This window comes from Arachidicoccus ginsenosidivorans (genome assembly GCF_007971385.1).
Taxonomy (GTDB): Bacteria; Bacteroidota; Bacteroidia; order Chitinophagales; family Chitinophagaceae; genus Arachidicoccus; species Arachidicoccus ginsenosidivorans.
The window spans coordinates 4,210,015-4,267,685 of sequence record NZ_CP042434.1 but is presented as its reverse complement, the minus strand read 5'-3'; the positions used below and the strand labels follow the sequence as shown (position 1 = coordinate 4,267,685).

The 57,671-nt window shown below is 41.0% G+C and carries 49 protein-coding genes and 1 pseudogene (2 of these 50 only partly in view); 31 read left to right on the top strand and 19 right to left on the bottom strand.

Features of this window, described 5'->3' with window-relative positions:
- The 6 genes from FSB73_RS17030 to rpmE all read left to right on the top strand — a co-directional run.
- Positions 1-150, top strand: the end of a protein-coding gene (locus FSB73_RS17030; protein ID WP_146784903.1) for a ClpP family protease. Its footprint begins 537 nt before the window's first position; only the last 150 of its 687 coding nucleotides appear in the window; its start codon lies beyond the left edge, outside the window; the stop codon is at positions 148-150.
- Positions 151-230: 80 nt separating this feature from the next.
- Positions 231-881 carry a ClpP family protease gene (locus FSB73_RS17025; RefSeq protein ID WP_146784900.1) on the top strand — a complete coding sequence of 217 codons (651 nt, stop codon included), beginning with the start codon at positions 231-233 and terminating at the stop codon, positions 879-881.
- 107 nt (positions 882-988) lie between these two features.
- Complete coding sequence (locus FSB73_RS28000) at positions 989-1,201, top strand: ClpX C4-type zinc finger protein (protein WP_225974106.1); 213 nt, start codon at positions 989-991, stop codon at positions 1,199-1,201.
- 142 nt (positions 1,202-1,343) lie between these two features.
- Entirely contained in the window at positions 1,344-1,892 is a 549-nt protein-coding gene (locus tag FSB73_RS27995) for an AAA family ATPase (protein ID WP_317132806.1), read from the top strand.
- Positions 1,882-2,085 (top strand): hypothetical protein, encoded by a 204-nt coding sequence (locus FSB73_RS27990; protein ID WP_225974105.1) that lies wholly within the window; start codon positions 1,882-1,884, stop codon positions 2,083-2,085. Before FSB73_RS27995 ends, FSB73_RS27990 begins: the two co-directional genes overlap by 11 nt.
- A gap of 347 nt (positions 2,086-2,432) precedes the next feature.
- The gene (gene rpmE, locus FSB73_RS27715) at positions 2,433-2,753 is read left to right on the top strand and encodes a 50S ribosomal protein L31 (RefSeq protein WP_394344802.1); all 321 of its coding nucleotides are present in this window, start codon (positions 2,433-2,435) and stop codon (positions 2,751-2,753) included.
- Positions 2,754-2,964: 211 nt separating this feature from the next.
- On the opposite strand, the gene FSB73_RS17010 is transcribed toward rpmE, so the two are convergent.
- Both FSB73_RS17010 and ruvB read right to left on the bottom strand, forming a co-directional pair.
- The gene (locus tag FSB73_RS17010; protein WP_146784897.1) at positions 2,965-4,272 is read right to left on the bottom strand and encodes a chloride channel protein; all 1,308 of its coding nucleotides are present in this window, start codon (positions 4,270-4,272) and stop codon (positions 2,965-2,967) included.
- A gap of 397 nt (positions 4,273-4,669) precedes the next feature.
- Positions 4,670-5,701, bottom strand: a complete 1,032-nt coding sequence (gene ruvB / locus FSB73_RS17005) for a Holliday junction branch migration DNA helicase RuvB (protein WP_146784894.1) — start codon at positions 5,699-5,701, stop codon at positions 4,670-4,672.
- 163 nt (positions 5,702-5,864) lie between these two features.
- Here ruvB and FSB73_RS17000 point away from each other — a divergent pair, with 163 nt between their 5' ends.
- The 5 genes from FSB73_RS17000 (at position 5,865) to FSB73_RS16980 (ending at position 13,422) form a co-directional block, all read left to right on the top strand.
- Entirely contained in the window at positions 5,865-6,890 is a 1,026-nt protein-coding gene (locus tag FSB73_RS17000; RefSeq protein ID WP_146784891.1) for an aldo/keto reductase, read from the top strand.
- Positions 6,891-6,993: 103 nt separating this feature from the next.
- Complete coding sequence (locus FSB73_RS16995; RefSeq protein WP_225974104.1) at positions 6,994-8,115, top strand: mannose-1-phosphate guanylyltransferase; 1,122 nt, start codon at positions 6,994-6,996, stop codon at positions 8,113-8,115.
- 79 nt (positions 8,116-8,194) lie between these two features.
- The gene (locus FSB73_RS16990) at positions 8,195-10,774 is read left to right on the top strand and encodes a phosphoenolpyruvate carboxylase (protein WP_146784889.1); all 2,580 of its coding nucleotides are present in this window, start codon (positions 8,195-8,197) and stop codon (positions 10,772-10,774) included.
- Positions 10,775-11,416: 642 nt separating this feature from the next.
- Positions 11,417-11,836 (top strand): OsmC family protein, encoded by a 420-nt coding sequence (locus FSB73_RS16985; RefSeq protein WP_146784886.1) that lies wholly within the window; start codon positions 11,417-11,419, stop codon positions 11,834-11,836.
- Positions 11,837-12,117: 281 nt separating this feature from the next.
- Positions 12,118-13,422 carry an AAA family ATPase gene (locus FSB73_RS16980; RefSeq protein ID WP_146784883.1) on the top strand — a complete coding sequence of 435 codons (1,305 nt, stop codon included), beginning with the start codon at positions 12,118-12,120 and terminating at the stop codon, positions 13,420-13,422.
- 163 nt (positions 13,423-13,585) lie between these two features.
- On the opposite strand, the gene FSB73_RS16975 is transcribed toward FSB73_RS16980, so the two are convergent.
- Positions 13,586-14,344 (bottom strand): helix-turn-helix domain-containing protein, encoded by a 759-nt coding sequence (locus FSB73_RS16975; RefSeq protein WP_225974103.1) that lies wholly within the window; start codon positions 14,342-14,344, stop codon positions 13,586-13,588.
- Positions 14,345-14,982: 638 nt separating this feature from the next.
- Between FSB73_RS16975 and FSB73_RS16970 the strand changes: the two genes are divergently transcribed.
- From FSB73_RS16970 to FSB73_RS16945, 6 genes are read left to right on the top strand one after another with little or no spacing between them, the layout of a single operon-like run.
- Positions 14,983-15,951, top strand: a complete 969-nt coding sequence (locus FSB73_RS16970) for a cellulase family glycosylhydrolase (RefSeq protein WP_146784877.1) — start codon at positions 14,983-14,985, stop codon at positions 15,949-15,951.
- 39 nt (positions 15,952-15,990) lie between these two features.
- Positions 15,991-17,838: a sodium:solute symporter family protein gene (locus FSB73_RS16965; protein WP_146784874.1), complete on the top strand. Its 1,848-nt coding sequence runs from the start codon at positions 15,991-15,993 to the stop codon at positions 17,836-17,838.
- A 43-nt stretch (positions 17,839-17,881) separates the two neighbouring features.
- Positions 17,882-19,054 carry a glycoside hydrolase family 130 protein gene (locus FSB73_RS16960; RefSeq protein WP_317132805.1) on the top strand — a complete coding sequence of 391 codons (1,173 nt, stop codon included), beginning with the start codon at positions 17,882-17,884 and terminating at the stop codon, positions 19,052-19,054.
- A gap of 34 nt (positions 19,055-19,088) precedes the next feature.
- On the top strand, positions 19,089-20,366 hold the full coding sequence (locus FSB73_RS16955) for an AGE family epimerase/isomerase (RefSeq protein ID WP_146784871.1): 1,278 nt from the start codon (positions 19,089-19,091) through the stop codon (positions 20,364-20,366).
- Between the two features lie 58 nt (positions 20,367-20,424).
- Positions 20,425-21,672 carry an SGNH/GDSL hydrolase family protein gene (locus FSB73_RS16950; RefSeq protein WP_146784868.1) on the top strand — a complete coding sequence of 416 codons (1,248 nt, stop codon included), beginning with the start codon at positions 20,425-20,427 and terminating at the stop codon, positions 21,670-21,672.
- 31 nt (positions 21,673-21,703) lie between these two features.
- Positions 21,704-23,026 carry a glycoside hydrolase family 27 protein gene (locus tag FSB73_RS16945; RefSeq protein ID WP_225974102.1) on the top strand — a complete coding sequence of 441 codons (1,323 nt, stop codon included), beginning with the start codon at positions 21,704-21,706 and terminating at the stop codon, positions 23,024-23,026.
- A gap of 492 nt (positions 23,027-23,518) precedes the next feature.
- Here the strand turns inward: FSB73_RS16945 and FSB73_RS16940 are convergent, their stop codons facing one another.
- The 3 genes from FSB73_RS16940 to FSB73_RS16930 form a co-directional block, all read right to left on the bottom strand.
- The gene (locus FSB73_RS16940; RefSeq protein ID WP_146784865.1) at positions 23,519-24,634 is read right to left on the bottom strand and encodes an IS110 family RNA-guided transposase; all 1,116 of its coding nucleotides are present in this window, start codon (positions 24,632-24,634) and stop codon (positions 23,519-23,521) included.
- A 331-nt stretch (positions 24,635-24,965) separates the two neighbouring features.
- Entirely contained in the window at positions 24,966-25,505 is a 540-nt protein-coding gene (locus tag FSB73_RS16935) for a hypothetical protein (RefSeq protein ID WP_146784862.1), read from the bottom strand.
- A 26-nt stretch (positions 25,506-25,531) separates the two neighbouring features.
- Positions 25,532-26,974, bottom strand: coding sequence for a BamA/TamA family outer membrane protein (locus FSB73_RS16930; RefSeq protein WP_146784859.1), 1,443 nt, complete (start codon positions 26,972-26,974; stop codon positions 25,532-25,534).
- 387 nt (positions 26,975-27,361) lie between these two features.
- On the opposite strand from FSB73_RS16930, the gene hisG reads away from it, so the two are divergent.
- The 6 genes from hisG (at position 27,362) to hisB (ending at position 33,656) form a co-directional block, all read left to right on the top strand.
- Positions 27,362-28,219, top strand: a complete 858-nt coding sequence (gene hisG / locus FSB73_RS16925) for an ATP phosphoribosyltransferase (RefSeq protein ID WP_146784856.1) — start codon at positions 27,362-27,364, stop codon at positions 28,217-28,219.
- A 70-nt stretch (positions 28,220-28,289) separates the two neighbouring features.
- Positions 28,290-29,579: a histidinol dehydrogenase gene (gene hisD / locus FSB73_RS16920; RefSeq protein WP_146784853.1), complete on the top strand. Its 1,290-nt coding sequence runs from the start codon at positions 28,290-28,292 to the stop codon at positions 29,577-29,579.
- Positions 29,580-29,613: 34 nt separating this feature from the next.
- Positions 29,614-30,675: a histidinol-phosphate transaminase gene (gene hisC, locus FSB73_RS16915; protein ID WP_146784850.1), complete on the top strand. Its 1,062-nt coding sequence runs from the start codon at positions 29,614-29,616 to the stop codon at positions 30,673-30,675.
- Between the two features lie 180 nt (positions 30,676-30,855).
- On the top strand, positions 30,856-31,596 hold the full coding sequence (locus FSB73_RS16910) for a sensor histidine kinase (protein WP_146784847.1): 741 nt from the start codon (positions 30,856-30,858) through the stop codon (positions 31,594-31,596).
- Between the two features lie 9 nt (positions 31,597-31,605).
- The gene (locus FSB73_RS16905; protein ID WP_146784845.1) at positions 31,606-32,514 is read left to right on the top strand and encodes a response regulator; all 909 of its coding nucleotides are present in this window, start codon (positions 31,606-31,608) and stop codon (positions 32,512-32,514) included.
- A 5-nt stretch (positions 32,515-32,519) separates the two neighbouring features.
- Positions 32,520-33,656: a bifunctional histidinol-phosphatase/imidazoleglycerol-phosphate dehydratase HisB gene (gene hisB, locus FSB73_RS16900; RefSeq protein ID WP_146784841.1), complete on the top strand. Its 1,137-nt coding sequence runs from the start codon at positions 32,520-32,522 to the stop codon at positions 33,654-33,656.
- A 73-nt stretch (positions 33,657-33,729) separates the two neighbouring features.
- Here hisB and FSB73_RS16895 read toward each other — a convergent pair whose 3' ends face one another.
- Positions 33,730-35,931, bottom strand: coding sequence for a PspC domain-containing protein (locus FSB73_RS16895; RefSeq protein WP_146784838.1), 2,202 nt, complete (start codon positions 35,929-35,931; stop codon positions 33,730-33,732).
- Positions 35,932-35,950: 19 nt separating this feature from the next.
- Positions 35,951-36,283 (bottom strand): PadR family transcriptional regulator, encoded by a 333-nt coding sequence (locus FSB73_RS16890; protein ID WP_146784836.1) that lies wholly within the window; start codon positions 36,281-36,283, stop codon positions 35,951-35,953.
- Positions 36,284-36,557: 274 nt separating this feature from the next.
- Between FSB73_RS16890 and FSB73_RS16885 the strand changes: the two genes are divergently transcribed.
- From FSB73_RS16885 to FSB73_RS16875, 3 genes are read left to right on the top strand one after another with little or no spacing between them, the layout of a single operon-like run.
- Entirely contained in the window at positions 36,558-37,025 is a 468-nt protein-coding gene (locus FSB73_RS16885; protein ID WP_146784833.1) for a low molecular weight protein-tyrosine-phosphatase, read from the top strand.
- Positions 37,026-37,062: 37 nt separating this feature from the next.
- Positions 37,063-38,448 carry a histidine--tRNA ligase gene (hisS, locus tag FSB73_RS16880; RefSeq protein ID WP_146784830.1) on the top strand — a complete coding sequence of 462 codons (1,386 nt, stop codon included), beginning with the start codon at positions 37,063-37,065 and terminating at the stop codon, positions 38,446-38,448.
- Positions 38,449-38,465: 17 nt separating this feature from the next.
- Positions 38,466-39,089 carry a hypothetical protein gene (locus FSB73_RS16875; RefSeq protein ID WP_146784827.1) on the top strand — a complete coding sequence of 208 codons (624 nt, stop codon included), beginning with the start codon at positions 38,466-38,468 and terminating at the stop codon, positions 39,087-39,089.
- A gap of 179 nt (positions 39,090-39,268) precedes the next feature.
- Here FSB73_RS16875 and FSB73_RS16870 read toward each other — a convergent pair whose 3' ends face one another.
- On the bottom strand, positions 39,269-40,003 hold the full coding sequence (locus FSB73_RS16870) for an FKBP-type peptidyl-prolyl cis-trans isomerase (RefSeq protein WP_146784825.1): 735 nt from the start codon (positions 40,001-40,003) through the stop codon (positions 39,269-39,271).
- 114 nt (positions 40,004-40,117) lie between these two features.
- On the opposite strand from FSB73_RS16870, the gene pyrR reads away from it, so the two are divergent.
- On the top strand, positions 40,118-40,669 hold the full coding sequence (gene pyrR, locus FSB73_RS16865) for a bifunctional pyr operon transcriptional regulator/uracil phosphoribosyltransferase PyrR (RefSeq protein ID WP_146784822.1): 552 nt from the start codon (positions 40,118-40,120) through the stop codon (positions 40,667-40,669).
- 130 nt (positions 40,670-40,799) lie between these two features.
- Here the strand turns inward: pyrR and FSB73_RS26870 are convergent, their stop codons facing one another.
- Positions 40,800-41,444, bottom strand: a complete 645-nt coding sequence (locus FSB73_RS26870; RefSeq protein WP_146784819.1) for a J domain-containing protein — start codon at positions 41,442-41,444, stop codon at positions 40,800-40,802.
- A 298-nt stretch (positions 41,445-41,742) separates the two neighbouring features.
- Here FSB73_RS26870 and smc point away from each other — a divergent pair, with 298 nt between their 5' ends.
- The 3 genes from smc to FSB73_RS16850 all read left to right on the top strand — a co-directional run bounded on the left by smc (position 41,743) and on the right by FSB73_RS16850 (position 45,778).
- Positions 41,743-45,039, top strand: coding sequence for a chromosome segregation protein SMC (gene smc, locus FSB73_RS16855; RefSeq protein WP_225974101.1), 3,297 nt, complete (start codon positions 41,743-41,745; stop codon positions 45,037-45,039).
- Entirely contained in the window at positions 45,018-45,266 is a 249-nt protein-coding gene (locus FSB73_RS25350) for a hypothetical protein (RefSeq protein ID WP_225974100.1), read from the top strand. The genes smc and FSB73_RS25350 overlap by 22 nt, the downstream gene beginning before the upstream one ends.
- Before the next feature lie 62 nt (positions 45,267-45,328).
- Complete coding sequence (locus tag FSB73_RS16850) at positions 45,329-45,778, top strand: META domain-containing protein (protein ID WP_146784816.1); 450 nt, start codon at positions 45,329-45,331, stop codon at positions 45,776-45,778.
- Between the two features lie 367 nt (positions 45,779-46,145).
- Here the strand turns inward: FSB73_RS16850 and FSB73_RS16845 are convergent, their stop codons facing one another.
- The 6 genes from FSB73_RS16845 to FSB73_RS26855 all read right to left on the bottom strand — a co-directional run bounded on the left by FSB73_RS16845 (position 46,146) and on the right by FSB73_RS26855 (position 54,143).
- On the bottom strand, positions 46,146-47,423 hold the full coding sequence (locus tag FSB73_RS16845; RefSeq protein ID WP_146784813.1) for a hypothetical protein: 1,278 nt from the start codon (positions 47,421-47,423) through the stop codon (positions 46,146-46,148).
- A 17-nt stretch (positions 47,424-47,440) separates the two neighbouring features.
- Positions 47,441-49,090 carry a RagB/SusD family nutrient uptake outer membrane protein gene (locus tag FSB73_RS16840; protein ID WP_146784810.1) on the bottom strand — a complete coding sequence of 550 codons (1,650 nt, stop codon included), beginning with the start codon at positions 49,088-49,090 and terminating at the stop codon, positions 47,441-47,443.
- A 20-nt stretch (positions 49,091-49,110) separates the two neighbouring features.
- Entirely contained in the window at positions 49,111-51,654 is a 2,544-nt protein-coding gene (locus tag FSB73_RS16835) for a SusC/RagA family TonB-linked outer membrane protein (protein WP_146784807.1), read from the bottom strand.
- 2 nt (positions 51,655-51,656) lie between these two features.
- Positions 51,657-52,295: a TonB-dependent receptor plug domain-containing protein gene (locus tag FSB73_RS26865; RefSeq protein WP_146784805.1), complete on the bottom strand. Its 639-nt coding sequence runs from the start codon at positions 52,293-52,295 to the stop codon at positions 51,657-51,659.
- Between the two features lie 602 nt (positions 52,296-52,897).
- Complete coding sequence (locus tag FSB73_RS26860) at positions 52,898-53,401, bottom strand: IS66 family transposase (RefSeq protein WP_262712656.1); 504 nt, start codon at positions 53,399-53,401, stop codon at positions 52,898-52,900.
- A gap of 10 nt (positions 53,402-53,411) precedes the next feature.
- Positions 53,412-54,143: an IS66 family transposase gene (locus FSB73_RS26855; protein WP_158639586.1), complete on the bottom strand. Its 732-nt coding sequence runs from the start codon at positions 54,141-54,143 to the stop codon at positions 53,412-53,414.
- Positions 54,144-54,911: 768 nt separating this feature from the next.
- On the opposite strand from FSB73_RS26855, the pseudogene FSB73_RS16815 reads away from it, so the two are divergent.
- A pseudogene (locus FSB73_RS16815) lies at positions 54,912-55,934 on the top strand (RNA-guided endonuclease TnpB family protein); the annotation flags it as partial.
- Between the two features lie 17 nt (positions 55,935-55,951).
- Here FSB73_RS16815 and FSB73_RS25340 read toward each other — a convergent pair.
- The 3 genes from FSB73_RS25340 to FSB73_RS16800 all read right to left on the bottom strand — a co-directional run.
- Entirely contained in the window at positions 55,952-56,674 is a 723-nt protein-coding gene (locus FSB73_RS25340; RefSeq protein WP_158639585.1) for a glycoside hydrolase family 5 protein, read from the bottom strand.
- Entirely contained in the window at positions 56,671-57,048 is a 378-nt protein-coding gene (locus tag FSB73_RS16805; RefSeq protein ID WP_146784790.1) for a hypothetical protein, read from the bottom strand. The genes FSB73_RS25340 and FSB73_RS16805 overlap by 4 nt, the downstream gene beginning before the upstream one ends.
- Positions 57,049-57,212: 164 nt before the next feature.
- Positions 57,213-57,671 carry the 3' portion of a hypothetical protein gene (locus tag FSB73_RS16800; protein WP_146784787.1) on the bottom strand. Its footprint extends 78 nt past the window's final position, so 459 of the gene's 537 nt are visible here — the last part of the coding sequence; the start codon falls outside the window, past its right edge — the gene reads right to left on this strand; it ends in the stop codon at positions 57,213-57,215.

Sequence of the window (57,671 nt, the reverse complement as noted above, 5' to 3'; positions counted from 1 at the left end):
GATAATATCATCGCTGAGCATAGCGGTAAAGACCCTGCCCAGATCGCTAAAGACAGAGACCGTGACTTCTGGATGACCGCTCAGGAAGCCAAAGAATATGGCTTGGTGGATGAGGTACTTATTTCCAATCCAAATAAGTCCAAGTCTTAATCGCCCATGGTGACTGTTATAAATGAAAGCTTTTTATAAAGTCAGGTGCTATATTATTGCCAATTAAAATAATTATCAAAATGAATACACTATATAAATCCCCGTTTTTCACGAGTCAGAGCGAAGAAGAGGAAGATCAGCCGGAAAACAAACCGGATAATAATAACCAGGAACAAAAATCATCCTTACTGCTGAAAAAGCAGGAAGAGTTATTTTTAGAAAAAAGAGCGGTTTACCTCTGGGGAATGGTAGATGACAAATCTGCCCGAGAAATTGTCAGCAAATTATTGATTTTGGAAGCGGATAAACCGGGAGAAGAAATCAAATTCTATATCAATAGCCCGGGAGGGATGGTTACCAGTGGTATGGTAATTTATGATACAATTGAAATGATCTCCAGTCCGGTCAGCACCATCTGTATGGGCCTTGCAGCCTCCATGGGCTCCATTTTGTTAAGCGTGGGTGCTAAAGGCAGACGATTTGTCTTCCCACACGGGGAGATCATGATCCACCAGCCCAGTATTGGCGGTTATTTTCAGGCAACTTCAGCCGATATTGAGATCCAGGCCGAACAAATTGAGAAAACCAAACTGATGGGTGCTCAATTACTGGCTAAAAACTGCGGAAAAACTGTAGAACAGGTGCTTAAAGATTTTGACCGGGATTTCTATATGGATGCAGATCAGGCTGTTAATTACGGCATTGTGGATGCAGTGTTGGAAAAATTATAAATAACTTACGTTAAAAAAAGTGGAAGACCGCTGTTTGCAGCGGTTTTCTTAATTTTGCAGAAGCAGGCAGCCTAAAATAAGAACTGCCCAGAAGGAAATCAGTAATTATGGCTAAAAACTTACATACACACTGTTCATTTTGTGGAAGACCCAGAGAAGAAGTAAAAATGCTGATATCAGGCATTGATGCGGATATCTGTGACCAGTGCATTCAAAATGCAGGTGAGATTATTGAACAGGAATTTGAATTTGAAAAATCGCATCAGCGGCCACAACAGCCGGCCGCAAATGCAGCCAAACTGGAACTTAAGACCCTGTAGAAATTAAAAAATTTCTGGATCAATATGTGATTGGGCAGCAAGAGGCTAAAAAATCCTATCCGTAGCCGTTTACAATCACTACAAAAGGGTAACACAAAAAGTCCAGAGTGATGATATTGAAATCGAAAAGAGTAATATTATTATGATCGGGGAGACCGGTACGGGCAAAACCCTGCTGGCCAAAAGCATTGCTAAAATGCTCAATGTTCCCTTTGCCATTGTGGATGCGACAGTATTTACCGAGGCAGGTTATGTGGGAGAGGATATTGAAAGTATGTTGTCCCGTTTATTACAAAACTGTAATTATGATGTTCCTTCAGCAGAAAGGGGCATTGTTTATATTGATGAGATCGACAAGATTGCCCGCAAAAGTGACAATCCATCCATTACCAGGGACGTTAGCGGAGAAGGGGTTCAACAGGGACTGCTGAAAATGCTGGAAGGCACCGAGGCTTTAGTCCCCCGCAAGGCGGCAGAAAGCATCCCGAGCAGAAAATGGTCAAGATCCGCACCCAGAATATTTTATTTATCTGTGGAGGCGCCTTTGATGGTATTGACAGGATCATTGCCAGAAGGGTTAATACCAATGCCATTGGCTTTAATGTCAACAAAGAACAGCAGGAAGAACAAAGAAGAACCTTTTGCAGTTTGTCAATCCACAGGATTTAAAATCCTTCGGATTGATCCCTGAACTACTTGGGCGTCTGCCAGTGGTCACCCATCTGGATCCACTCGATAAGGCCACCTTACGTGCTATTCTGACAGAACCCAAAAACAGTCTGATCAAACAATATACCCGTCTTTTTGAAATGGAGGGTGTAAAACTGGTAGTGGAAAAAGATGCCTTGGATTTTATCACGGATAAAGCACTGGAATTCAATTAGGGGCTCGTGGACTAAGAAGCATCTGTGAAAGCATCCTGACTGAGGCCATGTTTGAGATACCGGGTACCAACAAGAAGAAATTCACAGTTACCCTGGATTATGCCAGACAGCAGTTTAATATTAGCAAATTAGGGTCAATGAAAGTTGCTTAAAATCAGCAGATTAGATTCTCTCTATTAGTAAAGGTGGTTGATTTGGAAAATTTCTTGGTCAAGCCACAGGGAAAGTTTACTTTTGCACCCAAATTATTTTATAAAATACACGGCAAAATCCGTGTTGCCTAAAAACTTCATTATTATGAAACAAGGTATCCATCCAGAAAATTACCGTTTGTTGTCTTCAGAGACATGAGTAACGGTGTTGAATTTTTATCTAAGAGCACAGCTGCCAGCAGCGAAACAACCGTTTTTGAAGGTGTTGAATATCCGGTGATCAAATTGGAAATTTCCAATACTTCTCACCCTTTCTACACTGGTAAAAACGTTCTTGTTGACACCGCCGGTCGTATCGACAAATTCAACAAACGTTACGGTAAGAAAAATAAGAGGAACCGAAAGGATCAAAACCTTTTAGGAATTATAAGAAGAACCGCTGTATATGCAATAAAGCATGAACAGCGGTTCTTTTTTCGTATAAAGGTTAAAAGCTTTCGGCCAATGGAGATTTGAATCCAAGGCTATTGCGCTAAATAAATATCGACAGCCTTAGACACTTATCTGCATAAAGTAGATTGATAGAAGTAATAAGGACCTTACGAGTCCATAAGTCGTTATTTTTCACAACAAACTTCCTACAAACTTCCTACAAACTTCATACATCCTTTAGTTGGCTGCTATCTCTAAGGCGGGCTAACTGGGAAAACTGGGCTTGTTGGGCTTACTAGCCGGCCAGGTGCATTTCTGGATCCGGGACTTCCTTTGGCTTTGTTTTTTTGCCTTTGTAGCTGTATACGGTATAGCTGCAAACCAACTTAGCGGTATACTTAGCAACATAACAACCGACCAGCATGGGGATAAACAAATCAAAGCCGTTGTGAACCAGATTGCAGGTCAAAAATACAGAAGTAAGCGGTGCGTGAATGGCTGCGCTCAACATGGCACCACCCCCAATCAATGCAAAATTGAGTGGGCTTAGATGCAGCCCAAACAGGTGATTACTGACCAGGGCCACAAACATCCCGAAGACGGCCCCCCCAATAATGGAAGGTGCAAATACACCACCATCTCCTCCGGCGCCCAGTGTCAGCGAGGCTACCAGTGGTTTCAATAAAGAAATACATAGAATGGTCAGGGCAAAGGGAATAGAAAAAGAGGTATCCTCAATGCGAGATAAGAGCTCTGGGAATGCGTGATAAGAATCGCCATATAGCTGTGGAAAAGCAAGGATAGCTAGTCCAACCAATATAGCGCCCAGGTTCACCCGGATAAAATTATTGCTGATATTGCCAAACTTCTCCTTGATAAAGATAACGGATTTGGTAAAATACACTGCCAGCAGCCCTGCAATAGCGCTTAAAACCAGTAAAAACGGTATGGCATGCATTTCCCAGCCAGAAACGGTTAATTGCTTGAAAAGCATTTCATTTTCGATGAGCGACATAAATAGCCAGGACACGAAAACAGAACAAAAACAGCTCAGCAAAATGGTTTTGGAGGCTTTACGGGCAATGACTTCCACGGAAAATAACAGTCCGGCCAATGGGCTTCCAAAGAGGGTAGCAATGCCTGCCGCTACACCCGCACAAATCAGCTCCGTTTTATGTGCCTTGGCAACAGAGGCCTTTTTGCGGGCAACCGCTCCAACAGTGGCGGTAGCCACAACCGTGGAAACTTCCACTCCGGTAGATCCGCCAAAAATGACAGTCAAAAAGCCATTGATATAGTGGGAAGGGATTTTGAATGCAGGTAATTCATTACGTCTTTCTTCTATCGTATGATAGATTTCCTTAATCCCTTTATTTTGTTTATTCTTAAAGGCATATTTACGCAAAAAATAAATCAGGGTAATCCCAATAGAAGGCAGGACAATAAAGATCCAGGGTAAACTATGAGCCTTATCTATAATACCTTCCTCATAATATGCTGTTATGCGCTTTAAAGAGTCTGCCAGTAGGGTAGAAGCCAGTCCTACGGCCAGTGAAGCAACAATGAGCTTTGCATAATTTATGGTGAGTACTTCTTTGCGCATCCGATATATTTAACGTCGTATGAGAGCCATTTGTTATTGATAATCAAGTTACCACAGTTCGAGTAGCCTTTATATAGGATACTCAAAGCGCTGCAAAATTAAGACATAATAACCACTTTAACCAGAAATTAGCGAATCTTGGCAATCACTTAGAAAACACACATTTGTATGGCAGGTGTAATTTTGGGAGAACTATTATAAGCGCGCTTTTCTACGGTTCAATTTAAGGGAACTACTCACTTAATTTTTACTTTTTTGTGCAAAACAAAGCAAAAATCAGTTTCCCCCATTAAAAGTGTTTTGGAACTTAAATGGCAAAAAGCCTGCTCAGTTTATTTAAAAAGCTAAAAACCAATACTGCCTTATTACATATTACCCGTTTATCCACAAGGATTACTTAAAATAATTTAGGGGCGCCTGCACCCGGCGTAGGTGTCTTACCTAAATGTTGGTAGGCCTTTTCTGTCGCTTCCCGGCCCCTTGGCGTTCTTTGAATAAACCCTTCCTGGATCAAAAACGGCTCATATACTTCTTCCAAGGTTCCTGGTTCTTCTCCCACAGCAGTGGCAATGGTGGTTATGCCCACTGGCCCCCCTTTGAATTTCTCAATGATGGTAGCAAGGATTCGGTTATCCATGTCATCGAGTCCATCCTCATCTACATTCAGCGCATTTAATCCGTGTCGGGTAATCCCCAAATCGATTTGCCCGTCATTTAAGACCTGGGCAAAATCCCGGACCCTGCGCAGCAGGCCATTGGCAATTCTTGGGGTGCCACGACTTCTTCTGGCTATTTCCGCTGCTGCCTGGTCATCAATTTGGGTATGGAGAATATGGGCGCTTCTTTTTATAATTTTCTGCAGGGTCTCTGCATTATAATATTCCAGCCGACTTTTAATACCAAACCTGGAGAGCAGTGGCGCTGTCAACAGGCCGCTTCTGGTTGTAGCCCCAACAAGTGTAAAAGGATGAATGGATAATTGTACACTGCGGGCATTAGGGCCGGAATCAATCATGATATCGATTCGGAAGTCTTCCATGGCTGCATACAGATATTCTTCCACCACGGTGCTCAATCGATGGATTTCATCGATAAAAAGCACATCCCCTTCCTCCAGACTGGTGAGCAGGCCAGCCAGGTCACCTGGCTTTTCAATTACAGGACCTGAAGTTTCTTTAATATTTACCCCTAATTCATTGGCCACAATCCTGGAAAGCGTTGTTTTTCCAAGACCCGGAGGGCCATGAAAAAGCACATGATCCAACGCTTCTCCCCGGATTTTAGCCGCCTTGATAAAAATACGGAGATTCTCGACGAGCCCCGGCTGTCCGGAAAACTCATCGATTTCTTTGGGCCGGATGGTATTTTCAAATTCCCGATCCTTTGGGTTCAGCTCAGCGGCGTCTGGATTTAAATTTGGGTTAGACATGGGTTCAAAGTTATATTGAAAAACCCAAAAGTTAAAAGTATTTGCCCAGCAGCGGCAAAACTTGGAAAGTTGGCCGCTTTGGGGCAACTTTGTAGGGAGGGTATAAGTATTAAAACACTTACAACTATGGTATTAACGAAAAAAAGAAGGTATAAATATGCAAATGAAATATCAATTACTCGGTAAATCCGGCCTGAAAGTCTCTCAGCTCTGTTTGGGAACCATGGGGTTTGGAACAGCAGCGGGCTGGGGCGCCGATCTGGCAGGCTCTTTTTCCATTATGGACAAATTTGCCGAAGCTGGTGGCAATTTTATTGATACGGCCAATATTTATAAATTAGGCGAAAGTGAATCCATCATTGGAAAATACTTTTCCAATGATGAGACGGACAGGGATTATTTTGTACTGGCCACCAAATACAGTTTGAAGGACAATGAAACCAACCCCAATGCCAGTGGCAACAATCGCAAAAACCTGATGCGCAGCGTGGAAGGAAGTCTAAAAAGACTGGGCACTGATTTTATAGATCTGCTCTATTTACATATCTGGGATGATCTGACACCCATTGAAGAGGTAATGCGCGGACTGGATGATCTGATCCGCCAGGGTAAGGTCAACTATATTGCCATTAGCGATACGCCCGCCTGGGTGGTTGCCAAGGGCAACACCTATGCAGAGCTCATGGGCTGGAGTCAGTTTGCAGCCCTGCAGGTGGAGTATAGTCTTTTGCAACGTTCTCCCGAAAGGGATTTGATCCCTATGGCCAGCCATTATGGGATGAGTCTATTGCCATGGGCACCGCTGGCTGGCGGGGCATTAACGGGTAAATACCTCAAAGGAGATCCAGGCAGGATTAAGCCAGAAAGTAAAAGATTGAATGAAAACAGTGTTCGGATTACCAAAGAAGTCATGGATATTGCCAGCAAATACGGTGTAGCTCCTTCGAGTGTTGCACTGGCCTGGGTCCGCCAGCAATACAATAAGTGTATTCCCATTGTGGGTGCCACCAAAATGGATCAGCTGGCAGAAAACCTGCAATCGCTGGATCTGGAACTCGAGCCCGCCTTTTTGCAAAGGCTAAACGAAGTAAGCCAGATCGAGCTGGGCTTCCCAGGTGAATTCTTTCAGGAAGCCGGCGTACAAAAAAATAATTTTGGGGGATTTTATGACCGGATTATCAAAGGATAGCCATGACAGGGATTATTAAACCGAATCCTTTACTTTCGCTTTTAATTCTTTCATAGATAAGGATCATGGTTTACATGACTCCTTATCAAGCTAAACAATGAATTTGGAAACAAATATCTATACCGTCATTATGGCTGGCGGCATCGGAAGCCGTTTTTGGCCCAGTAGCCGCACCGCCAGACCCAAACAATTTATTGATATTCTGGGCACAGGGGAATCGTTGATGCAGATGACCTGGCAAAGAGCTCGCCGGTTTTCAAAGCCGGAGCAAATCCTGGTGCTGACCAACCAGCTTTATCAAAACCTTGTAGCTGAACATCTTCCAGAAATCAGTAAAACGAATATCCTGACTGAGCCTGCACGTAATAATACGGCGCCTTGTATCGCTTACGCTGCATTTAAGCTATACCAAAAGGATCCTGAGGCCATTATGGTTATATTGCCCGCCGATCACCTGATCTTAAAGGAAGATAAATATGCTGAAAAAATCCAGACGGCAGTAGATTTTGTGGCTAAAAACGAGGCGCTGGTCACGCTCGGCATCCAACCCACGCGTCCCGATACGGGTTATGGCTATATTCAGTTTACGCAAAACGCCACCCAGCCAACTGACAAAGGCAGAGCAATTGACACAGCGATTAATGTACTCCCGGTTAAATCTTTTAAAGAAAAACCTGATCTGGTTACGGCTGAGCGCTATTTGAACAGTAGACAGTATCTGTGGAATGCGGGGATTTTTATCTGGAAGGCCAAGGATGTTATCAGCGGTTTTAAAAAGTATCAACCGGATTTATATGCCTTGTTTGAAGGAGGTATGCCTTATTATAATACTGACCAGGAAAACGCCTTTATTGAACAACATTATAAAACGTCGCCTAAAATCTCCATTGACTATGCACTCATGGAAAAGGCGGACAATGTCTTTACCGTACCAGCAGATATTGGCTGGAGCGATCTGGGGACCTGGGCATCTCTATGGGATGTAAAACAAAAAGATGACGCGGGCAATGTGCTGATTTCTGATCAGCACATGGAACTTTCCCAGACAAAAGGATGCATTATCTCTAAGGATCCAGAAAAATTAGCAGTTATCGACGGGTTAACCGATTATATTGTGATTGACCAAAAGGATGTGCTGCTGATTTATCCCAAAAGCAAAGAACAGGACATCAAACATATTATCGCCAAATTGGAACAGCAAAAGGAAGCTAACAGGTATTTGTGAAACATGCCTTAATTTAGCCTGCTCATCTAGCGGCAATCCTTTTGAGCAATTTTTAATTTATAAAAAACATTAACGCCCCATGCAAGTCTCTTCAGCCAGTCAGCTATCGCAGTTCAAAAACAAGGTGGGTATACGCTTTCAGCTGTATAACAGCCTTTTTACTTCACTTCCTTTTCACCGCATTGAAAAGACAGGTGTATTACTGTCTTTGTTTCTGATTCATTGTGAGGAAGGCTTTAAGAAAGCGAAAAGTCCGGAAGAGATCATTGACAGCTTTCTACAGCAATACACCAATTATCCGGAAGGCAGAGAACAATTAGACCTTTTATTTCGTTTTATCCAGTATGCCGAAAGGCAGGTGGTCTTATTTGACGCCTTGGAAGATGCCTCCTTTGATTCCATTCAGGATTTAAAAGGCCAGGGCACCATCAGTCATCTCAGTTCAGAGGTGGTACAGCAGGAAAAGGAAGAAGCGCTGGCAAAAAAAGTCGATGACTTTTCTGTCAGGCTCGTCCTGACAGCCCATCCCACTCAGTTTTATCCAGGTGAGGTTTTAGGGATCATCAATGATTTGTCAAAAGCACTGATCAAAAGTGACACGCAAAATGTCAATGTTTATTTACAACAGCTGGCTAAAACACCTTTTCTGAAAAAACAAAAGCCCACGCCATTTGATGAGGCCATGAGCCTGATCTGGTATCTGGAAAATGTTTTCTACCAAGCGAGCGGCAAGATTATTGAACAATTAAAAAGTCATTTCCCCAATATCATGGAAAGCGATAATAATGCGCTGATTCATATGGGATTCTGGCCAGGCGGGGACAGAGACGGTAATCCTTTTGTCAGAGCAGATACCACGCTACAGGTGGCCGATCAATTACACAAGGCTATTTTGCACTGTTATTACAAAGACATCCGCCGCATGAAACGGCGCCTGACCTTTAAAGGGGTAGAGGAGGTGGTTGCTGATCTGGAAAAGAAATTTTATGCCTTGCTCTTTGAGCAAGCCAGTGATATCCAGATCACTCAGAGTGATCTGATTGGTACCCTAAAATCGATCCGTAACACAGTAGTTGAGCAACATAACGGTATGTTTGTTCAACTCATTGACGACTTGATCGGTAAAATCCAGATTTTTGGTGTTTATTTTGCCACCCTGGATATCCGCCAAGACAGCAGCCAGCACAAAAGGCTCATGACTTATCTAAGTGAAAATAAACTGGGACTTCCTCAAGGTTATGACAGTCTATCAGATGAAGAAAAGATTCAGGTGCATGAACAAATTCAAGAAGTGATTGATCCGTCCTTAGTGGAGGATGAACTGCTCCGGGATATATTTCAGTCCATGCAAGCCGCAAAAACCATCCAAGACCGCAATGGAGAAGAAGGTTGTAACCGTTATATTATCAGCCACTGTATGACGGCTGTTGATATGATGGAAGTCTTTGGCATGCTGAAGATGAGTGGCTGGAAAGAAAAGGAATTAAAAATAGACATTGTTCCCCTGTTTGAAACCATTGAAGATTTACAAAATGCAGCAGGAGTGATGGAACAACTCTACACAAATAAAACCTATAGAGACCATTTAAATAGAAGAGGCAATATACAAACCATCATGCTCGGCTTCTCCGACGGCACCAAGGATGGTGGCTACTTAATGGCCAACTGGTCTATTTATCAGGCCAAGGAAGCTTTGACGGCCATCTCCCGTCAATATGACCTGGATGTTGTATTCTTTGACGGGCGTGGTGGACCTCCAGCCAGAGGCGGTGGAAAGACCCATAAATTCTATGCTTCCATGGGCAACAAGGTATCTAATAAAGAAATCCAGTTAACCATCCAGGGACAGACCGTCAGTTCTAATTTTGGCACGGTTGAATCCGCGAAATTCAACATTGAGCAACTGCTCAATGCTGGAATTGCGAATGATATCCTGCCTTCAGCCAGAAGGACATTTACACCAGAGGAGCAGTCACTATTCAAGACTTTATCAGAAATCAGTTTTGAAGCCTATTGTGCCTTAAAAAATCATCCACTATTCCTGGATTACCTGTCTTTTGCCAGCCCGCTCAGGTTCTATGGTGCGACCAATATCGGCAGCCGTCCAACCAAGCGTAATGCGGCTAAATTGACGCTGGATAGTCTTCGCGCGATTCCGTTTGTGGGCTCCTGGAGTCAATTAAAACAAAACGTAACTGGTTATTACGGTGTGGGTACCGCACTTCAGGCCATGGAAAAAGCAGGCCGATTTGAAGAAGTCAAAGCATTATATAAGAATTCCTTGTTTTTCAGGGCGCTGATTGAAAACAGTGAGATGTCCATGAAAAAATGTTTCTTTCCATTAACACAGTTTCAGGCTACCCATCCCAAATACGGTGAGATTTGGAATATGGCCTATGAAGAGTACCTACTTTCTGAAAAAATGGTGCTTAAACTCACAGGAAATTCTGAATTGATGGCCAGCTATCCGGTGGAATCACTCTCCATTCAGATGCGCGAGCGTATTGTCTTACCGCTTTTAACCATCCAGCAATATGGTCTTGCAAAACACCATAAACTGGAAGAAAGTGGCAAAGACAGCGAACTACTCTCCATTTATGAGAAACTGATCATGCGTTGCTGTTTTGGTATTATCAATGCCGGCAGAAACTCCGCTTAAAAGCAGTGCTTAATACAGTCTTAAAATAAATAGCGTTTCAAAAGGTCAGATGCGATGCATCTGACCTTTTGGTATTTATCCAAGGCTCTATTTTCTGGACAACTTATTGGCTTTCTTTTGTATATTTATGTTCCAGCAATGTTTCCATCAGTCAATCCATACTATATATCATGAAAACAACACCAGCGAAAGTTACCAGGGGCCTGCTACTTATATTTTTGTTTTTAAGTATTGTATTTTTAATCATATCACTAACTTCTGACAATAAAACATATACCATCCTATTATACCTTTGTTCTGGCGTGATGGTTATCTCAGGCTATCTATATGGCTGGTTCAGAAATCGGAACCAAAATTAAGATAGTCCTTTGGGGGACGTTTATTTTTGTATCATTTTGTCCATTTACCAACATAATATATGGGGCTGTAGATAATTATAGCCTAAACGAGTAACGCTTTACTCACCATTACTCACCTTTACTCGCACCAGGCTTAATCCTAATTTTTATGCAATCCCTTAACGCCCTATCTTCTACAATTTAGAATTAAAAACGTAACTTCACCTTGACGGAGGCGCTTTAATTTTGTGTATAACCACAGCGCCTGCCGCAACGCTATTTTATAACATAAAAATCAACAATTATGAAACGTTCCGCCACTGCAGTCTGGAAAGGATCCATTAAGGAAGGGTCAGGTGTATTGACCTCAGAAAGTAAAACATTAGATAACACCCCATATTCTTTTAAATCCCGCTTTGAATCTGGTACAGGCACCAATCCTGAAGAATTGATTGGCGCTGCTCATGCGGGTTGTTTTGCTATGGCACTTAGTCTGGAACTGGGTAAAGCTGGCTTTACCCCAGAATCCCTGGAAGCCACAGCAACGGTAACCATGGATGCAGATAAGCTGGAAGTAACCCATTCAGACCTCGTGCTTAAAGCTAAAATTCCGTCCATCAATGATGAAGCGTTCCAACAAATTGCTGCGGGCGCAAAAGCAGGATGTCCAATAAGCAAACTATTAAAAGCTGAGATTAGCCTGCAGGCAGAACTTATTAGTTAGGACTAGCAGAGTAATACATTATCCATTTGGTCCAATTCATTGAAGGAACACAACAGGCAGTAGAAATTCAATTTCTGCTGCCTGTTTTTTGCCACAACCATTCAAATCAGGATTCTAATTAGATATTGAAAATTACCCATTTGGGGAGTTTACTTTACCAGCTTTGATATAAACTAGGTTCAAATAAAGCAACTTAAATACAATGAAATAATAATATGTAAATAATTCAATCAAATTAATCAATTTTTTGTATCTTCGTTACATAAAAATGGAGAATTTATATGATTATAGAATTTAGTTACCAAAATTTTAGATCATTTAGGGATGCAACAACTTTCTTAATGAAAGCAGATGCGGGCAAATCAAAATTGGATAACACTTTTATTGTGGAATTCAATACTGGCAATTCTATTCAATTACTTAAGACCGCTGTTATTTACGGAGCAAATGCCAGTGGGAAAAGTAATTTCATCAGAGCATTTTTTGCACTTACTTTCCTAATTAAAAATTCAGCAAAATTCAATATAGATCAGAATCAATTAATCACATATGAACCGTATGAATTAGACATCCATACTATAAATGCCCCGATCTCCTTTAAGATTGCATTTATACTTAAGGATATCAAATATGAATTTGAAATAGCGTATAATAAAAATAGAATTACCTATGAAAAATTGAACTTTTCTCCTAAAGGACAGGTCTCAAACATTTATACGAGAATAATATCTGAAAAAGAAAATTATGATACGATTGAACTTGGCAAAAATCTTTTAGACAAGAAAATCAATAAAAAGGTTTTTAAGAATCAACTTTATCTTTCAAAATTTGGAATTGAAACGCCTCATGACGAGCTTACGCCAATTTTTCAATATTTATCAAATATTAATATATGGAACGCTTATGACAAATTCAGTATATCTGATCTTTCAAAAGAAATAGCAACCTCAATAGCCCAGCCAGAAAACAAAATATTAAAAGACCGATTAAGTAAATTGATTCGAGTATCGGACACTAGAATAGAATCAATTGGTTCAAAAGAATTAAAAAAAGATAATTTTAAATTTCCTGAGGAAATACCTGAAAATGTCATAAATGATTTTCTAAGAGCCAATCGATTCCAGACTTTTGCCATTCATAAATTATTTGATGGTAAAAAGGAAATCGGTAAAACCGAATTCGATTTCGATAGAAAAGAATCAGTTGGCACCCAAGTCCTTTTGGCCTTGGGTGGGAAAATATTACAGACCTTAGAAAATGGGGGTATTTTGGTAATAGACGAATTAGACAATAGCCTTCATCCAAAGCTTTGTAAATTCCTTATCAGGCTATTCAACAGTAAAATTTCCAATCCTAAAAATGCGCAATTAATATTTGCGACACATGAAGTCACCCTTTTAGATCACGATGTATTTCGCAAGGATCAAATATGGTTTGTTCAAAAGGATAAGCATGGTAATTCTGAATTATATAATGCGGGAGATTTTGAAGGAATCAGAGATAGTACAAATTTTGAAGTATGGTATAGAACCGGAAAATTTGGTGGCAACCCTGAAATAAAGGAAATTGAATTTATTTATGAATAAATATGGTTAAAAGACACCCAACATTAAGAATATTTTTTGCTTGCGAAGGAGCTACTTAAGCAAATTAAACGGGACTCAAACAGCATTTTTAACCATCTCCTGCTAGCGGTAAGAAATTAAACAACTTTATTAACTGAAATGCTATAACCCCACAAAAAAATCTCTAAATAAAAATTCTTGTCCCTGAAAAATCTTCCCTGAACTCCTTAGGCGTACAACCCTTTCTTTTTTTAAATATCCGGTTAAAATTGGAGATATTATTAAACCCGCATAGATAAGCGATTTCTGCTATGCCATGGCTGGTTTCCATGAGCAGCCTGGTCGCATTACCAAGTCTGATTTCATTTAGGGTATCAATAAAAGTATGACCGGTCTTCGTTTTAAAAAACCGGCTAAAACTCACCTGAGTCATGCTGGCAAGCCCGGCAGCTTCCGCCAGCGTAACATCCTTATTAAAGTTCTTATTCAGATAGGCCATCACTTTTTCTATACGGCGACTATTATAGGAAATCTGTACATGCTGATAGCTTCCCGCGCAAAGGGTACGGATATCTCTGGAAGTAGACAGATCATGCAAAATAGAGAGTAATTCCAATACAGAATCAAATCCGGTTTTACTAACAAGGGAAATAATTCTTGGGCTAATGCGCTCAATTGTTTCTCTGGAAAATTTAATGCCACAACCAGACTTCTCAAACATGGCTCTTAAATGGCTTAATTGTTTTTTCTGTAAAAACTTTTCATCCAGTAAATCCTTATGAAATTGGATGGTCACTTCATGGATATTTTTACTGGTACATTGATCCGTAAACCAGCCGTGGGGTAGGTTAGGCCCCACAAAGACCAATTCCATGTCTTCTATTTGCTCCATATGGTCACCCACTACACGCTTAGCGCCCGATGCCTGTAATATAAGATTCAACTCATATTCTTCATGAGTATGTAAGGGAAAATCAAAGGTGTCCTTATGTCTGGAAAACAGGGTAAAACAGTCGTTTTGCGTCAGGGGGTTATTTCTCTTAATATTTCCATCATCCAGTCTTTATAAAAATATTTTCATTAATATACCTTTTAAGGAATTCATTCACAATGTAAATTTAAGGAGAAATCATGAATCATTAATAAAGTATCATTTTTGATCTTTGAAGTGCAGCAATATCCATTAAATGATTATTTGTGTTAATTGTAAATCACAAGCAAATTACATATGCAGTTAACTTCAATTTAAATTAATATTTACCAATACTTTATATACAATAATTTTATATTTTATATTATCAAATGGAAATTTAATTCAATGCAATTTTGCACAATTCTACATGCTAAAATCTATAAACCTGATAAAAATAAACAATACACAGTTAAAATAGTATTATGATAAGGCTGGTGCAATTTTTAATTTTGTTTAAAATCAAAAGACATGGTTAACACCATTTTACAAAATTCAAAAACAGATACCTACATTTGGTGAAGTTTCGTGGCATCGCAAATACATTCTTAAAAATCATTAAAAATACCAAAAGGGTGCACCATACAAAAAACAATTTCAAAAAAATAAAATTGCAGGGCAAGCTTGCCCTTATGGTGTCTGCCTGTCTGTTTAGCATAGGCTGCGCACACCCTGACGGCCAATCAAATGAGTCCAAGCCTGCACAGTATCAACGCAACCTAACAGGCTCGGATTCATTTGCAATCGGTAACGGCGTAAACTTGCAACCCTCTTATTATAATCAAGGTAAGGTCGATTTTGCCTGGCCCCTTATGCAGTCCAAGGACAAGATCAAAACTGTTCGTTTGGAAATCGAACCAGACAGAGTGCTTCAGGCGACAGACTGGATCAGTCAAGCCAGCAAAGCTGGATATACCATCATAGCCACCTATCATAAATCAAAAATACTAGGCTCCAACGATCCGGCAGCGGTACAGCAGGCAGCAAGCTGGTGGCAGCAAAATTACGAGAGACTTATTAGCGGGTTAGCTAAAAATGAACATGGTCATACAGACAGTTCCAGATTAATCATTAATCTGATTAATGAGTGGGGCAACCATAAAGTAACGCCAGCTAGTTATGCCACGACATATAACAGCGCCATTGCCACCATCAGAACATTTTATCAGGGTTATATCATCATTGACATCCCTGGCTGGGGCCAAGAAACTTATACAGCCTACCAGGCCTGCAAAACCAGTAACCCACGTATCACCGATCCCAAAATTGTATTGTCTGCTCATATCTACAAAGGCGGTTATAATCAAGGCCGAGGCCATACCCTTGAGCCAAAAGATCTGGAGGATATGCAAAAAACGGGCTATCCTTGTATAGTGGGTGAGTTCGGGACAGGGCAGGGGCCTTGCCACTGGGATAGCTGCGTGGATTACGCCAAAAAACTCGGCTGGCCAGTCATCGCCTGGTGCTGGAACGGTGATGGAGGCACGATGAATATGGTCAAGCCAGCCTGGAAAGTGATGCCCTCTGCTGGAAGCTATGGCTTCTCCACTTACTTTGACAGCCTTTATCAACACCTTTAATCTACCTTCTAAATAATTTACCGGCATATAACAACCAACATGAAATTACAATTTATTGATATTGCTATTTTAGTCACCTACCTGGTCACGATGCTTTGTATTGGTTGGTTCTATCGCAAGAAAGCCCGGCTAAACAAAGAAAATTATTTATTAGGTGGCAGATCACTTCCTTGGTACATGCTGGGGCTGAGTGATGCCAGCGATATGTTTGATATTTCAGGGACGATGTGGATGGTGAGCCTCTGTTTTGTTTACGGCTTTAAAAGCATATGGATCCCCTGGTTATGGCCTGTGTTTAACCAGGTTTTTATGATGATGTACCTGTCCAGGTGGTTACGGCGTTCAGGCGCGACCACCGGTGCCGAATGGTTGAGCACACGTTTTGGCAAGGTCGGTAAAGGCGTGCGCTCCTCTCATAATATTGTCGTTGTCTTTGCCCTGTTAAGCTGCCTGGGTTTTCTGGCTTATGGCTTTGTCGGGCTGGGTAAGTTTATGGAAATCTTTATCCCATGGCATATTGTAGCCCCCTATATACCCTTTCATATTCCAGCGGCCTATGTTCCGCACTTTTATGGCGTGATCTTTACCCTCTTTGCAGTTTTCTATTCTGTTTTGGGTGGTATGCACAGCATTGTACTTGGCGATGTTATCAAATACGCCATCATGACAATAGGCTGCGTCAGCATCGGTATTATCGCAATGATTCACTTGCGGGAGCAAAGCATTACTGTTCCAAAGGGGTGGAAAGATCCTTTTTTTGGTATGCACCTGCATATGGACTGGACAGGGATTATAGATGATGCGAATAAAAAAATAAAATCGGACGGCTTTAGTCTATTCGGCATCTTTTTTATGATGATGCTTTTCAAAGGATTATTTGCCAGCCTTGCGGGGCCTGCCCCCAATTATGATATGCAGAAAGTACTCAGTACCAGATCACCTGAAGAGGCCTCCAAGATGTCAGGATTTGTGTCAATTATATTACTACCTATCCGGTACACATTAGTTATTGGGCTTACTGTACTTGGCCTTTTATATTATCACCAAATTGAGCCGCAGATTCAGGCAGTGGGAGGAACGGACTTTGAAACCATTTTACCTGCAACCATCAACAATTTTCTGCCGGCAGGCTTAATGGGACTGGTACTTACCGGCTTATTGGGAGCATTTATGGGAACATTTTCAGGCACTTTGAACGCCGCCCAGGCTTATATTGTCAATGACATCTACCTGAAATATGTTAACCCCAATGCCAGTAATAAGAAGGTCATTACGATGAACTATATAGCCGGTGTAGGTGTTGTTACCATTGGCATCTTGTTGGGTTGCCTTATTGAAGATGTAAATACCATTTTACAATGGATTGTATCAGGTTTATACGGCGGTTATATCGCAGCCAATATGTTAAAATGGCATTGGTGGCGCTTTAATGCTTCGGGATTTTTCTGGGGAATGGTTGCAGGAATTGTACCGGCTATTGCACTGGCAGTACTCAAATCTTTCAATATCCTGCATGGATTGGATCTGTATTACTGGCCGATTATCTTTATACTGTCCTTAATCGGTTGTATCTGGGGAAGTTATAGCGCGCCTCCGACCGAGATCAATACTTTAAAACAATTCTATAAAAATGTCCGGCCTTGGGGTTTTTGGAAACCAATCCATGCCAAGGTAATGGCCGAAGATCCCAGCTTTGAAAGAAATCGCCATTTTAAGCGCAATATGTTCAATGTGGTCATCGGTATAATAGGGCAGCTGTGCCTAACGATACTTCCCATGTACTTTGTGCTGTGGATGAAAATGCCGCTTCTCATTACGATGGGCCTATTAGTGGTCATCATCCTGATCCTCAAAAAAACCTGGTGGAATAAATTAAGTGAGTACTAAAAAGGAACCTTTAAAAACACTAAGTCAAGAAAAGAAACAATCAATGATGTCAGAGAATTTTAAAAATAAAATAGCGAACATTCGGCAGCAATACGAATCATTGCTTCAATTACCGAATCCAGCGGAGCTGTATTCAAACGGAATTATTACTAGATTTCGCCATCCGGTCCTTACACCAGATCACATCCCTTATTTCTGGAAATACGACCTCAATGAAAAAACAAATCCATTGCTTCTGGAACGTTTCGGCATCAATGGTACTTTTAATGCAGGTGCCATTAAATATGAAGGTAAGTATCTGCTGATGGTAAGGGTAGAGGGCAAAGACAGAAAATCCTTTTTTGCCGTGGCTGAAAGTCCTAATGGCACAGATCAGTTTCGTTTTTGGGATTACCCGGTACTTATGCCTGGCACACCTGATGATGTAAACGTTTACGATATGCGACTTACTCTGCATGAGGACGGCTGGATCTATGGGGTATTTTGTACGGAGAAAAGAGATCCAGCAGCTCCCGATACAGATCAATCTTCTGCTATAGCCCAATGCGGCATTGCACGTACCAAGGATCTTAAAAACTGGATAAGACTTCAGGATCTTAAAACCAATAGTCCGCAGCAAAGAAACGTTGTGCTACACCCTGAATTCGTCAACGGGCAATATGCTTTTTATACCAGACCGCAGGATAGTTTTATACAGGCAGGTTCGGGTGGCGGCATAGGCATTGGACTGACCAGCAGCATCGAACAAAGCTATATTGAAAAAGAGGTAATTATTGACCCAAGGCGTTACCACACAATTTCTGAACTTAAAAATGGCCTGGGACCTGCCCCCATTAAAACGCCGGCTGGCTGGCTGCACCTGGCACATGGGGTACGTAATACGGCTGCCGGTCTGCGCTATACTTTATATGTATTTATGACGGATTTAAATGATTTAACCCGGGTTATCCACCGACCTGCAGGGTATTTGATTGCACCAGAGGGTACAGAGTATATCGGGGATGTTTCCAATGTGGTATTTTCAAACGGTTGGATTCCGGACGAAGACGGCAGGATACTTATCTATTATGCGGCCGCTGATTCTGTCATGCATGTAGCTGAGACGTCCATTGACAGGCTTATGGATTATGTTATGTATACACCCGAAGATAGTTATTATTCCGCCGGACAAGTCAGTATTCTAAATGGCATTATCAATAAAAATTTAAAATCATAACAATACCCCAAGCTTTGTTAAAGCGCAAAAAACCATGAGCATTACACTGGCAACCATAAAAGCCTTTCAAAAAGAATTAGCAGACGAGGCTATTAAAATTCTTGCTTACTGGGAAGCATTTAGTCCCGATCCAAGGGACAATGGCTTTTATGGAACTGTAACTGATGAAAACAGCCCCGTATTGGACGCTGTGAAAGGCAGTGTGTTAAATGCACGTATACTATGGTCTTTCGCTAATGGCTACGTCTGCACAAAAAGTGAAAAGTACTTGCAGTTAGCAAACAAGGCCTTTTCGTATTATTTGCTTCATTTTAAAGATCAAAAATTTGGTGGTGCTTATTGGTATGTTGAGGCGCCTGACAAAACAACTAAAAATAACCACGAGCATCTTGATCCGGTTGGCAGCAAAAAACAGGTCTATGCCCAGGCATTCTGGATTTATGCGCTCAGCGCATATTACAAAGTATCAAAAAGAGAAGACGTACTTTTAGAAGCAATTGCTTTATTTGAGCTGATCGAAAAATACAGTTTTGATCCTACCCTGGGAGGATACATTGAAGCTTTTAAAAGAGACTGGTCAAGTATTCAAGATCAAAGACTCAGCAGTAAAGACCTGAATTCTGCCAAAACCATGAATACGCATCTCCATATCCTGGAAGGGTATATGAGTCTTTATCAGGTTTGGCCGGACAGCCATTTAAAAGAACAAATCTGCCATTTGCTCGATCGATTTGATCAGCACATAATTGACCCCACTACACATCATTTGCGCTTATTTTTTGACGCAAATTTTGTCCCGCATGATGCCACCACGACTTCTTATGGCCACGATATTGAAGCGTCATGGCTCTTACTGGAAGCCGCCAATATCACTCAGGAACCTGTTTATATTGCTAAAATGCAAAAACATTGTACTGATTTAGCCACCGCTTCCTTAGAAGGGATTGATCCAGCTACCGGCGGACTGAATTATGAAAGCAAATTAGCCCCGGCAGATCCCAGTACAATCCATATTCTGGCAGAAAAGCATTGGTGGGTACAGGCCGAGGCGTTGGTCGGATTTTTAGAAGCATATCTACAAACCGGCAAATCCACATTCTATAACCAGGCAATGGCCATCTGGCAATATATCCAACACCACTTATTGTCTCCAACCGGAGAATGGCGTTGGGGGATAGATGCTCAAGGGCAGCCGATGACGGGTTATTATAAAATCGGCCTTTGGAAATGCCCCTATCATAACCTAAGGGCCATGCTAGAGGGGCAAAAAAGACTTAGCATCATACAAGACCAGCTATCCAATCCCCTTTAACGGGACAACATTCTCCAAGCCAATATATTTATTCAAAAAGCATTCATCATTAAAGTCCATGCATCCATTTAAATTCCTATATATTCCCAGTGCTATCCAAAAAATAGTCAAAAAAACATGGCGGCCACATCAATTAAACCGACTAAGTCTGATCACCATTTTGCTCTATTTCAGTATCCAGACCATCACAGCCGCGCCTGGTACCAAGGCAATAGTTAAGGATACTGCTGCCACTGCTATTACCAGAATTCACAACCAAACTCGATATATCCAAAAAACAGATTCCCTAAAACTTTACAGTGCCACTGATACTTTAATCCGGTATGTGGGTCGCATCGATTTCGCTCATCCGGAGTTAGCCCGGTTTTGGAATCCAGGTATTTACCTTTCGCTTTACTTCAAAGGCAGTAGTTGTAAGGTTATACTCCAGGATCAAGTTCAGTATGGTGTCCAGCATAATTATATAGAGATCGTCCTCGATGGAAAGCGTAAAAGAATTCGTTTAAATCATCAGACCGATACCTTAACGATTGCAACGGAGCTAAGCGCCGGCACACATCATTTGATTATCTGCAAAGACACAGAGTCTAATATTGGTTATATCAGTATTGCCGGTATACTGTGCCAGGCATTACTGCCCAATCAGGATTTAAAAAATGGGGAGAAATATTTAATTGAATGCTTTGGAGATTCTATAACCTGTGGAGCCTCCAGTGATCTTTCAGGCGTTCCCTGCGGCCAAGGCAGATGGGAGGACCAACACAACGCTTATATGAGTTATGGGCCTAGTCTGGCCCGCATGCTGCATGCAGATTGGATCATTACTGCCGTTTCAGGCATCGGTCTAATACACAGCTGTTGCGGTTTAAAAATAACCTTACCTGAGGTGTATGATAAACTGGCACTGTCTCCCGATTCAATCAATTGGAATTTTCAAAAATATCAGCCGGATCTCGCCACTATTTGTCTGGGTCAAAATGACGGCTTGCAGGATATGAATCAATTTTGTGCAGCCTATGTCGATTTTATCCAAAAACTACGCCTCCATTACCCAAAGACGACTTTTGTGTTACTTACGAGTCCTATGGCAGATACGGCACTTAGCCATTTCTTACAAAGCGCTATCGTTAAAGTCGAAGACGCGTTAAAAAATAAAGGGGAGCATAATACTTATCATTACTTTTTCAAAAACCGCTATAATGGTGGGTGCGACGGACACCCCACCACCCGGGAACACCAGAAAATCGCAACAGAACTTTTTGTATTTATCCAAAATATATTGAGGACTAAAATTATACCATCCTAAATCTAAGTCTAGGTTAAACCATAATAAAAGCATGAAAAAAATAATTAAAACAAACATTTGCGCGTCGATAAAAGCATCGAAAATTTCCAATAGTTCCAGCAATATGCATCAAAACTCCTGGTATAATAGCGTTTTGTTACCAGCAATCTTACTTCTACTATTGTTCGGCATTTTAATAAACACTGTCAAAGCCCAGAAATTTAAAGAACTGGCCTTAACACCACCCATGGGCTGGAACAGTTGGAATACATTCCAAACCCACATCAGCGAAGACCTAATCAAAAAGACAGCAGATAAACTGGTCAGCTCCGGTATGCGGGACGCAGGCTATACCTACCTGGTATTAGATGATGGCTGGATGAGTATGCAACGTGATAGTCTGGGATATTTGGTTCCAGATCCTGTTAAATTCCCGCATGGCATAAAAGCAGTCATTGATTATGTACATAGCAAGGGGCTCAAATTTGGATTATATAATTGTGCCGGCACGTTAACCTGCGCCGGTTATCCCGGCACCCGAGGACATGAGTATCAGGATGCGCGGCGCTATGCTGAGTGGGGCATCGATTACCTTAAATTTGATTGGTGCAGTTCAGACGGCCTCAATGCTCAGGAAGCGTATACAACGATGAGCAAAGCCATTAAAAAAGCGGGCAGACCCATTGTGTTTAGCCTTTGCGAATGGGGGAGTAGCCAACCTTGGAACTGGGCGACAAATGTAGGGCAGCTCTGGCGAACTACTGGTGACATTACAGCTGAATGCTGGGACTGCATCGTTGATAAGGGTTCCTATAGTCAATATAGCCCTATGACCATTATGGATAAACAAGAAGCGTTGTATCCGTTTGCCGGCCCCGGTCATTGGAACGATCCAGATATGCTGGAAGTGGGTAACGGCCATTTTACCGAGGGTGAAAACAGAGCCCATTTTTCCATGTGGGCTATGATGGCAGCGCCTTTGATGGCAGGCAACGATCTATCCAGGATGACACCCACAACGCTTGCGATACTGACTAATAAAAATGTCATAGCAATCGATCAGGATTCCCTGGGCATTCAGGGACACCGAAAAGAATGGACGGCAGACAGTGTAGAGGTTTGGATAAAGCCCTTAAAAAACAACCAATGGGCTGTCGCATTTTTAAATCGCGGTTCCAAAACCGCTCAGCTGCAATACACCTGGTCTGAAAAAGTGCTCAGGGACAGCGTCCATCATTTGCAATTGGATCTAAGAAATAGTCACTACCAGATAAGGGATGTTTGGCAGGATAAACCACTTGGATCAACAAATCAACCATTGAAAACAGTAATACCGGCACATGACATTTTGCTCATTAAAATACTCGCTCCATAAACGTTCAGTTAATAAATAGTGTTTATTTTTCCTTTCGCGCCTCCAGGAAAAACTAACACTGCTATGAAGAAAAGGCACAGCTAGGGAGTTGCGATATGGAATGTTTCGCTTAGATCATAAAGTTACTATTTTCTGGTGATTTTTAAAAAATTATCTCAAACTGCTATTTGTGATCATCCATTTTTAAATGGCGTCACCATTAAATGTCAAAGTTATAAAGGAGTGCGTATACTATTTAATGTCATCTACGTGACAGTGTTAGTTATTGCGCTTTCTCTCTAAAATGTTGAAGATTTTATGTTTTTTGAAAATCACTGCTATTATTTGTTTTATTATTTGTAGTTTTATTTTGTCAGGTAAAACGGACCCCGGCTCTGCAGCGGTGCAACCGGTGAAGGGATAGCCTGACCTGATAGAATGGGGCCAGTTTAATGATTTATTGAACTGGCCTTACCATTATCATTCTTTCAGTATATGCCTAAAAAAAACGAATTACGGCTTAGGCTTCTGCTGTTGTTGAATTTCTGCACGGGATTGTAAATAATCTGGGTCATAAGGCTTATTGTTTGTGACCACTCCCTTGGCAATTAAAGCCAACTTTCTGGCGACTTTCATAATTGCGTGCTTGTTGTTTTTTGCTGCGTGTTTCTTATAATATAATAACAAGCCAGCATCTTTGCGTATTGCTATCCAAGCAGCTTCTACTAACAGCGGCCGTAAATGCTTATTACAGCGTGGTTGTACGCCAAATGTTCTGGTACTGTCTCCACTACTGTGGTCCCAGGGGATCATTCCCAAGTAAGAACAATACTCACAAGGCGTTTCAAACCTATTAAAATCACCAATCTCAGCTATTAATGCTATTGCTGTGGTTGAACCAATTCCAGGTATTGTCAATAAATTATTGTATGCATCGGGGAATTTCTCTATTATAAAGGTCCTTAAGGATTTTGTTACCTCAGTCACCCTAGCCCTCTGCTCTCTGTAGTTGGTAATATATCGCTCCAAACTCGCCTGCCCAGCCGAAGTGGACAATTGTTGATTTTCAATCCACAATAGTTGTTTGTTGGTGAATTTTCCAACAACGACCATATCCTTAGGCAGGTGTATACCAATAAAATCCAAATAACTTTTAAGCCGGTGATTCGCCTTTGTTTGGTCACGCACTTGAGATTCACGAAGCCGGAAATAGCCTCTTAGCTCTTGTTGCTGATCAGTTAAAACGTGAATTGGCTTCAGAAGCCCTTTCTCAAGATATTTAGCGATAGTTCGGCTGTCATGAACATCGGTTTTGCTCTTTTTTTCTTTGTCCGTATTAGGTATATCTCCTGCATGAACAATTATATTTTGAATCCCCAACTTACAAAGTGCTGTATGAGAGGAGGTTCCACTGAAACCAGCCTCATAAGCGCTATAATAGGTGCCAGATGGAAATTTCTTAGTTAGATAAGAATGCAATGCTTTCGGATCTGGAGCCTGGCTAAAATGTCCTACTTCAAGATTTGAAGTTCTGACCGTAACGCTCCAGCTTTTTTTGTGCACGTCCAGACCGATGTAGAAGTTTTCACCGGTAAAGTCTCTGGAATGGCTTAAATTTGATAAAGGCATGGTTCAAAGTTTTAATTTTTGAAAAATGGGTGACTCTTAGCGATGATCACAATCTAAAGTTATGCAGAATCTCGCGATTACTGCGGCAACTTGATCCATGCTTTTCTTACATATTTACTATTTATTATTGTCAGGGATTATTCACAATTTATTATTTGAAGTTATTCTTTTGCTTGCCAAGGATTTATGGAAATAGAAGGCGTTTTATATATTGTTGTCTTGTTTTGTCTTGCAGGATTTTTTTAAAACACATGCTTTGGGATGTTGGTGATTAAAGCATATAGTTAACCAGTAGGTAAGTTTTGTTTTAGACTAGCAAATCAATTTTCCATTAGAATATATCATTTCTGATATCATTATTGACCTGCACAAACTCCGGCGCACTTACATAACTGGAATTATACCTGAACCTTAAATTCGTCGTTAGCCCAATCTTAAAGGAATTTTGTCCATAAATCTTCCTGGGAAAATAAATCGCCTTTAGCTCAATAGTACCAAAAACTAAGTTTTCATTACGGGTACGGATTCCGCCTCCCAAACCGTAGTAAAAATGGGAGGGATCAATACTTAGTTTTGTGGGTTCAATGAGTGAAAAATCGCCTGTCAGAAATGGTGCAAAGGAGAAGCCGAATAATTTCCCAGGAGCAAAAAAGATGGTCTCACTTCTTAACGTAAGTCTTCTTTTTGCCTGAATAGAATCCTGGCGAAAATCCTGGAGGCCAAAAGCATTATTAATCCTTAAAGGTTCGGCTATGGCCGTATTAAACTGACTGGTATAACTCAGACGCATAAATTGCCGGACTTTTAATTGTTTGAGTCTTATTAGGCGACTATAAAGAGAAGTTCCCAAAAGAATATCTCCATCTTGCATACCGCCCTTAAAATAGGAGCCTGCCCTTAAAAAAGTTGTATAATATCTCCCTTTTCTGTATAAGCATACCGGTTAGCATCCAGCCCGACATATGGCCGGGACAAATCCTTGATCCGATACCAGCCTCCAGTAACAGAAAAATTATACCCATAGGGAATATCTTCCGTTGCACCAAAACCCAGTATATAACGGGTTTTAAAGAATTTTTGTTTAAAAAGGGTAAACTTGGTCAAAAATGCCTGGCGATCATTGAGTTTTTCAACATATCGTCCCGCAAACTGCTCGGGACTTTCTTTAAAATTATAATTAAAATACCGGAAACTGATCACCTTTCTAAGGGGTACATCCATGGACTGTAAGTGTCTGCGGGCCCCAAAATTATACCCAAAGGCCACATCAAGCATTTTATAATGGTATTTATAAAACGCTGAGTCGGGTTCTGTAAACGGCTCAAAACTATGCCTTGACCAGGCATTTGTCATATGCAGAAACCCGAAAGTTCTGGCATATTGAGAATAAAGTGGACGGTCAAGGTTCAGAAAATAAGAACGCTCATTTTTTTTGTGGTTATAAAGATTACGGCCAATATCCGCATAACCTCCGCTGACATTGACAAAACTGTTGAACACATTATATTTCTCATAACGGGCATCCAACCCGTATTTAGGCTTTCTTTCCGGATCATGGAGCCCTGTTACTTCCAAGGACTGCCCAAGCCCCATCAGGTTCTCATCGCCAATGGTAATCTGCTGGTGATCCAGATCCAGGCTGGACACTTCCCCGGTCAAAGAGAACAAGTCTTTGGTGACCACCAACAGATCCACAGAATCCGACTGTGGATCTATGGTTTTTACCAGTATACGCGCATCCCTTATAAAATTCAAATTACGTAAATACCGCTCATTGTCTGCGACAATGGCTGGGCTAAGTCGTTCATCTTCATGGATAAACAAATTATTTCGGATGACCCAGGGCTTAGAGTTGTTATGGAGATTATTCAATAATTGGGTTCCAAAATACCGAATCTTAGTAGCGGTATCTGAAAAACTCTTTTCAAAACCAAACTGACGCACTTCAATATGGCGGATCACTTTACCCGCATAAGGTTGGTAATAGTTTTCAATCCGACTGTGAAAGGCCATGGTTTTATCTGTAGTATCCCTTGGATGGTGTCTTTTTAGCGCATCATACCCTTTTCTAATCCAATTACCAAACCTGGACCGTTTTGCTTTTAGTTTACCAGGCCAGGGAATCGTATCTGTAGTGGATGGATCATATGGATGCAGTACGACGACACTATCTGCATCGGCACCTGCTGGTTCCACGGTTTTGTTTACGGATGGAGGTAAGGTTGTGGTGTCCACCACATTTTGGGCATAAGCATGTCCACCCACAAAAAGTAGGTAACAAAAGAGCGCTAACGCCATTATTAAGGATGGAGCTACGCTGCGACCTTTATGTATGAACACATTTCCTTTCAATTAATCATAATTTAATACCCATTTTTCACTCCGTCCTCCAAAATATTAAAACTTTCTGACTTAAACACTTATGGCGGTCAAATATTCATATCCGGTGCCCTTGATTTTTACCTATGTGCTTCAAATCCTGTTTTTTGTGCCAATTTCTTCAAATTCCATCCTTAAAATTTCCGAATATAGAAATTTCGTATTAGCTTTGCGGCAATGTATAAAAAAGCACATACACATCACCATCATTTCTTATTCAACGGGTAAGTTGGACGGTTTTGTGTATATCATCATATAAAACTTAGTCAAAGCTTACCGGTTCCGGTAAGCTTTTTTTATGCACTTTTATAAATAATTGTTTAAAAACCACCATTAAATCAACAAACGATGGTCCTAAAATTAGCCATTCAAAAATCAGGCAGATTACACGAAGATTCTGTAAAACTGCTCAAAGAATGTGGCATTGAGATTAATAACAACGTCAAAAATCAATTAAAGGCTACAGCAGCCAATTTTCCATTGGAGGTCTTCTTCCTAAGAGATGATGACATTCCTCAATATGTAGAAGATGGGGTAGCAGATATTGGATTTGTCGGTGAAAATGTCGTCTACGAATCACAAAAAGAGGTGAAGGTGGCCGAATTGCTTGGTTTTGGTAAATGCCGCCTCTCTATTGCTACAGCAAAAGCAGACACCTATACAGGTCCAGCGTTTCTGCAGGGCAAGAAAATTGCCACCAGCTATCCCGTACTCGTCGCGCAGTTTCTTAAGAAAAATAATATCCAGGCCGAAATCCATGAAATTAGTGGTAGCGTAGAAATCGCGCCATCCATTGGCCTGGCCGACGCAGTCTGTGACCTGGTTAGTAGCGGATCCACTTTATTTATGAATGGACTAAAAGAAACAGAAGTCATCTTGCAGTCTCAATCTGCCTTAATCCAGACACCTGAGCTTAGTCCGGAAAAAAGTCTAATACTGCAAAAGCTCTTGTTCCGTATTCAGACAGTTAAAAAGGCAAAAGGCAAAAAATACGTACTGATGAATGTCCCCACTGAAAAGCTGGATCAGGTCACTTCCATGCTGCCCGGCATGAAAAGTCCTACCGTCTTACCGCTGGCGGCAAATGGCTGGAGCAGCATACACACCGTTCTGAGCGAAAATGAATTCTGGGAGCATATCGAAGAGATTAAGGCAGCAGGCGCAGAAGATATTCTGGTACTGCCCATTGAAAAAATGATCCTCTGATCTGGGGTTTGCGAACAAAAATTAAGTTCAGTTCAGTTTTAGTTCTTCATCATCATTTCTTAAAACAAAAATGAAAACATTTATAGAACCATCCAGATCAGCCTGGGCTACAATTACCAGCCGCCCGCAACTGGATAATTTAAGTCTGGTGGGCAAAGTATCCGAAGTACTGCAAGCCGTCAGAGAAACGGGAGACCAAGCCGTTCGGCAATTCACAAGCACTTTTGATGGCGTAAATTTATCTGCGTTCACCATCAGTGAAAAGGAGTGGGAGGAGGCCGAAAATCAAGTGTCGGCAACTCTTAAAACAGCCATCCAGCAAGCTGCCAAAAACATTGAAATTTTCCATCAGCAACAGCTACTGGAAATAACCCCCATTGAGACCCAACCCGGTGTTAAATGCTGGCGCAAAAGTGTGGGCATAGAAAAAGTAGGGCTATATATTCCAGGCGGATCAGCGCCCTTATTTTCTACCATTCTTATGTTGGGTATTCCGGCAAGACTCGCCGGCTGTAAACAAGTCATATTATGCTCCCCGCCAGATAAAGCTGGCAGGCTACATCCTGCTATTTTATTTGCCGCTAAATTAGTGGGCATCACCCAGGTTTTTAAGATCGGTGGCGTACAGGCTATTGGCGCCATGGCCTATGGGACCCAAACGGTTCCTAAGGTGCATAAAATCTTTGGGCCGGGTAATCAATACGTTACCGCAGCCAAAGAATTGGTACAACAAACAGGCACCGCCATTGACATGCCCGCTGGCCCAAGTGAAGTACTGGTTCTTGCTGATGACAGTGCAAATCCAATATTCGTAGCAGCAGATTTACTTTCCCAGGCTGAACATGGTCCGGATAGCCAGGCGCTTCTTATAACGACTTCAAAGAGCCTGGCTAATGCGGTTGAAAAAGAGGTGCTCAGGCAATTAGAGGATTTACCACGTAAAGCAATTGCCAGCCAAGCGCTCCAGCACAGCAAACTGGTTGTTGTAAAATCAATGGAAGAAGCCATTGAACTTTCAAATAGCTATGCGGCAGAACATTTAATCCTCTCTGTTACCGATCCCGAGAGCGTAGCAGAAGGCATTATCAATGCGGGTTCTGTATTCCTTGGCCATTATTCCCCTGAAAGTGTCGGCGACTACGCCAGTGGCACCAACCATACGCTACCCACGAATGGTTACGCCACGGCTTACAGTGGCGTCAGTCTGGATAGCTTTGTCAGAAAAATCACCTTCCAGAAACTATCCAGTCAGGGGCTTGCAGGTATTGCAGATACCGTCATCACCATGGCTGAAGCAGAGGGTCTGCGCGCACATGCGTTAGCCGTTTCCAGAAGACTCGCTAGTTCAGCAAAAAAATAATAAATAATCATTCAATTCTTATACACTTAAGTATATGTCTCGTTTTAATATCAATGATCTGACCCGGGAGAATATTAAAAAGCTTGCGCCTTATAGCAGCGCCCGGGATGAGTATTCCGGCAAAGCCTCTGTATTTTTAGATGCTAATGAAAACAGCCTGGGTTCACCGCTCATCAAATGGTATAACCGGTATCCGGACCCACATCAGGTAGCCTTAAAAGCGGCCATCGGGCAAATCAAAAAGGTAGCCCCACCAAGTATCTTCCTGGGTAACGGATCCGATGAATGCATTGACGTACTCTATCGCAGTTTTTGTCAGCCGGGGGTCGATAATATTATTATCTGCCCACCGACCTATGGTATGTATGAAGTCTCTGCCCATATTAATGATATTGAGGTTAGAGAGGCTCCTTTGTTGGACGATTTTCAGCTTAATCTGGCTCATCTGGAAAATCTGGTCGATCAACATACCAAAATCATCTGGATCTGCTCACCGAATAATCCAACAGGTAATGCCATTCATAGAGAGGACATAGAAATGACCCTTAATAATTTTAATGGGCTGGTGGTTGTTGATGAGGCTTATATTAATTTTTCACGCGGGCAGTCTTTTATTAAAGAATTGAATGAGTACCCCAACCTGGTTGTTTTGCAAACCTTCTCAAAAGCCTGGGGTCTGGCTGGATTGAGACTAGGAATGGCATTTGCTGATCCGGCAATCATAGATATTTTGAGCAAAGTCAAGCCGCCCTACAACATCAATCAAGCTACACAGGATCTGGCGCTTAAGGCACTTGAGGAAGTCGGGCAGGTAAACGATATGATCAAAGAAATCGTAGCCATGCGGGAAGCCATGGCGGAGGTTTTTAACAGAGTCCCGATTATCCACAAAGTCTATCCTTCTGATGCCAATTTTCTGCTCATCAAAATAGATCAGGCAACAAAAGTTTATGACTATCTGGTATCCAAAGAAATTATTGTCCGCAACCGCTCCAAAGTATTATTATGTGAGGACTGCCTGCGCATTACCATCGGTACAGAAAAAGAGAATACAATTTTGGTGGATGCGTTGGCGAGTTATATGGATACACTATAGCTTTAATTGAGTTAATTACGATTTAATCAATATTTAACATCTGAAAAATTTTAAATTAAACTAAATTGCGGACACTTTTAATTTCTATATCAAAAATTACAGGGCGTCATACCAGCCTCCAAAAATTATTGCGCTGTATTTTTGATTGAGTCACATATGAAAAATTGATTTAAAATTCAGATGCAAGCAAAAGAAAAAAATCTTGACAATTTTGTTCACCCAAAATTACAAATAGAAAATATAAAAAAGACCATAAAAGCAATATCCAACTCTCATGACATTCATATTTCATATTTAGGGAATTTTGCAAAACATGATATTAAAAATGCAATTCAAAGCATGGATAGCGTATTATCTACGGTTGAACCTGAAAATTTCACCCATGGACATATATCAAACTTAAAAGGGAATTTAAATATAATCAGAAACACATTGAATAATTTTTCCCAATTAATCCCATATTCGAAGGATAGAAAATTTGAATTAAAAAATTTATTAATTGCCATTGAACTTTTAACTAGAAATGAACTAAACAAAAACAAAATCACTTTTGTTCAAGAATATCCCAAAGAAATTGACATTTATTTAAATTTACCATTTCAATCTGTATTACAAATGTTTAATAATTTAATAATCAATGCAATTAAAGCTTTATCTTATAAGGCTAATCCAATAATTAAACTTTCGGCTTTTATCGATGAAGATTATTTGAAAATTGAATTATTAGACAATGGCGAACCAATTCATGAAAATGATTTTGATAAAATATTCGATTTTGGCTATTCCACAACTGGCGGTTCAGGTATAGGACTTTATCATGCTAAATATCTATGTACGCAATTTAATGGAAAAATTGAAGCAATCAGAACCAATGGTGCCTTTTCAAAGATTTTTAAAGTAAATTTACCTTTAATAAAATAATTTTTAATAATGAGGAAAAACGTAATAATAATTGATGATATAAAAGAACAATCTGAGGGCCTAGCAAAAGGATTATCGAAGTTATTACCTGATTGCTCTTTTGAATTTTATTATAAAGAACCGGATATTTTAGACGCTATAGAAAATAGATTTTATTCATTAGCCATCATTGACATCAGAATGGATACATTTTCCATTGATGGGATAAAACTTGCAGAGAGAATATTTGAAGTAAATCCTTTTGCCCATGTTTTAATCATCTCAGCCTTTAAAGATGAATATTTTTTAAGGCTAAAAGATTTACTGTTAACAGGAAAAGTTGTCGATATACAGGACAAAGACAGTTTTAATATTTGGCTCCCAAAACTTAAAGAAACAATAAATAATTATTATTTAAAAATTGAGGAGGACCCTTCTGAAATAAACAATGCTTTGTTACAATATTATTCAGAAGCAAAAAACGAAATTGACATTTATAAAAAAGGAGAGAAATTTGAGCATTTCATGAGTTTAATGTTCCAATCTATAGGCTTCAACCAAGTGCTCAAAAGAGTAAAAGATCATTCATTAAACGAAGTCGATTTAATCATTAGAAATGATATAAATGATAATTTTATAAGTAAATTTGGTAAATATATTCTTGTAGAGTGCAAAAACAAACCTATTGAAAAAATAAATAAAAATGATTTCATCATCTTTCAAAATAAACTAAAAAACACAAATGGGTTAGCGGAATTAGGAATTATCGCAACTACAGGTTACATAACCAAAAATACCTATACAGAAGCTATAAGAGAATCAGGTGACACAAGAAAGATTTTATTCTTATCAAATCCTGAATTGGAAAAGCTTATAAAAGCAGAAAATAAATTAAGCACATTTAAAAATCTGATTGACCAACAAGTCAAGGACAATTAATTACCATGAAATCAGTATTATTCATCGATCGGGACGGTACGATTATTCAGGAAGTACCGCCCACCTACCAGATAGACAGTTTTGAAAAACTGATCTTCTATCCTGAAGTATTTACCTACCTGGGGCGTATTGCCAGGGAGTTGGATTTTGAACTTGTAATGGTCTCCAACCAGGACGGACTGGGGACCGACAGCTTTCCAGAAAAGGATTTTCACCCGGTACAAAACTTTATCATTGACACTTTAAAAGGGGAAAAAATTGTCTTTTCGGATATAATCATTGACAGAACCTTTGCTGCAGAAGGCAAACCCACCAGAAAGCCGGGCACCGCACTTTTGACAAAGTATATTAATAATCCAGAATATGACCTCACAAATTCCTTTGTGATCGGCGATAGGATTACAGATGTACAACTAGCAAAAAATCTGGGTTGTAAGGCTATTTGGCTCAATAATGATCAGTTGCTGGGTGCAGATGAAATCAGTAATGGCGACGCCTTAAAGGCCGCAACCGCGCTTGATACGACCTCCTGGGAGGAAATCTACCGGTTTTTAAAATTAAAAACCAGAGAGGCACATCATGAAAGAATCACTAACGAAACAAAAATCTATATTGACATCAATATAGACGGAAAAGGCAGTGCACAAATAGACACCGGCCTCGGCTTTTTTGATCATATGCTGGATCAGATTGCCCGTCATGGCAATATTGATTTAAAGGTCAAGGTGGATGGAGATTTGCATATAGATGAGCACCACACCATTGAAGATACCGGCATTGCACTAGGAGAAGTGTTTAATAAACTGCTCACCGATAAAAGGGGGATGGAACGCTACGGATTTGCCCTTCCCATGGATGACAGTGAGGCAAAAGTTTTGATTGATTTTGGCGGTCGAAGCTGGATTACCTGGGACGCTAAATTCAAAAGAGAAAAAGTAGGGGATATGCCTACAGAAATGTTCTATCATTTCTTTAAATCATTTAGTGACAGCGCCAAATGCAATCTATCGATCAGCTGTCAAGGTGATAATGAGCATCATAAGATCGAGGCGATTTTCAAGGCATTTGCCAAGGCGATTAAAATGGCCGTCAAAAAGGATCCATTAAGTGATGCCCTGCCTAGCACAAAAGGAGTCCTATAAATCATCGCTTAATATAATAGTACAGCCTGAACAACGAACGTTGTCCAGGCTGTTTTTTAACTAGTCGCACCCATCAGGAAAGGCGCAACAGCGTTATACCGATCCAAAATACGGATGTTGGACCAAGTGCGGCAATGGATAAAGAGTCCTCCGGTAATACATTTTTAAGCTTCTCAGCCTTTTCTTTGAGTTCTTTTTGCTGTTGATCAATTTTGTTTTGAATCTCATCTTGCTGTTCTTTTAAGCTTTCACGCAACTTTTCTTTTTCTTGCTTGATTTTATTTTGTTCTCTTTCGATAATTTGCTCAGAAGATTCTATTCTTTCCTTACGGGTATCCAGATCTGGCTCGGTGGGTTCCAAGCCGTTTTTAGTCATGATATATTCCCGGTCCAAATCCCAGGACAGAGAAGAATGAAGCCTGTCAAAGCGTCCTAAATTATTTAAATCTTCCAGGTTATTCAGGTCATTAAAATCATCTATATCCAGATCATTCCAGTCATCACCCCAGAAACGCACATAAAACTGATTGGACCAGCGGCGATTGGCATGTACCTCAATCTTTTTTCCGACGGGGATGCCAATGGTAACCAATACATATTGATTACGAAATTTATTCTGTTTGTCAATGGTAATGGCACAAGGCACTAAAAGGTTACCTGCCTGCTCTACAATCTGTCCCGTTACAATCTGTGCTGCTCTATTGTCAGCGTCTTGGATGGAGCTACCATTAGAGAATTTCACCACTGATACCGTAAAGCTATCAGCTGTTGTTGGTTGAAGGATAAGTCTGGTATTATTTATTCTGGCGGAATCTCCTAAAAAATGAATGGCTGAACCAAACATAGACCACCTTCTCTGATAACGGCTAAAAGCAGGTTCCCTGTTTAAATCAATGGTTAATTTATCTACTTTGCCATTCGTCAGTGCAATAGGAGTGACCACTGGATTACTTACGTATTTAAAATCCTGATAAACCGAATTTACAAATAAGCCACCGGCAATTAACCCGATAATGAGCAGCACTATAAAGCCAATTCTTAACCCTATGTTTGTTTTAGCTTTGGTCAACCTACGAATAATCCAGATAATAATAGCCAAAACAGGCATCCAGACAAGCAAGATGACCGACAGCCATCCGTAGATATTTTGTGCGCTACCACCAATAAAATAGTCTTTTAAAGGCGAGAATCCAAAGATCGCAATGCCCAGTGTTACCAAAGCTCCTACAATGGAGATCAGGATTACCCCCAGGATAAAATAGCCAAATATCTTACATAGCAGCACGATAATATCCCCCAGACCCGAGCGTCTGGGCGGTGTTACCATAACTGGTTCAACAGGTCCATGCTGGTTCATTGTTTTTTTTTTACCATCCTGCAAATCTTCCTGAACGGAAGATTTGATATTATTCAAATCCACGGCCTCACCTTTCATGGAGAGCCGGTCGGAGGCGGTCACCGCCGGTGGTACGACAATCCATAAAATAATATACAGGGAAATAAAAAAAGAGTTGATGCCTGGGAAGAAAAATCCTCCAAAGTGAATATTGCCAAAGACAGTAAGTGGGAAACTAATTAAAGCCCCAATCACAAATACTGCTTTGGTAACACCAATACTAACGTCAAAATAATTGGCCAGACCGGCACAGACACCGCCAATCGTCTTATTGGAGATATCCCTAAACAACTTTCTTTGAGAGCTGCCAATGACCTGAACAGCGGAACTGGGTACGCAGATCCAAAGAATGATATAGGCCAATAATCCTGTGCCATATACAAAAAGCAGCACAAGTGCAATCAGCCTTACAATCGTGGGATCGATGCCAAAAAAATTGGCGATACCAGAGCAGACCCCGCCGATTTTCTTATTGTTTTCATCTCTGAATAAATGTCTGGGGCGACCGCTGTCAGCAGAGGCCTTACTACTTTCACCCTCATTTTTCTCTGAACTAGTATGTGCGCGCTCTTGATGCGTATGCGGGGAACCGCTTATGCCGGCATCTGCCAGATCAGCCTGCTCAAAATCACTGGGACGACCGATGGAGTCAATGATGGCCTGCAAGTCATCCTCAGTGACGCAAGGCTTACCTTTTTTAATGACGTCTTCAAAAAGCTCAGAAATCCGGCTTTCGATATCATTGATGATTTCTTCATGGCCTTCTTCTTCAGCGAAATGTAGCCGAAGGCTTTCTATATAGTCTTTGAGCTGATCATAAGCCACTTCCTCGATCATGACCACCCGACCTTGAAAATTTATATTAATGACTTTTTTCATTTCCTGATTTTTAATATTTCTAAAAATTATTATGCGTTATTTGATTGACGGCAAAAGAAAGTTCTTTCCAGGTCGTTTCTAATTCTCTTAAAAAATCCAAGCCTTCGGGGGTCAGGGAAAAATATTTACGGGGCGGCCCCGATACACTTTCCACCCAGCGGTAGGTTAATAGATTTGCATTTTTAAGTCTGGTTAATAGTGGATACAAAGTTCCTTCCAGTATCTGCAGATTGGCCTCTTTCATACTGGCGGCGATATCACTGGGATAAGCCTCCGCCTGTTTGATAATTGATAAAATGCAAAATTCCAATATGCCCTTGCGCATCTGACTCTGTGTATTCTGAATATCCATATTGAAAATTTTATTTGCGTTGTGACAAGACAAAGATAAGGCAGAATTACAATACTATGCATTACATAGTACCTTATATTAAAACATTTATTTTATTTTACTATATATTTAATTACCTGTTAATATAATAGTAAAAATTATTTTCCTTGAAAAAAGAATACTTAAACATACCATTAACATTTAAGGGACAAAATTTGTTATTCTTTTACCTGCCGGAACCGCTTTTCCGGAAGAGCCGTTAGCACTTGTAGACAAAATATTATATTTGCGGCCTATGAAGATTTTAATGGTTTGTTTGGGCAATATCTGCAGAAGCCCATTAGCAGAAGGTGTCATGCAATCGTTGGTAGATAAATACCAACTTGACTGGAAGGTTGATAGCGCTGGTACCAGCAATTGGCATGAAGGTGAACCGCCGCATCGCCGGTCCATTAAAATTGCCAGAAATCATGGGATCGATTTATCTGTGCAACGTTCCAGACCCTTTACGGCAGAGGATATGACCGAATTTGATCATATTTATGTAATGGACAGCCAAAATTACCAGGATGTAAAAAGAATTGCCGGCAAACTTTGGAACCAGGATAAAGTTGACCTAATTTTGAACGCGGTCACACCGGGTAAAAACAAAGCTGTTCCAGATCCTTGGTATGAAGATACAGATAAGGCTTTTGAACATGTTTACCAGCTATTATTGGATGCCTGTGAACAGCTGATCCAACAACTAAACACCCAAGCATAAACCAGACAATATTTTTCGCAATTATTATTCAAATTACATGAAACCATCTTTGCCACAAGGCACCCGTGACTTTTCACACGAAGTGGTGCGCAAAAGACAATATATATTTGATACCATCCGGCAAATCTTTGAACGTTATGGCTTCCAGCCACTGGAAACACCTGCCATGGAGAATATTGACACACTCATGGGTAAATATGGTCAGGAAGGAGACAAGTTGATTTTTAAAATCCTGAATAACGGACTGGATAACCCAAATAAAGAAGAAAAAACCAGACAGGCGCTGGAAGACGTACTGGAAGGAAAATGGAATAAACAATTAACAGAAAGAGCACTTCGCTATGATCTGACCATTCCTTTTGCGCGTTATGTAGCCATGAACCACGGCAGCCTGACATTTCCCTTCAAACGCTATCAGATTCAGCCTGTCTGGCGGGCAGACCGGCCACAAAGAGGTCGTTATAGGGAATTCTATCAGTGTGATTGCGATGTAGTAGGCAGCAGCTCTTTGCTCAATGAAGTTGAGTTGATTCATATTTATGACCAGGCATTCCAACAGCTGCAGATTGGGGTTTCCATCAAAATCAACAACCGCAAAATACTGGCTGGCCTGGCAGAAGTATGCGGAGGTCTGGAGCAGTTAACAGATATTACCGTTGCCATTGATAAACTGGATAAAATAGGTCTGGAAAAGGTAAAAGAAGAATTAACGACGCGTGGTCTAAGCGCCACCCAGATCCAGACAATTGAGCAATATTTGCAAATAGAAGGTAGTAATGAAGATAAACTCCTGCAAATAGAAAAATTATTATCCACCAGCACCCAGGCCCTTAAAGGAATAGCTGAACTCCGCTATTTACTGGACTTTACCAAGGGGAGCGTTCAGTCGCTCGAGCTGGATTTCACGCTGGCCCGAGGCCTGAATTATTATACTGGAACCATTTTTGAGATAAAAGCCAGTACAGTCAAAATGGGCAGTATCGGAGGTGGAGGCAGATATGATGACCTGACCGGTTTATTTGGGGTGAAGGATATCCCGGGCGTAGGCATTAGTTTTGGCATCGACCGCATTTACGACGTCATGGAAGAATTAAACCTGTTCGAGGGTAAACTTAGTCCAGGCACTGAAGTCTTATTCTTTAACCTGGGTGACAGCGAAATCAAAGGAGCCTACCCCTTGATTCAAGGGTTAAGGCAGGCAGGCATCCGTACAGAAGTCTATCACGAAAGCGTCAAATTTGACAAACAGTTTAAATACGCCGAGAAAAAAGGCATCCCTTATGTCGCCATTGTTGGCTCAGAAGAAATTAATGAAAAGAAAATAACGATTAAACACCTGCCTAGCGGTTGGCAAGAGCGCATGGATAGTCAGGATACCCTCCTGATAGCCGAGGCGCTACACACCCAAAGACAAGGCAAGTGACCATAAAAACAGATATCATGAGAAAATTGACTTACACCTGTCTTATTATAAGCGCAGCCTGTATGCTTCTGGCGGCCTGTGGCCGAAGAAATATTCCCGCTAAATCGGCCGAAGGGAAAAAATTAGCGCCCAAGGTAACGCCAGACCGACCAAGACCAGGACATGAACAATATGTAAAAAGAGCCACCGTCATTGATTCAAATCAGGTCAGCAAGCTTGGAAACATACATCAGCCAAATAACGATCGGGGCAAAGTCATTACGGACTCTTATGGGCGTAATCTGGATTCCGTAAATGCAGCTGCTGCCAACGCTGATAGCCTCGCTGCAGCCGCACATTACCTGGCAGAACCAGTAGTCGTTATAGACAGTAGAGGTAAACTGCTGATTGATAGTCTTAATTTGCCACCTACCGTATCCCATAACCTGGATTCCCTAAACCAATCTATCCGGGCTTTTACACCGGATCAGGCCAAAAATCTGGCCTATCGTTTTAAGCAGATTCCTCCAAGAGTGTTGTTTGTTCCCGATAATCTGGCCAAAAAAGGACGCAAGGGCTATTATTACAAATACAACGATAAGTTCTGGTACTGGAAAAAAGCCGATGGCTATTTCTATCTGGACGAGAATTACTATAAATAGCTTTTATTGGGAATAGATATCCAAATAAAAGCTTCAAAAAAAAGTGAAAAGCAGCTTTGTTTATTTGAACATAAACAAAGCTGCTTTTCACTTTTCAAAAACGAGTTAAAATAATATAAATGGAGATAGGTTAATCGGAAATGCTTTTTACCCTCCAAAGCCAAAGCATTTGCTGCAAATTAATGGTTGATTTTCAGCAGTTCAATTTCAAAGATAAGCGTTGCGCCAGCAGGAATAGCATCACCAGCACCACGGTCTCCATAAGCCAGATCAGAGGGAACATATATTTTCCATTTTGCGCCTTCGTGCATCAGCTGTAAGGCTTCTGTCCAGCCTTTGATCACCTGATTTACATTTAAATCCAGCGGTTCACCTCTTTTGTAAGAGTTATCGAATTCTGCACCACTGAGTAGCATCCCTTTATAATTTACTTTTACGTTGCTGGTATCTGTTGGAACGGCTCCGGTACCTTCGCGCATAATTTCATATTGAAGACCATCGGGCAAGGTGGTTACGCCTGGACGGGTTTTATTTTTGGCCATAAATGCAGCGCCTTCTTTTTTGGCACCTGCCGCTTTTTCTGCAGAAAAACGCTGATCAGCATTCATCAGAATACCGGCTATTTCCTGGTCTGTAAACAAAACACTGTCTTTTTTGAAAACAGCATCCACTGCCTGACTGAGTAATTTTGCATTAATATGCGTGGCACCTTGCTGCTGGTAGAATTTTGCCAGACTAAGCCCCAGGGCATAGCTAATGGTATCATTAAAAGTAGACAAAGTGGGCGTCACTGCTGTCCCGCTAACGTGTGTGGTGGGATTCACTGCCTTTTTAGCGGCACTGGAATTTTGGGCATAAATGGTTCCAGCTGACAGCGTTACCCCCAAACAAATAGTGATCAGAATCTTGCGCATAAAAATTAAAATTTATAAAACGCGAATGTAAATGATTCAGTTCAAGTATTTTTGTAATTCCTGTTAATTTCGTACCTTTTTGGTAATACCTTTAAGGCGATAAATAAATTATTCATGAAATCACTCTTAACACCCGGACAAGTCAACCTAACCATTCAAAGATTAGCCCATCAGATCGTCGAAAACCACCTGGATCTGGAAAATACGGTGCTGATTGGACTGCAGCCCCGTGGTATCTTTGTGAGTAACCGGATCGTTGAGGTTTTAAAAACAATTGTAGATAAAAGCAGGATCGATTATGGCAAACTGGATATTACCTTTTACAGAGATGATATCCGCAGTTCCATCCATATTGCCAATGAAACGGATATCAATTTTAGTATTGAAAACAAATCGGTTATTCTAATCGATGATGTCCTGTGGACTGGGCGCACCATACGCGCCGCACTGGACGCTTTACTGGACTTTGGCCGGCCGGCCAGTGTCGAACTCTGTGTATTGATTGACAGGCGTTTCAGCAGGCAGTTGCCCATTCAACCTAATTATATAGGCCGATCTATCGATACCTATCATGACCAGAAAGTAAAGGTGTACTGGGAAGAAAAGGACGGCAGAAATGCCGTTGAGCTACTCAGTAAGGAAGAGGCTGACGCTGACAAGGGCTGATTGGCACTGCTCCAAACTGAAAAACGAATGGTAAACTGAGTGAATAACTGGGTATCATTTCTATTCAGACCAGCCCCACTAAATGCTAATTATTTTTCAATTATTGCCTTTTTGCTGATCCGGCCACCTGTTATAAATGCAACACTTCAAACAATAAACAACAAAGGGCAATGGTTAACACTATGACCAGTGGTGTCCTATACCTATCCCAGAACCATTTTTGTTTTTGCTTTTTTATGAAGTCATTCAACTGACCCTCCTCTATACCTGGCAGTTTTTCTAAATCCTGAATTATTTGAAGCTGCTCATTTTTAGATAGATAGATGATTATATCCAAACAATTTTGCGTAATTTGACCTGTCATCTCCTTATTATTTTCCTTTTGCAAAATGGACAGGTGATAAGCAGAAAAAAGCTGTTGCAGCTCCTCGAACACCGCATCTGTGTTCATTCTGTAAGGATCGGTTTCTGCAAGCGCCTTTTTCATATGGCCTAATTTGACCACCAGCAATTCTGCACTGAAAAAGACTGTCTGACCTGATTTAAAACCCCGACCCTCCGCCTCGAAACGCCGGTGATAATCGGCTCTGGTAGATCTATCTGAAAGGACTTGATAGGCCTCATTGATTTCCTGGAAAATATACCCTGTAGTAGGATCGTCGCTATTTTTATCGGGGTGATAGATAAGGGCCAGCCGCCGATAAGCCGCCTTGATTTCTGCGGCGCTGGCGCCAGGAGCTACCCCTAGTATCTGGTAATAATTTTTTTTCTGCACCGGGCAAAATTAGGTGATTTGCCACTCATGGAATCAATCGAAATCAATCACTTTTATATAGTCAATAATAATTTGTATAGCATTCTAATTATAGATCAATTACAATTAATTAAAATAAATAATATTTGAACATTTTTAAGTGCTTTACATTGTATATTATTACGCAAATTTAACGATTTATTTGAGCGTTATGCACTGATTCCAACTGTTTTTCCACCTTTTACCCACTACCTGCATTTTTAACCCAAAAATTAAAGGTTTTAACGTAAGTTCGCAGTCTATATAAAAAGCAGTACACGTGCGTTTAAAACAACTAGAAGTAAAAGGATTTAAGAGCTTTGCCGACAAAACGGTCGTCAATTTTGACCAGGGGATCACCGGGATCATCGGGCCGAACGGTTGCGGCAAGAGCAATATCATTGACAGCATCCGTTGGGTTATCGGGGAACAGAAGATCTCTGCCCTAAGAAGTGAGAATCTGGAAGCACTGGTTTTCAATGGGTCTAAAAGCAGAAGTGCGAGTGGACTAGCCGAGGTCAGCCTGACTTTTGAAAATAACCGAGGCTTATTGCCTGTTGAATTTACCACCGTTACCGTCACCAGAAGATTTTATAAGAACGGAGACAGTGAATACCGCTTAAATGATGTCACGTGCAGGTTGAAAGATATCCAGAATCTTTTTATGGATACCGGTATCAGTACAGACAGCTATGCCATCATTGAACTGGGCATGGTGGATGATATTATCAAGGACAAGGAGCATAGCCGTAGAAGAATGCTGGAACAGGCCGCAGGTATTACCATCTACAAAACCCGTAAAAAAGAAGCCAAGCAAAAGCTGGACGCCACCGAGCAGGATTTAAACAGAATCGAGGATCTGCTCTTTGAAATCAATAACCAGCTCAAAAGCCTGGAAAGCCAGGCTAGAAAAGCTGAGAAATTCTTTGAAATCAAAAAAGATTATAGAGCACTCTCTATTGAACTGGCCAAGGCGGCACTTGAAGGATTTAATATTGAATACAAAGAACTTAACGAACAGCAGTCCACTGGCTCCGAGCAGCGAAATCTGCTGGAATCAGAAGTCCAGGCAATGGAGCTGGCCTATGAGAATGAAAAAGCCAGTCACCACGATCAGGAAAGAGATTTGCAGCTCAAGCAGCAGGCCTTTAATGAACTGCAGCAGTCGCTTAGAACAAAGGAAAATGATCGCAATCTGGCCAACCAGAAATTACAATATCTAAAAGAAAAAGAACAAAGTTTAAAAGACTTTCTAGCCCAATCCGAGGTGAAGGTAGCGACACTTGAAGAGTCCATTGAATTTACCAAAGAACAACTGGAAGAGGCACAAACTGCCCAGGTATCTTTGCAGGAAAAAGCCCTGGATGCAAAAGATAGTATTGAAGAAAAGCGCGTTATTTTCGAGGAAAAAAGAGAAAAGGCAGAATCTCTGCGTACAGGTCATTTGGCCGTGCAACGTAATCAGTTTGACGCAGAAAAGAAAGTTGCCGTTGCAGATACTTCCATCCAGAACCTGACCAGATCCCAGGCACAGATTTCTGAGGAGATTATCCATAGAAAAGATCAATTGGGACAATTGACCCGGGAGCTGGAAGAAAAACAGGAAAACCTCGAAATACAACAAGACCAGCTGGCCCAGATGCAGGATCAGCATGAGGCGGCCAAGGCCGCTATCTTCTCTACACAAACCGAATTAGAGGAGATGAGAGGGGAATTAGCCGCTGAATCAAGAACCCTTGATTCCAAACGCAACGAGCATGATCTGCTCAAAAGCCTGATTGACTCCATGGAAGGCTATCCAGAGAGCGTTAAGTTTTTGCACAACAATAAAGACTGGGATCATAAAGCGCCGATTTTATCGGATATTATTTATGTAGAAGAAGCGTACCGCGCCGCTCTTGAAAACGTACTGGAGCCATACCTGAATTACTATGTTGTCAAAGATATGGAACAGGGCTTACAGGCCATTTCTTTACTAGACGAAAACAAAAAAGGAAAGGCCAATTTCTTCTTGCTCGATAAGATCGCGCATTATGAATCTGCTACGGAGGCCTTACCCAATACCATCCATGCTATGGATGTAATTGAGGTGGATGAGCCTTATCAGAAACTGGCGGCCTACCTGCTCGAGCATGTATATATCGCTGAAGACAGTAGTGCTTTGCAGAATGCGGATATTGCCTCAGCCGTGCTACTGGACAAAAACGGCAAATTTGTAAAAGGTAAATTCACGCTGTCAGGGGGTAGTATTGGCTTATTTGAAGGAAAGAAAATCGGTCGGGCGAAAAATCTGGAGAAATTAGCCGACGAGATTGTATTCCAGGACGCCGTCGTGGGTGCCCTGAAAACAGAAATCCAGAAAAAACAACAAGATGTATTACGCTTTAATGAGCAGCTGAAAGAAAGGGAAATAAAAGTTGCAGAAAATGAGATCAATCAACTGTCCAATCAGATTTTTGCGACCCAAAATAAAATAGAGAATCTGCAGGCAACCCAGCAAAACGCTACGGCTCGTCTGGAAGAAATTGAAGCCAGACTAGAAGAAGAAAAAGATGCGATTTCTTCCACAAGAGAAGGGTTGGATGAACTAAACAAAAACCTCAAGCAGATCTCTGAAGAAATTCAGTTGATCCAAAAGGATTATTATCAGGCCGAGCAGGACTTTAATTTTGCCTCCGCCAGTCACAACGACGTTAATCTGCAACTGACCCGTCAGCAAAGTAAAATCGATGCATTGAAACAAGAATTGGTTTTCAAGGAAAACCAATTGGTGGAACTACGCCAGCAAGTAGCCTCCAATGCGGATCAATTACAACATTCCAGTCAGGAAATACAGACTGCAGAGGAGTTACTCCAAGACGCCATCCAAATCGTGGAAGATCTGACAGAGCAAAAACAAACAGATAAAGAAGCGCTAGATATCGCAGATAGAAACTTTTATGGCATCCGGACCGCCCTTGAAAAACAGGAAACGGAAATTCGCCAGAAAACCAAGCAAAGGGAGCAGTTGGATATGCAACTCAGCGGTCTAAAAGACAAGCTCAATGAGTTAAAATTGCACCTGGCTGGCATGAAAGAACGTTTAAGTGTGGAGTTTAAAGTGGATCTGGATGAAATCCTGGATGAACCCCGTGAGACCAACACACCTCTTGATCAACTCCAGGCAAATACGGAAAGACTTAAAAAAAGGCTGGATAATATGGGTGAAGTCAACCCGACAGCCATCGAAGCCTTTACAGAAATGAAAAAGCGCTATGAGTTTATACTGGAGCAGAAAAATGATTTGGTCACCGCCAAAGAAAGCCTGTTGCAGACCATTCAGGAAGTAGAAACAGCCGCTAACCAACAGTTCCTGAACACCTTTAATCAGGTCAGAGAGAACTTCCAGCGTGTATTTAAGGCCTTGTTTACTGAAGAAGATACAGCCGATATGGTGTTGATGGATCCAGAAAATTTAGCCGACACCGGTATTGATATTATGGCAAAACCTAAAGGAAAGCGTCCATCTTCCATTACGCAGCTCAGTGGGGAGAAAAGACGCTTACGGCAACAGCCTTGCTGTTTGCTATCTATCTGATCAAACCGGCACCGTTCTGTATTCTGGATGAGGTGGACGCCCCACTGGATGATGCCAATGTAGGTAAATTTACCCAGATGATCCAGAAGTTTTCAGAAAACTCTCAGTTTATTATTGTCACCCACAATAAACAAACGATGAGTGCTGTAGATGTTGTTTATGGCGTAACCATGCAGGAACCGGGTGTCAGCAAACTGGTACCGGTAGATTTCCGCAATCTGAATTAAACAAAAGGGACTTTAGCAAAGGTGAACCGTCCCAATTTTTTGAACAACTTAAAACACCTAAGATGAAAATAACTAAGATAACAACCGCCACTGGATGTATCGTTTTGAGCATTTGCCTGCTGTTTCTAACCGCCGGATGTGGAACCGCCAAAAATGCTGCATTAAAAAAGAAAGCTTTAATGCATAATTGGGTTTTACAGGGCAAAGAAGGGAAGGATCAGATGGGTTGTAATATTAAAAAGCCATTAAATATCACCTTTACGGAAAAAGGGGTCAATGGTTATTCTGGTTGCAACAATTATTTTGGGCCCTTTAAAACGGGAAAAAACCATCATATCAAATTAGGACCACTAGCCTCTACCATGATGGCCTGCGTAGGGGAGGACTGTGGTAAAATAGAGGTCGGCTATATCCGCAATCTGGTTCTGGTCAATAAATATAAAATCACTGCCGGCTTTCTGTATTTATACCAGGACAATAAATTACTGATGACCTTCAGAAAGGCAGATTAAACTTAGATATCCTACAATTAATTGTAAAGACAATGGGGGCAATCACTAAATAGTGATTGCCCCCATTGTCTTTACAACAAAAAACGGTCAGATAAATTCCTTAGACCACATTTAGTTCTTAATTTATACTATGACAAAATTTTCAAAGTGACAGGCGGGTCAAATTCCATATCCACCCTTTTGCCAACGAGGACATCCTTGTAGCAACAAAGGAAAAGGAGAAGCCATTAAAAGCTTCTCCTCACTTCATGTTGCTTAAAGACTGACATCCAATCCCAAATTATAAACCTCCTTTAATACATTTTGACTAAATAAAAAATCAATCAATTCAAACATAGATTAAACAGGCCAAAATGTAGGTAATAAGCTATTTTAAGAGCATTAAATCATCAATATATAGTGTTTCATCCTCATCATTACTTTTCATAAAAAAGCCGACAGTGTTTAGAAAAGCACTTTTGTTGTCTCCCCATGCAGTACTGGTCGTATTCCATTTTAGTGTTGGAATGGCGATTTTAAAGAACTGCCATTTATTTGCTGCGACGGTTATATCGTTTAGTGCGTTTTGACCTAATCCAGCATCCCCCCAATTAATATATAAAGTTTGGGCAACATTTCCCCCTTTTATCCAAAAACTCAGATATTGCCAGTCTGTCGAATAAGCCAGACCTTCGCTGGCACTACCACTGCCTGTTCTAAATCCATCCACTTTCCAGCCGCCTCCAGCAAAAAACATATAAAAAGATTTAGTTCCTGATTTAAAGTATTCATTTGTTATACCTCCGGCGCCATCCCAGGACCAGCTTCCCCAGCCGTTTTGGGTATTGTCATTTGCAAAAATCTGATAGGCCCGGTCTGTATTATTAAATACGGTAGAAGAAACGGCCGTATCCTTTGTTCCATCAGTCTGTGTATAGGCAAAAACCATATTCCCCTGTGTAATCTTACTATCCGGGAATTTAACCACCATAACTGAGTCATTCACCGAAACGACACTTACCTCATCCATTAACCCTTTAGATGCAGCAGAAGAGCCGATCCCTCTTATAAACACTTTATTGGTGCTGGCAAGCCCCACGCCATATATCGTATCTATACTCCCGTTTTTGAAATTATAATTAGAAACGCCATCTGTCGCATTAATCGTTGGGGCAGGGGCTAAAACGGTAAAATGATAAGAAGCCTTTCCGTAAAGACTTGTCACGGTAACGCTATCCACGGCAAGAGGTTTGCGATAAGGCGTTTTACTTGGAATTTGTACAATAATGGTTTCGTCGGTGCCCATTGCCCGATTAAAATATGCCTGTGTACCGTTAAAATAGACGCCCGTTGCAGATCCCAAATTAGTCCCATGGATAACATAATAATTACCTAAATTTCCGTAGGATGTAGCAGAATCCAATGGTACAATCGTATTACCAATTGTCGTATCCGTATAAGAGGTCGCATTGCCAGCCGAATCATACGAAGTATGTTCAGTAATGGTCGTATCATTATAATTTACCTGATTAAAAGTATGAATAGAGGTAATCGTAGGAGCGCCCTTGCCGGGTGTATAATCCATATAATCATCCTTTTTATTACAGGAGAGAATAAAAACGCCCAGTAGCAGTGTATATATTCCTATTAAATATGCTTGTTTCATCTGTGTTTATTTTTTGGTTACCAAGTAAAATCGTAAGGTACAGGTGCCTCTAAAAGTTTTGGATCCGAGGTGGCTTCATTGGCCGGCACTAGGAAGTAAAACTCATTATCTGCCACTGTCAAATGGGAGGAATATAAGACCGATTTATCTGGATAGGTATTCTCATAGGTGCCTCTTTCCTGTTGAGCGATCAATGCTCTGCCTACAGGATGTGGGGCCGTCTGCATGCCATTTGAAGTAGTGGTTGCTTTAAAACCATCCACACGTCCCAGATCAAACCAATAATCCATTTCCAGCGCAAATTCGAGTCTTCGTTCACCCAGTAAATCCCTATAGGTGAAAGATTTAACCTGCCCTGCACCAGCACGTTTTCTAACCATATTATAATATTTAACCGCTGTCGCATCCGAGGTGGACGCTGAAGTATCAATCCCTTTACCAGCTGCAGGCTTTGCCTGCTGACCAAGAATTGCTTCTGCTTCGATCAATAATACGTCGGCATACCGCATTATGTAGGTATTATTACCACCAGCCTGAGCGGCAGTCCCATAAAGACTATTATCTGGGTCACTCGGTGCTCCGATCACGTATTTTTTGGGTTGCGCCTGCGTGCCTTGGGAACTGGCCGAAAGTGGCAATGTATAACCGCCGCTATTCGCATTGAGTTCTGCATAATGTTCGCCTGGCAACATGATGGTATAATGTCTTCTCACCGTATCACCACCTTCTTTCTCAAATGCACGTACCAGATCAATGGTCGGCGCTGCGGATCCATATCCATCACCGGTTTGGGTAATCGCATTGCTATAAGCCCATGAAGCTTGGATTGAGTTACCATAATCATATCCTCCATTTGAGATCCATTGCATGGCTAGGATAGATTCCTTGTTATTATTATTATTCCCTCTGAAAAGATCTCCAAAGTTATCCATTAAAGCAAATTCACCACTATTAATCACTTTTTCTGCTTCAATTCTTGCACTATCATAATTTTGCATATAAAGGTAGACTTTAGCCAGCATGGCAGAAGCAGAGCCACTGGAACCATGTCCAGTTGAAGCCACACCAGGCGTACAATTTGCCTCGGCAAATTTCAGGTCCCTTACGATAAATTTGTAGACATCCGGGATAGACCGGGTCGGAACACTGTCAAAATTATCCAGAAAATCAGATGTATTTTCAATGAGGGGAACATTGCCAAAAGTTCTTACGAGGTAAAAATAGGCAACACCCCGCATCAGATGTGCCTCTCCTAATGCATTACTCAATGCCGAAGGGGTCACTGCAGAAGTGTTAGCATTTGCAATATTATTGATCAGCGCATTACACTGTGCGACCACCGTAAATGGCGAATTCCATAAAGTCCTTTCTTCCGTATTTGCATTGGACACGGGTAAAGACCCAAACATAGAAATATCCGAAGACCAAGTACGCATATTGCCCCCGGTAATTTCTGTCATTGCCCAACCACACTTATTATTAAAGCCAAACCAAGGCGTACCGTAGAGTGGGGCTGTAGCGGCCATTAACTGCGCGTCTGTCTGATAATACGTACCTGTTGTAACAGAAGTACCTGGAACCCGATCAAAAAAGCGCTTGCTGCAACCTGTCAAAAGGGCACCTGACAACAAGGCAAATCCTAATATTTTATTTATTTTTCGTTTCATAACTGTTCAAATTAAGGGGGTTAAAATTGAGCATTGATACCAAAAGTGAAAACTCTTGGAGAGGGATACCTTCCTATATCAACATTCTGGAGTGTTGGATCCTGGTTATAAGATCCAATTTCCGGATCAAGTCCTGAATACCCAGTAATAACAAATAGATTCTGCCCACTTAAATATAGTTTGAGGTTTTTAAGCGCTAGTTTCTTGGCAAATTTATCAGGAAGATTATAACCAAGTCTTACATTCTGAATTCTAAGAAAAGATGCGCTCTCTAACCATCTGTCTGACATAACTACATTGGGATTCCCCAATCCACCGTAAGGAGCCGGAATATCGGTATTCGTATTTTCGGTGGTCCAATAATTAGCAGCAGAGGCCAGTTGGTTTTGATACATACTATTTAGACCCTGTAATTGTATGGCCAATGCATTAAGGATTTTACCGCCTTGGGAACCATATACAAATACGTTTAATTCCCAGTTTTTATAATCAAAAGTATTGGTCAATCCATAAGTAAAATCAGGATTGGGGCTGCCCAGCGCATATTTGGTATTTTGCGCGCCATCATTATTACCTTCATACATAATATCTCCATACCAGATGTGATTCGCATTCGTGCGGTCGCTGGTCACCGTCTGCGGTGTTCCAGTAACATTTTGTGGATGCTGGGCCAACCACTTGAGGTCATCTTCTGTCTGCACCAATCCTTTGACCTTATAACCATAAAATTCACCTACTGGTTGTCCAACGATGGTTCTGGTAATATCGGCCAGGGTGATATAAGCAAGCGACTTTGACTGTACAATGGCAGGAGCACCATTGAGCGACATCACCTTGTTTTTATAATGAGAAAAGGTTAAAGTCGTATTCCACTGAAATTTATCATGGGTAATATTGCGACTATTTATGGTAAATTCAAAGCCTGTATTACGGATATTACCTGCATTGACATAAGGGGAGGAAACTACCGAAGTCTGATCATCATAATCATTTGGACCACCAACTAAAAAGGCAGGAAGCGGTTGGTGGAATAAAAAATCTTTGGAGGTTTTTATATAAAAATCAGCACTTCCTGACAAGCGTTCATCTAAAAACCCAAAGTCTATCCCTAAGTTTGATTGTATGGCCGTTTCCCATTGTAATTTAAGATTGGGCACATTGGAAGCCACAAACCCGACCCCTTGCCAAGTCTGGACCGTATGTAAAGTTGCTCCATAAGCATATGCAGGAATGCTGGAATTACCCGTTGTTCCATAACTAAGCCTGAGTTTAAAATTATCCATAACGCCTTTCGCATTTTGGAAGAAGGGCTCATTGGATATTTTCCAGGAAGCTGCCACACCAGGGAAATAAGCTACGTTATACCCATCGGCAAAGTTGGAGGATTTATCTCTTCTGATATTTGCTGTTAAACTATATTTATTATCGTAGGAATAAATAGCACGGGCCAGAAAAGATTCCATCGTTGAAGTGGAGTTCGATTCTGTAGCTGGGTTTTGTTCTGTAGCCAAAGCAATGCTTTTCAGATCATTGCCTGCAACAAAGCCCGTTCCTGAAAAACCCAATTGATCATAATAGGAATACCAGGTTTCATGTCCGGCCATTGCATTTAAGCTGTGTTTACCCCATGTGTTGTTGTAGTTCAGAATTTCTTTCCAACTCCAATAGGTACTGTTACTGGTTCTTCTAGCCATGCTAGCCGTCTGATTAGACTGCCATTTACTGGGATCCGTCCCTGTTAACCCATAGCTATAGGTCGGATTGAATGTCAGATTATCAGACCAGTGAAAATCGCCATTTAGCTCAGAGCGCAATGAAAACCCTTTTAAAAATTTTATTTCCGCATACACACTTCCATTAATTTGATTTCTCACCAAGTTATTGGTTTTGGCAAGCGCCTGTTGAACCGGATTTAATCCGCCCAGCACAGTCCCGTCTGAAGAGACAGACGGACCTGCGAAGGTGCCATCCGCATTATAAACGGGTTGATCAGGTGGTGTAAGCAGCGCATAATAGATCACCCCAGTATTATCACCCATGCCGATATCTTGATTGCTACGCATCCCACCAAAGGTGCCGCCCATTTTTAACCAATCGGTTACCTGGGAATTGAGATTTGCCCTGAAAGTGTACCTTTTAAAATTAAATCCGGTTACCGTACCATCCTGGTCAAAATAACCACCAGATAGATAATAATCCGTTTTGTTGGCATTACCGGACACGGAGATATTATGACTGGTTTCCAGCGCTGTATTGAAAATCGCCTTTTGCCAATCTGTGCCTTTCCCTAAAGCAGCGGGATTGGCAAATTCAGAGCGGGGTTGCATGCCAAAGGCCCTAGCCAGATCACTTTCAAACCTGGCATATTGCTGCAGATCCATTACATCCAAAAGTTTACCCTGTTTTTGTGCTCCCACAAAACCATCATAAGAAACAACCGCTGAGCCTCTACCATGTTTTGTGGTAATAAATACAACCCCATTAGAACCGCGGCTACCATAAATGGCCGTAGCCGCTGCATCTTTCAAGATGTCAATAGATTCGATATCGTTTGGATTTAACATCGCTAGTGGGCTGACACCCGTTTCCTGCTGTGAACTACCAGGAGTCGTCTGCTGTTCCCCCCCTGAGAACCGGTCATTTCTACGCCGTCAATTACATATAAGGGCTCAGAACCATTAAAACTGGTTATCCCCCTGATATGAACAGAGGTGTTACTACCAGGTTGGCCCGAATTCTGGGTGATCGTCACACCGGCAGCCTTCCCCTGCATCATTTGGTCAATACTGGCATTTGGTAAGTTTTCAATATCCTTTGCACTGATGGATGAGGCGGCCGCATTAAGATCTCCTCTTTTCTGGGTACCATAACCAATCACTACAACATCATTTAATTTGGAGTCTGTGGAAACCATTTGAATATTCAAAGGTTTTCCGATTTCAAACGCTTTGACCACATTTGTTTTACCAGTGTAAACAAACTGTAGAAACTTAGTGCCTGGTGCCACTTCAATACTAAAATCACCATTTTTTTCGGTTAGGGCCTGGTGTTTACCACCCACTTCTGAGACCGAAACCAGCTCCAGGGGCTGGCCATTCTCATCTTTCACATTCCCTTTTACAATCCGAGTCTGGGCAAGTACAGTTCCGGTGATCAGGATGAATGAAAAGAACGCCAATAATTTGTAATACTTTTCCTTAATCATTGTTTGTAAGTTTTAACCAAAATTAGAAGATCGCCCTTTCAAATTGTAATACTTTTTTAACTATTCGTTGTCCATTCTTAACAATTTTTAGCAATTGCAATCGATAATCTAATTTTGACCAATCCAAACATATTAACAATTAAAAAAGACAAAAATTCACAATCAATTAATTATCCATAATTTAAAATAACTAAAACCTAAATTGTTAATATAATAAAGGGGGCTAGTATTTTTTAATAGGTTTTTGGTGTGAATCCCTGAAGCTTTAAGATCATTTTCGGTCCAGCCGCCTAAAGAACTGGCTGACTTCTTTAACATGGAGGTAACTATCAGGTGGTAAATCGCTTAAATTTATATAGTTGTGAGTGTGTTATAACTTTAGATTGAGAATTTATGTATGAAATATGATATTGGTGACTGCATGCTAGGCAAGTGGCTATTATTTATATTACTATATTGCCTAGTATAAATGGTGGCTGATTATATGTTATTGACGTAAGGAATTGACAGGTCTCGAATTGAATTTGTTGTAGATGCAAACCAATAACTCCTGGCAATACAAATTGACCCAGCACAGGAAGATTTGAATAAGTTATATGAAGCTAATTTAAAGGAGTACTGGCAATCCGCACTAGTTCGTCATGGACGTTTTGTTTGTGCTTTCTTTTTGTGTCTACAACAGACCTAATAGTGGCATAGTCCTTTGCCCCGTCCCCAGATTTAAATTGACCTGAGACCTTTATTTTTACTTTTACGTTCCTAATCGCACGTTCAGCTGCATTGTTCTCAGGAGGAATATTTTTATCTGGATACTTGAGAAACAAAAAGATTTTGTCTCGATGTTTATTAAGTCCTTTCCACATAGCAGGTATTTTGCCTGCCGCATTCCCCATTTTCTGATTAAGCAGTTTGGTTAAACGGTCTTCAATTTTTGTCACCTCAGTTGGGGAAGAGCCTTCCTTATAAAGCGCTAAGGCATCCTTTATTAATCGAGTGAGCTGCTTTGGCCAATTTACTTCTGGATGGGCTTCCATCATTGCCTTTAATTCACGAAGTAAATGTGAATTACAAATTTGGTGAGCCCACGCTGGTGTAGCCAGTTGCATAGATAAACAATCATGCACCAATACACTGTTTGGGAAACCAAATGGAAAGAATTCTTGTTGGGCAACCTGCCCCTCTGGATGGATGCGCACCAATAAAGGTAAACAAATCATTTTGATAAGTGTGCATCCACCATTTTGCACCATTTACCTTGTTTCCTGTTTCATCAGAATTTACGACCTCAGATAAATACAGGTTCTCTTTGATTTGCTCAATATTGTTTTTACAATTTTTAGCAAATCGCCCTAATATATTAGAAACCGTAGCAGAGCTCATATGGATTTTGTAGAGGTCTTCAATAAACCCAGCTACTCTTGCACAAGAAACATATTGACAAACGGATAAATTTGCAATTAGGGCACTGATTGCAGGCCCATAATTAACCATCCCTTTTACGCCCGACGGGAATGTTCCTTTGTTGCATTTACCACAGCTACATCTCTTAATCATGCTATGATGGTTTATTATGACCTTGGAAGGAACGCTAATGTCAATAACCTGATGCACTTCTCCCTGCTCAGCTTCAACCTCTTTTAGACTCCCTCCACAGGAAGAGCAAGTGTCTGGACTGTGGAATATTTCCTCATCCGGCTCATCGGTACAAAAGGCTAGCGTATGTCCTTTATGCCCTGGTTGGCCACCTGGCTTTTTGCCTGATTTAACCGGGTTTGTATAAATCGGTTGATGGTGGCCTTGAGCTATTGGAGCTATTCTTGGGAAGCTTAGCAATACGGAGTTTATCACGCAAATCAACAATAGCTTTGTTTTTTAAATTGCAATTCTTTTCAAGTCGAGCAACAGTCTTCTTTAGTTGGATAACCTCCTTTTTTAATTTGAGATTCTCTTTGGCTAACCCATTAGCGTCTTTCAGATCTGCCTTAGCAGACTTTTTGCCCATTTTGCTATTCACTGGGTAAATAAAATTAATAAAACTAAGGATATTGAAACTTTACGGGACCAACCAGGGAAAGGAAGAAAAACAAGATTGACACAAGCTCAGTTAACGAAAATTGGAAAAGTAGTAAAGAGGACACCAGGGAAAGTTGGCCTAAATGCTAAACAATGGAATGGAACATTACTTTCCAAATACATCACACAAAATTTGGGTGTTGATTTAAAAATTAGGCAATGTCAAAGGTTGCTAAAAAATTATGGCGTTGAAGGGCCGACTGGTCGTCCTGCCAATTAAGGAGCTGAATAGTTAGAAATAATTAATATATATATAAATACTTGATATTACGTGTATTAATCTTTGATTGATCCCCTGAATTATAAATAACTGCTTCGCTCAAGAAATAAATCTAAAAAAAAACTTTTTTATTCACGATTATTATTTATTTTTGTCTTGCCTATTGAAAAATATGGAACCTATTGCCAGTTACTGATTTTTTTTATTAACCCAATTACGTTTAAACAAACAGCTGATTTAAGCTTACAGTTAAGGCTTAATAGTCAGTATTGTGTAATTATTGTATTATAAATTTGGGATTGTTATTCAGCCGTAGTCATTAAATGAAGCAGTCAAAAACATATTTAAAAGCTTTTAAGTTCAGGATTTACCCAAAAGGTGACCAGGTTACCCATTTGGCTAACAATTTCGGCTGTTGCAGGTATGTTTTTAATAAGGTTCTGGAATTAAGGCAGAAGGCATTCAAAGAAGAAGGTAAGTCCTTATCCTATTTTGATACCACCAAAATCCTTCCTGTCCTGAAAAGACAGGAAGAGACCAAATGGTTGGGGAAAGCCATGTCTCAGCCACTACAGATGGCAGCCAAGAATGTAGATAGCGCTTTTAAGAATTTTTTTAGTAAAAAGGCAAAGTATCCCAAGTTCAAGTGTAAAAATTCCAGGCAATGTATCAAGATTCAACAGGGATTCCGGGTGGAGGAAGATTTATTATATATTCCAAAACTAAAAACGGGGATAAAAATCAACTTAAGCCGGGAAATTAAAGGCAAAATATTATATTTACATATCAGTAAATCAACCACTGGAAAATACTACGCCTCTTTTACCTGCGAAGTACCAAGAGAGCAGTACGACAAAACGGGTAATGCGGTTGGAGTGGATGTCGGGATTAAGGAATCCTGTATCCTATCCTCTGGTAAAAAATATGCAAACATCCATGCGCTTAAAAAGCTGGAGAATAAAGTAAAATATGAACAGAGACGATTATCTATAAAACAAAAGGGAAGCAACAGTAGCAGAAAACAGCGGCTAAAAATAGCCAGGCTACATGAACGCATCAGACAACTGAGGGAAACCTGTCTTCATAATATAAGTAGTGATATTATCAAGAACAACGATATAATCATTACAGAGGACTTGTCTGTTAAAAACCTTATGCAAAATCATTGCATAGCCAAAGCGTTATCAGACGCTTCCTTAGGTAAGCTATTAACGCAGCTGGAATACAAGTCTGAATGGTATGGCCGCACCTTTGCGAAGGTGGACCGATTTTTTCCATCCAGCAAAACCTGCTCAGCGTGTGGTGCTATAAAGCAAGACCTGAAACTTAGTGATAGAAACTGGACTTGTACTACCTGTCATCATCAGCATGATAGGGACGTCAATGCAGCGATCAATATCCTCAATGAAGGACTAAAGAAATTGTCTGGTTTGGTTACCAAGCCGGACATTAAACAAAAATGGGACGAGGCGTCTTCACTGGAAGAGTCTGAGAACCCCGATGCGTAGGTTAGGCAATTAGGCCTAGCTGAGTAGTAACACATGGAGCAAGTTTCGTCCTTATCAGAAATAGACCAGACGACCCAGGATAGGTGATGCTTATCTGCAAAGTTGATCCATTTATGCCACGCGGCATAATCCATTTTACCATTACCTGAGGCTTCCATACCAGCAGATTCTGATATAAACACCGGCAACCCTTGTAAAATAGCCTGTTCGCACCTGGTTCTTAATGCCTGCTTATGAGTAGCTGCATAAAAATGCAACGTGTACATTAAGTTTTGATAGCCTTTAATGGGATCCTTAGCCGGCAGGTTAATATCCTGATCCCAATGTGGGCAACCCACCAGGATGACATTCTTGGGGTCATACTGACGAATAACGCCAATTATTTTTTCTGCATAAGCCTTTACATCGGGCCAGCTTTCCTCATCTGGTTCGTTGAAAACTTCATAGATAATATTGGGATAGCCATGATACTTTTGGGCAATGTAGCTAAAGAACTGCCCCGCAGGGTCCAGGTTAATATTATGAGAATGCCAGTCTACGATAACATAGATGCCATTATCAATAGCTCCTTTTATCACTGCCTCAGCCGCCTTAAGGGCGGCTGCCGGATCATCGATATAGCCCCTTTAGGTCCTACACCGATAGCCGCCCGCACCACAGATACATGCCAGTCTTTTGCCAGCCAACCTACACTTTGAGGATTATAGAATCTGGGCCAGAAATTATGCCAGCCATAACTTACGCCGTGCAGTGCGACGACCTGTCCTGCGTGATTAACAAGACGCGATCCTTTGACCTGTAAAAACCCGTTACGGGCAACAGGGGTAAGCACTTGCTTAGGATTCGTTTTTGCGTTTTGATTTTGACCGAAAGTCAAAAGAGAAAATAAAGAGCATACGACAAGGCTTACAACCAGACACACAATGCGACTCGTTTTAATGCTACTAGTCATAATAATACTTTTCAATTTTCAAAATTAAGATACCGCATATGATCGCACCTTGTAGACCGGATAGGCGGGGAAGGCCTTACCGCTATATATAACTAAACTGCCAGTACATTTTTAAGGAATATATGGTTATAACGAAATAAAGAAGCTTGATCGTCATCAGCTTATTATTTATTTTTAAAAGAGTGCGCACCACGCATGATTTCAACAGGATAAAAGGTAAAAGCCAGTTGCTGCTGCTGTCCGTTAATTTTCAGTACCAAATAAAGCTTAAACAAATCTTGTCCAATCAGGTGCATGATCCAGTCATTTTTCTCAGACAATTCATCATCCTTTTCTGGATATAGATCCCGAATGGAAAGTGTTTTACCATTTATTTCAATCAGCAGTAAAGGAAGAATAAAATCCTGCAGGCTTTGGCCATTAGCGATCACTGAAGGCGCCTGCGCTCTGGGATTTGAATTGAGCGAAATCCCGCCGTGGATGACAGCAGAGCTGTCATTTAATTGCACCATACTGCTTTGGGTCCAGATAATTTCAACAGGTGCCCCAGAATGATTTTCCAGCGAAAAATTAATCCTATTATAATCAGGGACAAGTAGCAGTTTTACGCCGCGATTTTCCCA

Coding starts and splice junctions, on each gene's coding strand:
- FSB73_RS16940 (WP_146784865.1), bottom strand. CDS start 24,634: ATGCCTTTATCAAATTTAAGCCATTCCAGAGACTTTACCGGTGAAAAC.
- FSB73_RS16835 (WP_146784807.1), bottom strand. CDS start 51,654: ATGTTAAATCCAAACGATATCGAATCTATTGACATCTTGAAAGATGCA.
- FSB73_RS16870 (WP_146784825.1), bottom strand. CDS start 40,003: ATGCGCAAGATTCTGATCACTATTTGTTTGGGGGTAACGCTGTCAGCT.
- FSB73_RS16935 (WP_146784862.1), bottom strand. CDS start 25,505: ATGCAAGATGGAGATATTCTTTTGGGAACTTCTCTTTATAGTCGCCTA.
- FSB73_RS16805 (WP_146784790.1), bottom strand. CDS start 57,048: ATGACTAGTAGCATTAAAACGAGTCGCATTGTGTGTCTGGTTGTAAGC.
- FSB73_RS16905 (WP_146784845.1), top strand. CDS start 31,606: ATGAGGAAAAACGTAATAATAATTGATGATATAAAAGAACAATCTGAG.
- FSB73_RS16960 (WP_317132805.1), top strand. CDS start 17,882: ATGATGTCAGAGAATTTTAAAAATAAAATAGCGAACATTCGGCAGCAA.
- FSB73_RS16910 (WP_146784847.1), top strand. CDS start 30,856: ATGCAAGCAAAAGAAAAAAATCTTGACAATTTTGTTCACCCAAAATTA.
- rpmE (WP_394344802.1), top strand. CDS start 2,433: ATGAGTAACGGTGTTGAATTTTTATCTAAGAGCACAGCTGCCAGCAGC.
- FSB73_RS16950 (WP_146784868.1), top strand. CDS start 20,425: ATGCATCCATTTAAATTCCTATATATTCCCAGTGCTATCCAAAAAATA.
- FSB73_RS26860 (WP_262712656.1), bottom strand. CDS start 53,401: ATGCAACTGGCTACACCAGCGTGGGCTCACCAAATTTGTAATTCACAT.
- FSB73_RS28000 (WP_225974106.1), top strand. CDS start 989: ATGGCTAAAAACTTACATACACACTGTTCATTTTGTGGAAGACCCAGA.
- hisC (WP_146784850.1), top strand. CDS start 29,614: ATGTCTCGTTTTAATATCAATGATCTGACCCGGGAGAATATTAAAAAG.
- FSB73_RS16965 (WP_146784874.1), top strand. CDS start 15,991: ATGAAATTACAATTTATTGATATTGCTATTTTAGTCACCTACCTGGTC.
- hisD (WP_146784853.1), top strand. CDS start 28,290: ATGAAAACATTTATAGAACCATCCAGATCAGCCTGGGCTACAATTACC.
- FSB73_RS16890 (WP_146784836.1), bottom strand. CDS start 36,283: ATGGATATTCAGAATACACAGAGTCAGATGCGCAAGGGCATATTGGAA.
- hisG (WP_146784856.1), top strand. CDS start 27,362: ATGGTCCTAAAATTAGCCATTCAAAAATCAGGCAGATTACACGAAGAT.
- FSB73_RS16840 (WP_146784810.1), bottom strand. CDS start 49,090: ATGAAACGAAAAATAAATAAAATATTAGGATTTGCCTTGTTGTCAGGT.
- FSB73_RS16885 (WP_146784833.1), top strand. CDS start 36,558: ATGAAGATTTTAATGGTTTGTTTGGGCAATATCTGCAGAAGCCCATTA.
- FSB73_RS16985 (WP_146784886.1), top strand. CDS start 11,417: ATGAAACGTTCCGCCACTGCAGTCTGGAAAGGATCCATTAAGGAAGGG.
- FSB73_RS27995 (WP_317132806.1), top strand. CDS start 1,344: ATGATCGGGGAGACCGGTACGGGCAAAACCCTGCTGGCCAAAAGCATT.
- FSB73_RS16845 (WP_146784813.1), bottom strand. CDS start 47,423: ATGAAACAAGCATATTTAATAGGAATATATACACTGCTACTGGGCGTT.
- FSB73_RS16875 (WP_146784827.1), top strand. CDS start 38,466: ATGAGAAAATTGACTTACACCTGTCTTATTATAAGCGCAGCCTGTATG.
- hisB (WP_146784841.1), top strand. CDS start 32,520: ATGAAATCAGTATTATTCATCGATCGGGACGGTACGATTATTCAGGAA.
- FSB73_RS16850 (WP_146784816.1), top strand. CDS start 45,329: ATGAAAATAACTAAGATAACAACCGCCACTGGATGTATCGTTTTGAGC.
- FSB73_RS16945 (WP_225974102.1), top strand. CDS start 21,704: ATGAAAAAAATAATTAAAACAAACATTTGCGCGTCGATAAAAGCATCG.
- FSB73_RS16990 (WP_146784889.1), top strand. CDS start 8,195: ATGCAAGTCTCTTCAGCCAGTCAGCTATCGCAGTTCAAAAACAAGGTG.
- ruvB (WP_146784894.1), bottom strand. CDS start 5,701: ATGTCTAACCCAAATTTAAATCCAGACGCCGCTGAGCTGAACCCAAAG.
- FSB73_RS17000 (WP_146784891.1), top strand. CDS start 5,865: ATGAAATATCAATTACTCGGTAAATCCGGCCTGAAAGTCTCTCAGCTC.
- hisS (WP_146784830.1), top strand. CDS start 37,063: ATGAAACCATCTTTGCCACAAGGCACCCGTGACTTTTCACACGAAGTG.
- FSB73_RS17010 (WP_146784897.1), bottom strand. CDS start 4,272: ATGCGCAAAGAAGTACTCACCATAAATTATGCAAAGCTCATTGTTGCT.
- FSB73_RS17025 (WP_146784900.1), top strand. CDS start 231: ATGAATACACTATATAAATCCCCGTTTTTCACGAGTCAGAGCGAAGAA.
- FSB73_RS26865 (WP_146784805.1), bottom strand. CDS start 52,295: ATGATTAAGGAAAAGTATTACAAATTATTGGCGTTCTTTTCATTCATC.
- pyrR (WP_146784822.1), top strand. CDS start 40,118: ATGAAATCACTCTTAACACCCGGACAAGTCAACCTAACCATTCAAAGA.
- FSB73_RS16895 (WP_146784838.1), bottom strand. CDS start 35,931: ATGAAAAAAGTCATTAATATAAATTTTCAAGGTCGGGTGGTCATGATC.
- FSB73_RS16955 (WP_146784871.1), top strand. CDS start 19,089: ATGAGCATTACACTGGCAACCATAAAAGCCTTTCAAAAAGAATTAGCA.
- FSB73_RS16980 (WP_146784883.1), top strand. CDS start 12,118: ATGATTATAGAATTTAGTTACCAAAATTTTAGATCATTTAGGGATGCA.